This is a genomic window from Billgrantia ethanolica (assembly GCF_021404305.1).
Taxonomy (GTDB): Bacteria; Pseudomonadota; Gammaproteobacteria; order Pseudomonadales; family Halomonadaceae; genus Halomonas; species Halomonas ethanolica.
In genome coordinates, this window is sequence record NZ_JABFTX010000004.1 from 453,298 (window position 1) to 509,011 (window position 55,714).

Sequence of the window (55,714 nt, forward strand, 5' to 3'; positions counted from 1 at the left end):
TTCCCGCCAGTTCAACCAGGAGCTGGAGGCCCTCAAGACACAACTGATGACCATGGGCGGGCTGGTCGAACAGCAGGTCCAGGAGGCGATTCAGGCGCTGCTCGAAGGCGACAGTCGCCTGGCCGAGAAGGTGCGCGACCGCGACCGTGACGTCAACGCCATGCAGCTCAAGATCGACGACGAGTGCACGCGGGTGCTGGCGCGGCGTCAGCCGGCCGCCTCCGACCTGCGCCTGGTGCTGGCGGTGATCCGTGCCACCGCCGATCTCGAGCGCATCGGCGACGAGGCGAGCAAGATCGCGCGCAACGCCCTGACCTTGATCGACAACGGCAACAACGTGCGCGGCCTGGTCGAGGTGCGCCACATCAGCGAGCACGTGCGCGGCATGCTGCGCGATGCGCTGACTGCCTTTGCCCGCTTCGACACCGAGCTGGCGCTGCGTGTGGTGCACGAGGACGAGTCGGTGGACGACGAGTACGGCAGCGCCATGCGCTCGCTGATGACCTTCATGATGGAGGACAGTCGCGCCATTGGTCCGGTGCTCAACGTGATGTGGATCCTGCGTGCCCTGGAGCGGGTCGGCGACCATGCCGACAATCTGGCCGAGTACGTGATCTATCTGGTCAAGGGCCTCGATATTCGCCACATGGACCCGGACCAGCTTGACGAGGATGCGCTCACTCGCAAGGGCTGAGGATCATGCTGGCCGCCTTCACGGCACTCAATCGCGGCACGCGGCTGGTCTATCGCCGCGGCCTGCGCCGTTACGTCTACGTGCCGATCGCCGTCAATCTGGTGGTCTACACGGCCATGCTCTACTACGTGATGACCCGCTTCGGCGGCTGGTTGGAGGCGTGGATGGCCATGGTGCCGGCCTGGCTCGGCTGGCTGGAGTGGCTGCTGTGGCCGCTGTTCGTGCTGAGTCTGGTGCTGATCGTGTTCTTCACCTTCACCCTGGTGACCCACCTGATCGCCGCGCCCTTCTACGGCTTCCTGGCGGCCAAGGTGGAGGTCCAGGTCACCGGCCGGCCGCCGCTGGACGACCGTGGTCTGGCGCGCACCGCGGTGGATGCCCTGGGCCGCGAGCTGGTCAAGCTGGGCTACATCCTGCCGCGGGCGCTGGCGCTGTTCGTGATCAGCTGGATACCCGCGCTGAACGTGTTTGCTCCCCTGCTCTGGGCCCTGTTCTCGGCCTGGATGATGGCGATCACCTATCTCGACTACCCGATGGACAACAACAAGGTGACCTTTGCCGACATGCGCCGCCGCCTCAGCGCACACGCCTGGCAGACCCTCACCTTCGGCGGCTGGGTGACGCTGATCACCTGGATCCCGCTGGCCAACCTCTTCCTGCTTCCCGGTGCCGTGGCCGGCGCCGTGCTGATGTGGGACCGCCACTATCGCGGTGAGGGGGATGTCGCCACCATCTGAGTAAGCACCCAGGGCAGTGCCGCGAGGATCAAGCGTCTGAGATGTGATTCGCTGCGGCCTCGGCCGCCACCAGCCGCTCGGCGGGGAAGACGCAGCGGAACAGCGCGCCCTGGCTGGGGCGGGATTCGATCTCCAGGTAGGCATCGTGGCGCAGCAGCACGTGCTTGACGATGGCCAGCCCCAGGCCGGTGCCGCCGGTCTCGCTGCTGCGGCCCTTGTCGACCCGGTAGAAGCGCTCGGTCAGGCGCGGGATATGGACCGGGTCGATGCCTTCGCCATCGTCCTGCACCTCGAGGCACGCCCCCTTGGGGTGTGCCTTCCAGCGCAGCACCACCTCGCTGCCCTCCGGGGTGTAGCGCACCGCGTTGAAGGCCAGGTTGGACAGCGCGCTGTGGATCTCGGTATCGCTGCCGACCAGGCGTCGGGTCTCTTCCAGCTCGACGCGCACCTGCTGGCGGCCCGCCGCCAGCGCCTGGGCGTCGCGGCGCACCTCCTCAAGCAGGGCATCCATGGCCAGCGGCAGGTGGTCCTCGCCGCTGCGGTCGATCTCCAGGCGTGATAGTAATAGCAGATCGTTGACCAGGTTCTGCATGCGGTTGGACTGCTCTTGCATGCGGGTCAGCCCCTGTGCCAGCCGCGGCGGCAGCTGCGCGGCGTAGGTGGCATAGGTCTCGAGATAGCCTGCCAGCACCGTCAGCGGGGTTCTCAGCTCATGGGAGACGTTGGCGACGAAGTCGCGGCGCATCTCCTCCAGCCGGTGCAGGCGGGTGATGTCCCGCGCCATCACCAGGCGCTCGTCGTCACCGTAGAGAGTGATCTGGAACTGCAGCACCATGCGTTCGTTCACCGGCGAACTCAGCGTCAGCGGCTCGCGGTAGTCGCGGGCATTGAAATAGGTGACGAAGCGCGGGTCGCGGATCAGGTTGGTGATGTGCTGGCCGCGGTCGTGGGCGGCCTTCAGACCCAGCATGCGCTCGGCGGCGCTGTTCCACCATTCGAGGTCGCCATGCTGGTCGAGCATCACCACGCTGTCGCGCATCGCCTCCGAGGATTCCTGGATACGCTTGAGGGTGGTCTGCAGGCGCTGCTGGGTCTGACGCTGACCCTTTTGATAGCGGTACAGGCGGTCGAACAGCTCGCCCCACAGGCCGGTGGCGGCAGGTGGTTCGCTGTGCGGGTTACGCGTGAGCCAGCGACGCAGGGCGTGCAGCTGCTTGAGATGATAGACCAGACGCAGGGCGAGCCCGAGGGCCAGCCCGAGCCCGGGGGCGGAAAACAGCCAGCCGATGAGGGTGCCGGCGACAGCAAGCAGGCCAAGGCGCCAGAGTTCATGGCTCCAGAGGCGCACGTCAGCCCTTGCTGGAGAAGCGGTAGCCGGTGCCGCGCACGGTCTGGACCAGATGCTGGTGGGCATCGCCCAGCGCCTTGCGCAGGCGGCGAATGTGCACGTCCACGGTGCGCTCCTCCACATAGACGTTGCCGCCCCACACCTGGTCGAGCAGCTGGCTGCGGGTATAGGCACGCTCCTGGTGGGTCATGAAGAACTGCAGCAGGCGGTACTCGGTCGGGCCCATCTCCAGCGGCTTGCCGTCGGAGCTGACCCGGTGGCTGACGGGGTCGAGCACCAGGCCGTCCACTTCCACCGGCTCCTCGACGCCCTTGGGCGTGGTCCGGCGCAGCACCGCCTTGAGCCGAGCCACCAGTTCGCGCGGTGAGAAGGGCTTGGTGATGTAGTCGTCGGCACCGGCTTCGAGGCCGAGGATCTTGTTGTCCTCTTCGCTCTTGGCGGTAAGCATGATGATGGGTAGTTCGCGGGTGGCTTCCTCGCGCTTGAGCCGGCGCGCCAGCTCGATGCCGCTGGTGCCGGGCATCATCCAGTCGAGCAGCAGCAGGTCGGGCTGGTTGTCGACGATCATGGCGTGGGCGCTCTGGGCATTGGCGGCTTCCAGCACGCGATAGTCGGCCATCTCCAGCGCCACCGCGATCATCTCGCGAATCGGCGCTTCGTCATCGACGATCAATACGGTCTTGGCGGTCATCCCGAGGCCTCGCGGTCAGTGACGGGTCGGTGACGATCTCACCATGTGATCATGACATTTGCATGACACCGCCGCCAGCGGCGTTAGACGCCGGTGACCGGCCACAGGCTCAGCGCGATGCCGGCGAATACCAGCAGTCCCGACCAGTGGTTGTTGAGAAAGGCCTGGAAGCAGCGCTCGCGCTCGCGACCGCGGATCAGGAACTGCTGGTGCAGGAAGGTGGCGGCCATGCCCGCCAGGCCCAGCCAGAAGAACACGCCCAGGCCCAGACGCAGCCCGGCCCAGCCCAGCAGGGCCAGGGTGACCAGCTGCAGCAGGCCGATCATGACGCGATCGGCGCGGCCGAACAGCACCGCGGTGGACTTGATGCCGATCCTCAGGTCGTCGTCGCGGTCGACCATGGCATATTCGGTGTCGTAAGCCACCGTCCAGGCCACGTTGGCGGCGAACAGCAGCCAGGCTTCCAACGGCACGTGGCCCAGCACCGCGCCGAAGGCCATGGGAATGGCCCAGGAGAATGCTGCGCCGAGGAACACTTGGGGCAGGTGGGTATAGCGCTTCATGAACGGATAGATGAAGGCCAGCACCACGCCCACCAGCGACAGCATCACGGTGAACAAGTTGGTGAACAGCACCAGCACGAATGCCGAGGCGACCAGGCCGGCGAACAGGCCCTTGGCCTCGCGCTCGCTGATGCGTCCGGTGGCCAGGGGGCGGTCCTTGGTGCGCTTGACGTGGCCGTCGAAGTGGCGATCGGCGTAGTCGTTGATCACGCAGCCCGCGGCGCGCATCAGGTAGACCCCGGCAACGAAGATCAGCAGCAAATGCCGCTCGGGCAGCCCTTGCGCAGCCACCCACAGCGCCCATAGCGTCGGCCACATCAGCAGCCAGGTGCCGATGGGCCGATCCAGCCGCATCAGGTGCAGGAAGTCGGGCAGGCGGGCCAGCCCCTTGGGGCGCATCAGGGAGCGATCCATCGGTATCTCCTCATTCGATGTCGATCATCCTAGCGTGTCGGCAGCTGCAGTTCATCCGCCATGGCGTCGAGAAAGAACTCTTGCACCAGCACCGCGAAACGGCGGTGGCGAAATACCGAGCGACGCCCCCAAGGGCCGGGCAGCGGGTGAAAGGGCGCCGGTGCGGCAGTGATCTCGATGGGGCTGCGCTCGAGGTCGGGCTGGCGGAACAGCCAGCTGCCCAGCGAGCGCTCGCCCAGTCGCTCGAGGCGCTGTCCGCGCAGCTGCGCCAGCGGGGCCACCGAGCGGGCCACCACCCAGGGACGCCCATCGAGACACAGGGCCACTTCCCGTAGCCAGGCCATGCGGTCGAGAGGCAGGCCCATGGCACGGGCCTCGTCGGGCCGCGGCCGTCCCAGACGCTGTTCGAGCAAACGCACGCGGAAGACTCGACCGTTGCCGGCTTCCATCAGACGTGCGGTGAGCGAATCGCGGGTCGCCACCCAGGCCCACCAGGCCGGGCTCATGACCGGCCGACCCGCCGCCAGAGGGCGCCAGGTCAAGGACAGGGGGAACTTGCCATGGTGCGCCGTGGGGTAGCGGGTCACCTGCACTCTCCGGTCGAAATAGGGGCGCATAGTGTACCATGCGACCTGAACGAATCTGACCGAGCCGTGGCGCGAGCCGGCGGCTCCGTGCGAGACAAGGACCCCATGACCGCTCCTCTGACCATCATCGGTTCCGGCATGGCAGGCATTGGCCTGCTCAAGCAACTGCGCACTCTGGATACCGAACGCCCCGTGACGCTGATCACCGCCGACAGCGGCGATGACTACTCCAAGCCGCTGCTCTCCACCGGCTTCGCCAAGCGCCTGCCGCCCGAGCGGCTGGCCGCGCGCTCCGCGCTGGAGGTGGCCGACCAGTTGGGCGCGGTGTTGCGCACACACACCCGCGTCGATGCCATCGATCTCGACGCCCGCACCCTGTGCATCGGCGAGGAGCGTCTGGCCTGGAGTGAGCTGGTGCTGGCCACCGGTGCGGCGCCCGGTACGCCTTTCGCCATCCCCGAGGGGATCGCGGAGCGGGTGTTCAGCATCAACGACCTGGACGACTACCGGAGCTTTCATGCCGCCCTCGAGGCGCTGGGCCGGTCGGCCAGGGTGGCCATCGTGGGTGCCGGCCTGGTGGGCTGCGAGTTCGCCAACGACCTGGTGGCGGGTGGACATGCGGTGAGTCTGGTCGCCCCCGAGCGAGCGCCTCTGCCGCGCCTGCTGCCGGAGCCTCTGGGCAAGGCGCTGGGCGAGGCCTTTGCCGAGGCCGGTATGAGGCTCTACCTGGGGCACGGCCTGCAGCGGCTGGCAGAGAGCGGCAGCGACGTGGGGCTCGTGCTCGACGACGGCAGCGTGCTGGAGGCCGATCTGGTGCTCCTGGCCACCGGCCTGCGGCCGCGCATCGAACTGGCCCAGGCGGCCGGTCTGCAGGCCGGGCCGGCGGGTATCCAGGTCGACCGCTACTTGCAGAGCTCGGCTGCCGGTGCCTTCGCGCTCGGCGACGTGGCCTGCGTGGACGGGGTCAATGCCATGTACGTGCAGCCGCTGCAGGCCAGCGCCAAGGTACTGGCGCGTACGCTTGCCGGCACGCCCACCCCGGTGAGCTATGGCGCCTGGCCGGTACTGGTGAAGACCCCCCTGCTGCCGGTGGTAGCCCTGCCACCGCTGCAGGCACCGGTACGCTGGCGGGTGGAAGGCGAAGGACGCGATCTGGTCGCCCTTGCCGAAGATCAAGACGAACGTTTGATCGGCTTTGCGTTGACAGGAGGCTGCGTGAAGCGGAAAGTTGAGCTGGCGCGGGCAACGCCGCCGTTGCTAGGCTAGTGTCGTCATCGCTCCGGCCGGCTTCGCTGCTCGGTGCAACCGATGATCGCTGCGCTTGACGCTTCATGAGCAGGGGAAGAACCCAGACAAAGGGGGCCGGGCTCTCCCGGGGAAAGTGGCAGGTATCATCAACTTGACTCGATCGTGCATAACAACATACCGGCATGTTGCCGGGATATAGCCAATATCAGGAGGGCTGTATGCGTAAACCAGAACTTGCCGCAGCAATCGCCGAGCGTGCGGAACTATCCAAGGACAAGGCCAGCCAGGTGCTCAACGTCATCCTCGACGAGATCACCGGCAGTGTGGCCCAGGGGCAGGATGTCTCCCTCATCGGTTTCGGTACCTTCACCGTGCGTGAGCGTGCCGCTCGCACCGGCAAGAACCCGCAGACCGGCCAGCCGTTGGCCATCCCGGCCAGCAAGACCGTTGCCTTCAAGCCGGGCAAGGGCCTCAAGGACGCTGTCGGCAAGGGTTGATCCGAGCGCGGATCGCACCCGGCGCGGCCTGCCTGGTCAGGCCGCGGTATCCCACCACCTGCCCGAAACGGATTCGACATGAAGCTGCGTCTGATGCTTTGGCTGCTTGGGTGGATGCTGAAACGCGCGCTGCGTCGCAAGCCGCGTTTTCGCGAGCAGCTCGCCGAGATGCGCAGCCTCGACTGGGGCATCGCCACCGAAGACCTCTCCATTGCCCGTCATTACCGCATGACCCCCCAGGGCATCCAGGTAGGTGCCGGACTGCCGGTGGACCTCGACCTGGAGCTGCGTTTCGACGATGAAGCCACCGCCATTCGCGTGCTGCGCAAGCCGAGCCAGCAGGCCTTTCTCGATGGCATGATGGCCGGCAAGGTGCGTCTGGTGGGCGATTCGGGCGACCTGCAGAAGCTTCAGAAGCTGCTCAAGCACCTCTGAAATCCACCTTGATCCAGCCTCTTTCGGCGTAACACCACGTGGACATACCTCACCAGCGTCTGGTCTATTTCAGAGTCACCCTGGAGTCGGGCTCGGTGCGGCAGGCCGCCGCTCGTCTGGATATCGCACCGTCGGCGGTTAGTCGACAGATCAGCCTGCTGGAAGATGCGCTGGGCGCCACGCTGATCGAGCGCAAGCGCACGGGGATCCGGCCCACGCCGGTGGGCGAGATGCTGCTCGAATACTGCGAGCGCCGCGGCGCCCTGGACGAGAGCTTCATCGCCTCGCTGGAGGCTTACCAGCGGTTGGAGACCGGCACCGTATCGCTGGTGGTGGGGGAAGGTTTCGTCGGCGACCTGGTGGCCAAGCCGCTGCGTGAATTCACCGAGCGATATACCGGTATTCAGATCGATATCAATCTGGCCGGTACCTCGGGCATCATCGAGGCGGTGATCAACGAGCAGGCGCATATCGGCCTGATGTTCCATGAGCGCACGCATCACCAGCTGCGTTTCTGGGTTTCGAGCCCGCAGCCGCTGATGGCCATCCTGCCGCCCGAGCATCCGCTGGCCGAAGAGACCAAGCCCCTGACCCTGGCGCAGCTGAGCGAGGCACCCATGGCGATGTGGGACCCCAGCCATCAGGTGCGCCACATGGTGGATGAGGCGTTCCATCAGTCGCGGCTACGGCCGCGCATGGCCATGAACACCAACTCCATGGCCATTCTTGCCCAGTACGTGCGCAGCGGCATGGGCATCACCCTGCTGCCGGCCTTTGCCGTGGCGGACGACCTGGCCGAGGGGCGTCTGGTGGCACGCCCCGTCGACGACCCGCTGTTCCAGCGCTCCCAGGCACACATGGTGACACGCATCGGTCGCCAGCAGCCCAAGGCCAGCATCCTGCTGCTGCGCCACCTGCAGCGCTGGATGCAGGCCTTCCAGAACGTCGATTCGACCGCTACCCGTTAACCCACGCCGCTGCCGTAACCCATGGCCACGCTGGCTTCGCTGGCGGTCTCCACCCATACGCTCTGCGGCAGGGTGTACTCGCGCAGGCCGTCGAGGCCGCTGGAACGACCGAAGCCGCTGTCGCCGAAGCCGCCGAAGGGCGACATCACGCTGATCGCCTTGTAGCCGTTGATCCACACCGTGCCAGCGCGCAGCTGACCGGCCACCCGGTGCGCGCGGGCCGGGTCCTGGGTCCACACCGCGCCGGCCAGGCCGAAGCGGGTGGCGTTGGCCAGGCGTACGGCGTCCGCCTCGTCATCGAAGGGCATCGCCACCAGCACCGGGCCGAACACCTCCTCGCGGGCGATCTCCATCTCCGGGGTGACGTCGACCAGCACCGTGGGCGCCAGGAAGTAGCCCTGTGCCTCCTCGGGCAATCCTGCCGGGCGGCTGCCGCCGACGATCACCCGCGCGCCGGCGGCCACGGCGTCCTCGATCATGCGCGTCACGTGAGCGTACTGGCGGGCGTTCTGCAGCGGCCCCATGCGGGTCGCCTCGTCGCCGGGCAGGCCGACTTCGATCCCGGCCGCGGCACGCGCCAGCCGCTCGGTAACTTCCGCGAAGGCTTCGCGCTGGACCAGCAGTCGCGAGCCGGCCACGCAGCTCTGTCCCGCCGCGGCGAAGATCGCCGCCTGGGCACCGGCCACGGCGGCATCGAGGCTGGCGTCGGCGAAGACGATGTTGGCCGACTTGCCGCCTAGCTCCAGCACGCTCGGAACCAGGCGCCGGGCACCGGCTTCGGCGATCAGGCGCCCGCTCTGGGGCGAGCCGACGAAGACCAGCTTGCTGATGCCTTCGCTACCGGTGAGCGCTGCGCCGGTGCTCGGCCCCAGGCCGTTGACGATGCTGACCAGCCCCTTGGGCAGGCCGCCCTGCTCCAGCAGCCGGGCGATCGTCACCGAGGTGAAGGGGGTGAGCTCCGAAGGCTTGAGCACCACGCCGTTGCCGGCGGCGATGGCCGGGGCGAGCTGCCAGGCACAGGTGAACATCGGCGCGTTCCACGGCGTGATCTGGCCCACCACTCCATAGGGCACGTGGCGTACGTAGTTGAGGTGGCTGGTGGGTACCGGGATCACCTCGCCGTGCTGCTTGTCGCACCAGCCGGCGTAGTACTCGAACATCTCGCGCACCTTGCCGACCTCGCCGCGGCAGTCGCGGATCGGCTTGCCGGCCACCACGCTCTCGAGCTGGGCCAGCGCTTCCTCGTGGCCTTCGAGGCCGCGCACGGCGGCGTTCATGCGCCGGCCGCGCTCGCTGGCGGTGAGCGCCATCCACGCCTGCTGCGCCCGGGTGGCGCTGGCAACGGCGCGCTCGACCAGGGCCGGGCCGGCATCGCGGTAGTCGAGCAGCGCCTCGCCGGTGGCGGGATCGATCAGCGTGATCGTCTCGCCTTCGCCCGGGCAGGGCGCGCCGTCGATCCAGTTGGAGAGCGGTACCTCACCCTGCAGGCCGAAGCCATCGAGCAGCGTCGAGAGACGCTCCTGGGCCTGTCGATGGAGACGGTTCATGATGCGGTCTCCTCGCTGGCGGCAGCCAGCAGCACGCCGGCGATACGGTTGAAGTCGTCGCCATCGGCGGGGTGTTCGGGATCGGCGTGCCACGCCCCGACCACGGCTTGGAGCAGACCCGGCGGCAGGTCGAGGCGCTCGGCAGCGTCGCGGGCCAGGCGCAGGTCCTTGCGCATCAGGCCGGTGGTGAAACCAGAGTCGAAGCGCCCGGAGAGAATCCACTCGGGGAAGTTGACCTCACTCACCGCGCTGCGTCCCGAGCCGCTGTTGAGCCCGGCCAGGCAGGCGCCGGGGTCGACCCCGGCGCGGACGGCCATGGCCACCGCCTCGGCGGTGGTCAGCAGGTGGGCGGCGCAGAGGTAGTTGTTGGCCAACTTGACCACATGGCCGCTGCCCGGCCCGCCGACGTGGGTGTAGCGGGCCGACATCGCCTCGAGCATCGGCGCCAGGCGCTCTATGGTGGCCGTCTCGCCGCCGAGCAGCATGCCGAGCTTGCCCGTCGCCGCCCCTTTGGGGCCGCCGCTGACCGGGGCGTCGAGCCACCCCAGCCCGGCGGCCTCGACCTTGGCGGCCAGCTCCCGGCTGACCACCGGATCCGAGGTCGAGGTATCGACGATGACGCTGCCCTTCGGCGCCAGGCCGAGCAGACCGGGGGAGGTCTCGATCACCTCGCGGACCTGGGCCGAGGTGGGCAGCGACAGCAGGTAGACGTCGCACGGTGGCAGTTGGTCGGGGGCGACTACCGGCAGCCCCTGCTCGGCCAGGCGCTGTCGGGCGCTGTCGAACAGGTCGCTACCGGTGACGTCGAAGCCGGAGGCTTGCAGGGTCAGGGCCATGTTACCGCCCATCTGGCCGAGGCCGATAACGCAGATTCTCATGGTCGTTCCTCAAGAAGATGCAGAATGTCGTGTCTGGCAGGCGCGTCGATCCGGACCGCAGCAGCGCTGCGGCCATGGAAGACGTGTCGAAAGGCGCCGTCAGCCGTCGAGCAGGGTCTTGACCAGCGCCTGCCAGTACGCCACGCCGAGCGGGGCGATGGCGTCGTTGAAGTCGTAGTGTGGGTTGTGCAGGGCAGCGCTCCATACGCCATTGCCGAGCCAGATATAGGCGCCGGGACAGGCCTCGAGCATGAAGGCGAAGTCCTCCGAGGCCATGCTCGGCGGCAGGTCGCGATGCACGCGGCTGACGCCCGGCAGCGTCTCGAGCACCTCGGCACAGCGCGCCGCATGCTCGGGTGCGTTGATCGTGGCGGGGTAGCGCGACTGATAGTCGAGCTCGACCCTGAGGTCGTGAAAGCTGGCCAGCGCCTCGACGGCCTGACGAAAGCGTCGCTCCAGGTAGGCGCGCAGCTCACCATCGAAGCAGCGCAGGGTGCCGCGCAGCTCCACCGTCTCCGGGATCACGTTGAAGGCGTCGCCGGCGTGGAACTGGGTGATGCTGAGCACCGCGCTCTGATGGGGCGGTGTCTCGCGGCTGACGAGCCCCTGCAGCTGGCTGACCAGCTGACAGGCGGCCAGGATGGTGTCGCTGCCCAGGTGGGGCATGGCGGCATGGCAGCCGTGCCCGCTGAGCCGCAGGGTGAAGACGTCGAAGGCGGCCATCACCGCGCCGTCGTGCACCGCCGCCTCGCCCACGGCGAGCCCGGGCCAGTTGTGCAGGCCGTAGACGGCGTCCATGGGAAAGCGCTCGAAGAGCCCCTCCTCGACCATCACGCGACCGCCGCCCTCGCTCTCCTCCGCCGGCTGGAAGATGAAGTACACCCGCCCGGCGAAGTCGGGGTCGGCGGCCAGCGCGTAGGCCGCCCCCAGCAGCATGGTGGTATGCCCGTCGTGGCCGCAGGCGTGCATCTTGCCCGGTATGGTGGAAGCGTGGGAAAAGTCGTTGGCCTCCTCGACGTCGAGCGCATCGATGTCGGCCCGCAGGCCGATGGCGCGCCCGGGGCCGCGCCTGCCGTCGAGAATCGCCACCACCCCGGTGCCGCCGCCCAGGCCGGTGACGACCTCGAGCCCGGCCTGGCGCAGCAGCTCGGCAACGCGGGCGCCGGTGCGATGCTCCTCGAAGGCGGTCTCCGGGTGGCGGTGGAAGTCGTGGCGCCAGGCCGCGAGGCGGTCCGGCGTCGGCAGCAGGCTGTCGTCCATGAGCGGCTCCTCAGATAACCAGATGGGCAATGAACGCCGAAGCGACGAAGGTGCCGGTGAAGACCAGCAGCGAGACGATCACCAGTTTCCAGCCGGTCTGGCGGAACATGGTGAACTCGCGCCCGGTCAGCGCCAGGCCGGCATAGGCCAGCACCGGGGTCACCACGGCGAGGAAGTTCACGTGGGCGAGCTGGCCGACGATCCAGCCGCTGCCGGGAAAGAAGGGCAGCGTCATGACGATGCTGATCAGCGAGACCCAGGCCACGCTGGGCAGGTAGAACGGCGCGAAGCGGCCGATGAGCAGGCCGATCATGACCATGACGTAGAGCAGCACCATGCCGGGCAGCGCCTGGTGCAGCGGGGCGCCATGCACGATGTTGGCGATCCAGGCGGCGACGCACACCACGGCCAGCAGCAGGGCGGTTTTGCCGAGCTGCTGCTCGGGGCGCAGCTCCTGGAGGGCGGACGCGTCGAAACCGGTATTGGGTGCAGTGGTATCAGAGGGTTTCATTGCGAGCCTCCTTGAGCTTGGCGCCGCCGAGGCGCTTGTAGAGCCACTCGGCCGTGGGCAGGGCGATGAACAGGGAAACGTAGAGACCGGTGGCGTAGGTCAACAGGTTGCTGGCGCCGGAGAAGGCCAGTAGCTCGTCGCGCAGATGTGGAGCGGCTTCGGCCAGGGCACCCGAGCAGGCGGCCACCATGCTGCCGCTGCCTACGCCGCAGGCCATGGCCAGGGCACGAATGTCGAGGATATCCAGCGAGGCGAGATAGCCGGCCATGAGCGCGAAGTAGAGGGTACCGAACATGGTGCCCACCACATAGACGCCCATGATGCCGATGCCCTCGGGGCTTCTCAGGCCGTACTTGTCCGAGATGATGGCGATGTTGGGCTCGCGGGCGATGGAGTAGGTGGCGCCGATGGCCTCGCGGCCCATGCGCAGCACCAGCACGGCGAAGGGCAGCGCCAGCAGCATGGTGCCGAGATTGCCCAGCTCCTGCAGGATCAGTGCCGGCCCGGCGGCGATGATCTGTTCGATGGCTGGCCCGATGGTGGAGCCGAACTTGGCGATGAAGGGCAGGATCGAGATCATGATCAGCGGTCCGGCGGCATTGCTTACCGGCTTGGGAATGATCCGCTGCATGCCCGAGAACAGGTGCGGATTGAGCAGTACGCCGATGATGAAGGCGTAGAACAGCGGCAGCAGCAGCAGCGTGCCGGGGCCGAGAGGAATACGCAGAATGCCGATCCACTCGGCGAGCAGGGACGCCAGTATCACCGTCAGGTGCAGGCGCCAGTTGAGCAGCAGCTTCATGTCCATTGGGTTGTCCTTGTCGTGTTATGGGACCCCTCCGAGTATCGAAAGGTGGGTGTTCCAATGATAGGCTGCCGGTGTTCTGCTTTTTGTTACGCGCGTACCAGTGCTGCTGGGGCGGGCTGCTGTGTGCCTAAGGAAGGTTTGGCTTTATACGAAAGTCTAGCGTCGAGTAACATGATGATGGCCATTCCACCATAAGCCGAACACATGCCGACCACCCTCTCCCTGTCGCTGCGGCGTCTGTGGACGCTGGACAAGTTCGCCTACAGCCTGCGGGTCTTTCTCGCGTTCAGCGGGGCGCTGCTGCTCAGTTGGGCCTTGGCCGACATCGGGCTGGTGATCCCGCTGTTCCTCGGCATCATCGCCAGCGCCCTGTCGGAGACCGACGACAGCTGGCAGGGCCGTCTGCAGGCGCTGGTGGTCACGCTGATCTGCTTCGCTACCGCCTCGCTCATCGTGCGCTGGCTGTTTCCCTGGCCGTGGCTGTTCGCGCTGGGGCTGGGGCTCGCGACCTTAGTGCTGGTGATGCTGGGCGCCGTGGGGCAGCGCTACGCCACCATCGCGTCGGGCACGCTGATCCTGTCGATCTACACCATGATCAACATCGAGCACCACGGCGGCGTGCCCCAGGCGGGCGACTGGAGTCAGATGCTGCTGATTCTCTCCGGGGCGGCCTGGTACGGGGCGATCTCGGTGGTGTGGTGCGCGCTGTTCTCGCGTCAGCCGGTCAAGCAGAGCATGGCCAGGCTCTACCGTGAGCTGGCCCGTTACCTGATCCTCAAGGCCAAGCTGTTCGAGCCGCTGCGCGGTGTCGACGTCGAGGCGCGTCGTCTGGCCCTGGCGCGACAGAACGGCCGGGTGGTGGAGGCGCTGAACCTGGCCAAGGAGACGATCTTCCGTCGCCTCGAGGGGCAGCGCGGCGAGGGCAAGCTCAACCGCTACCTGCGCATCTACTTCATCGCCCAGGACATCCACGAACGGGCCAGCTCCTCGCACTACCCCTACGCGCGGCTGACCGAGGCCTTCTTCCATTACGACGTGCTGTTTCGCTGCCAGCGCCTGCTCGACCAGCAGGGTCGGGCGTGCCGGCGGCTGGCCAAGGCGCTGCTGCTCAATCAGCCTTTCGAGCACGATCAGAGCGAGCAGGCGCTGGCCGATCTGCGCGCCTCCATCGATCATCTCAAAGGCATGCGCAACCCCGCGTGGCGCGAGCTAATGCCGCCGCTCAACGCCCTGGCCGACAACCTGGCCAGTCTCGAGAGTCAGCTGGTCCTGGCGCACAATCCCGACAGCGACTCGAGCCCCGGCGACACCAGCCTGTTCGACCGTTCGCCCGGCAGCGTGAAGGATGCCTGGGAGCGTATCCGGCTCAATCTGACGGTGGCCTCACCCACCTTCCGCCACGGGCTGCGGCTGGCCGTGGCGCTGCTGGCCGGCTACGGGGTACTGCACCTGATCCATCCGACGCAGGGTTTCTGGATCCTGCTCACCACGCTGTTCGTGTGCCGCCCCAATTTCGCCGCCACCCGACGTTTCCTGTCCCAGCGTATCGTCGGCACCGTGCTGGGCCTGGTGGCGGGCTGGGTCTCGATCACGCTGTTCCCGAGCCCCCTGCTGCAGACCTTGATCGCGGTGGCCGCCGGGGTGACCTTCTTCGCCACGCGGGAGAGGCACTACGTGATCGCCACCGCGGCGATCACGCTGCTGGTGCTGTGCAGCTTCAATCAGGTGGGAGACGGCTTCGACCTGATCTGGCCGCGGCTGTTCGATACGCTGATCGGCGCCACGATCGCCGGCGCCGCGGTGTTCCTGATCCTGCCCGACTGGCAGGGCCGGCGCCTGCATCGCCAGGCTGCCGCGGCGCTACAGGCGAGCCGGCGCTACCTGGAGGAGATCCTGCACCAATACGCCAGCGGCAAGCAGGACGACCTGGCTTACCGCCTGGCGCGGCGCAACGCCCACAATGCCGATGCGGCGCTGTCGACGATGTTGGCCAACATGCTGCAGGAGCCGGAGCACTACCGGCGGCGCGACGCCGACGACGGCTTCCGCTTCCTGGTGCACTCGCATACGCTGCTGGGCTACCTCTCGGCGCTGGGCGCCCATCGCCATCGGCTCGATGCCGAAGAGGCCGACGCGCAGTTGCTGCCGAACGGCGAACGTATTGCCGAGTACCTCGCCGCGCTGGCCGAGCGGCTCGAGCGGCGCCAGCCGTTGGCGGAGCTGGAGGCAGAGCGTGAAGCCCTGCTGACAAGTCTGGAGCAGGAGGTGCGGCCATTGCCGGAAGAGGAGGAGCAGGAGAACCGGCCCATGCATGGTCAGCTACTGCTGGTCGCACGTCAGCTGACGCCCCTGAGCGAAGCCGCCGAGCGGCTGGTGGCGATGCGCGAGCGCCCTGAGCGTGAGGCCCTGAACGCCGCCGGTTAGGGAAATGCTGAACAAATTGGCGAGCGGAGTGAAGCGCAAGGCGCACGGAGCAGAGGAACCGGAGCATATGGGGTATATGTGAGGATTCCGAGCACCGCGCAACGTAGCGATTTGCCCGCGCAGACATTTGTGCAGCGTTTCCTTAGCGGCTCACACCTGGCCGTATCGTCCGGCCTCCTCACCCAGCCAGCGACGAATCAGCGGCCGGCTTGCCTCGGGATGGCGGGCCAGCAGGGCCTCGGCCAGCGGCGCGACCCGTTCGAGCAGGTCGGCGTCGCGCTCCAGGTCGGCGATCTTCATCTGGGCGAGGCCCGTCTGGCGGGTTCCGAGCACCTCGCCGGGGCCGCGCAGCTCCAGGTCCTTCTCGGCGATGCGAAAGCCGTCGGTGGTCTCGCGCATCACCGCCAGGCGCTCCCGCGAGTGGGCCGACAGTGGCCCATGGTAGAGCAGCACGCAGAAGCTCTCGCTGGAGCCGCGGCCGACCCTCCCGCGCAGCTGGTGCAGCTGCGACAGCCCCAGGCGCTCCGGGTTCTCGATGATCATCAGGCTGGCATTGGGCACGTCGACGCCGACTTCTATCACCGTGGTGGCCACCAGCAGGTCGAGTTCGCCGCTCTTGAAGGCATCCATCACTGCCGCCTTCTCGGTCGGCTTCATGCGCCCGTGGACCAGGCCGATGGCCAGCTCCGGCAGCGCCTCGGTGAGTTCGTCGCGGGTCGCCTCGGCGGCCTGACACTGCAGCGCGTCCGACTCCTCGATCAAAGTGCAGACCCAATAGGCCTGGCGCCCCTCGGCGCAGGCGTGACGAATACGCGCCACCACTTCGGGGCGGCGTTCGTCGGGCACCACCACCGTCTTCACCGGGGTGCGCCCGGGGGGCAGTTCGTCGATGATCGAGACGTCGAGGTCGGCGTAGGCGCTCATCGCCAGGGTGCGCGGAATCGGCGTGGCGGTCATCACCAGCTGGTGCGGCGTCAGCCCGCCGGCCTCGCCCTTCTCGCGCAGCGCCAGGCGCTGGTGCACGCCGAAGCGGTGCTGCTCGTCGACGATGGCCAGGCCCAGGCGCTGGAAGTGCACGTCGCCTTGGAACAGCGCGTGGGTACCCACCACCATCTGCGCGCGGCCGTCGAGGATGGCGGCCTTGGTGTCGAGTCGCGTCTTGCCCTTGAGCTTGCCAGCCAGCCACGCCACCTCGATGCCGAGCGGCGTGAACCACGCCTTGAGGGTGCGGTAGTGCTGTTCGGCCAGGATCTCGGTGGGCGCCATCATGGCCGCCTGGCAGTCGCCGGCAATCGCCGCCAGCGCCGCCATGGCGGCCACTACTGTCTTGCCCGAACCGACGTCGCCCTGCACCAGCCGCAGCATGGGCACCTCGCGGGCCAGATCCGCGCCGATCTCGTCGAGCACGCGACGCTGGGCGCCGGTCAGCGAGAAGGGGAGATGGGTCAGAAAGCGCGCCTGCAGGCTGCGCCCGCTGGGCAGCGCCGGGGCGCCATCCTCCTGAATCTTCAGACGCACCTGCTGCAGGCTCAGGCGATGGGCCAGCAGCTCCTCCAGGGCCAGGCGCCGCGTGGCCGGGTGCTTGCCGCTGGAGAGGCGTTCGGGGTCGGCATCGGGTGGCGGCTGATGCAGCATCTGCAGGCAGTGACGCAACTCGGGCAGACCGAAGCGGGTGCGCAAATCTTCGCCGATCCAGTCGGGCAGCGCCTCGGGGGCCTCGTCCAGGCGGGCCAGCGCCTGCTCGATCAGTGAGCGCAGACGCGCCTGATTGAGCCCTTCGGTGGTGGGGTAGATCGGTGTCAGATGATCTTCCACCGGCGGGGCGTCGGCGCTGAGCAGGCGATATTCGGGATGATAGATCTCAAGTCCGGTGGCGCCGGCGCGCGCCTCGCCGAAGCAGCGCACCCGGGTGCCGGGGCGGAACTGTTGCTGCTGCGCCGGTGAGAAGTGGAAGAAGCGCAGGCTGATGATGCCTGAGCCGTCGCGCAGTCGCACCAGCAGGCTGCGGCGGCGGCCTTTCACCACATCGCTGGCCGACACCTCTCCCTCCACCACCGCTTCGTGCCCTGCTCTCAGCGTGCCGATCGGCGTGATGCGGGTACGGTCCTGATAGCGCAGCGGCAGATGAAACAGCAGGTCGGCCACGCTCTCGATGCGCAGGCGGGCCAGCTTGACCGCTACCGCTTCCCCGACGCCCTTCAGGGAGGTGACTGGCGCATCCAGCGCATTGACGTCGGCGCTCATGCGGGCTCGGGGAGCGCCTCGTGACACAGCTGGATGGCGTCGGTCACCGCGTCGATGGCCTTGGGACGCGGAAAGCTGGCGCGCCAGGCGATCGCCACGGTGCGCGATGGCGCCGGCGACTTGAACGGCCGGCTGGTGAGCAGCCCGCTTTCGTAGTGGCCGGTGCCGATGGCCGAGCGCGGCAGCACGGTGATGCCCAGCTTCGAGGCGACCATGTGACGGATCGTCTCCAGCGAGCCGCCTTCGGCGGTCAGGGTGTTGCTGGGGCTGTTGAGCTGCTGGCTGATGGCGGGGCAGGCCTCGAGAATCTGATCGCGGAAGCAGTGACCTTCGCCCAGCAGCAGCAGACGCTCCTTGAGCAGGTCCTCCTTCTCGATGAACTCGCGCTGGCTCCAGGGGTGATCGGCCGGGATCAGTACCTCGAACTCCTCTTCGTAGAGGGGCTTGGTCACCACGTCGGTTTCGGTGAACGGCAGCGCGATGATGATTGCATCGAGCTCACCGCTGCGCAGCTTGCGCCGCAGGCTGGCGGTGAAGCCCTCCTCGATGTAGAGCGGCATCTGCGGGGCGCTGCGGGTCAGGGCCGGTACCAGGTGCGGGAACAGGTAGGGGCCGATGGTGTAGATGGCACCGATGCGCAGCGGGCTCGCCAGCTGATCCTTGCCGGCATTGGCCAGCTCCTTGATCACGCTGCTCTGCTCCAGGACGCGCTGGGCCTGTTCGACGATCTTCTCGCCCAGCGGCGTGACCTGCACGGTGGACTTGGAGCGCTCGAACAGCGCCACGCCAAGTTCCTCCTCGAGTTTCTTGACCGCCACCGACAGCGTGGGTTGAGAAACGAAGCAGCGCTCGGCCGCTCTGCCGAAGTGACGCTCTTGCGCCAAGGTTACGATGTACCGAAGTTCTGTTAGAGTCATGACTGGTGCCCTGTGGGCATCCTCTCGGACGATAGATGACTTTCAATAGGGACTTTTTATCAGGGGGCGAGAGAAAGGTGAAGAAAACCACACTGATTCTAGGCTGCGGCGACATCGGAATGGTGCTGGGCAGGGAACTGCTGGCGGCAGGGCATCGCGTGATCGGAGCCCGGCGCAGCGTCGCACCGTTGGAGGGTAGCGGTATCGAACCGCTACCGCTCGACCTGAACGACGAAGAGGCCCTGGCCGCGCTGCCCGACGCCGACTACGTGGTCTATATCCTCAGCGCCGATCGCTTCGACGAGGCCGCCTACCGCGCCGCCTATCTCGATGGCCTCAAGGCCGTGCTGCAGGTCTATGAAGGGCGTGACACGGCCCCCAAACGCCTGCTCTTCGTTTCGTCCACCAGTGTCTACGGCCAGAAGGAGGGTGAGCTGGTCGATGAGGAGACCCAGGCCGAATCGGCGGGCTTTGCCGGTGCGCTGATGCGCGAGGCCGAGCAGGCCCTGCGGGCGAGCCCCTTGCCGGGTACCACGGTGCGCTTCTCGGGCATCTATGGGCCGGGCCGCGATCGCCTGATTCGGCAGGTGCTGGAGGGCCGCATTGCGCCGGCAACTCCGCCCATGTACTCCAACCGCATCCATCGCGACGACTGCGCCGGGGTACTGGCCCACCTGATCGGCCTGGACGCGCAAGGCGAGTCGCTGGAGGAGCTCTATCTGGCCAGCGACTGTGCGCCGGAGCCGCTGTACGAGGTCATGGCGTGGCTGGCCGGCCAGCTCAAGGTCGAACCCACCGAGGTGATCCAGGCGCCGCTGCGCAAGCGCTCCAGCAAGCGCTGCGACAATACCCGCCTGCGTGAGACCGGCTACGTGTTCCGCTACCCCAGCTATCGGGAAGGCTATGCTCAGGTCATGAAAGAGGGCGGCTTCCTACCCGAGCCGGTCTGAGTCCGCTCGCCATCGCGGGCGCCCTGCCCGCGTTGGTGTCATGAGAGGTGTCATGAGACAAGCCCTGACTCGTACTGATCCACGCGGCGCTGTGCGGTATCGAGCTGGACTGGTTCTAAACTAGAGCGGCAGGCGATAGCCCATGGCCAGCACTTCGAAGCCCTGATTGGGCGAGCGGATGCCGCCGTTCGAGTAATGGGTCAGGCTCAGGGCGACCTCGCCGGGCCCCAGCGGCCCGCCCAACGCCAGGCGATCCTGGAACTGGAAGGCGCTGCCGAGCTCGCGCGACTCGTGGCGGGATTCGAGGAACAGCGCCACGCCGATGCCGCCTTCGATGAACACGCCGCGCTCTTCACCAAAGGTCCAACGCAGTGCCGGGGTGGCCAGCCACGCCGCGTTGTGGTTGCCCTCGCGGCCCTGCAGCAGCAGCAGGCCGGTGGCCAGACGCAGGCTGAGCGCTGCCGGCAGGAATTCGAGTTCGGGACGCGTATCGATCTCGACACGGGCGGCGGCGGCCGATTCGCTAGTCATGCCGGCGTCGAGATAGAGGTCGGCCAGCCCGGCAGGGCTACCGATCAGGGCCAGGCCGGCCAGCAGTCCGGCGGCGAGGTTCTTCCCGCGCTTCACAGTGTTCCCCTTTTCTTGTGTGCCAATCGGATGTTGGCTGCTCTGGCGTCTCTTCATCCTTGCGGCATCAGCACTGAGATGCGGCCAGAGAGTGGTAGTGCGCGCCCCGCTGATCGACGATCGAGTGAAGCAGCGCCATGCGTTCATAAGACCATGTCAGGTCGACGGCGGGAAGCCCGCTCACCTCGAGCGAGACGGCACGGCGCAGCAGGGTGACGTGGGGCGTGAAGCTGGCGGGACGCTTGCCGAACCCGCGTGCTTCGAGTTCGTCCCACAGCCGGCCCTGCAGCCGTGCCAGACCGTGGTCGGTGTGCCGGCCGCCTACCCAGATGATGCCGAGGCGCCGGAAGCAGCCCCAGCCGTCGAGGCGCCACTCGCCGGGTTCGATGGCCAGGCCCTGGACCCACTCGACGAGCTCGGCGGCCTTGGCCTCCTGCACCTCGCCGAGAAAGGCCAGCGTCAGGTGCAGGCTAGGGTCGGGCATGCGCCTTCCGCCGCAGCGGGCATGAGCGATATCCGCCAGCGCGCCGAGCCGCTCGCGCAGCTCGGGCGGCGGATTCAGTGCCAGGAAGAGCCGCACGGCTCTTTAATCACCAATCACCATCACGGCTTCCGCTTCGAACTGCGCCCCCTTGGGCAGCGCCTTGACGCCCACCGCGGCACGGGCGGGGTAGGGCTTGTCGAAGAACTCCTCCATCACCTTGTTGACCACCGCGAAATTGCCCAGGTCGACCAGGTAGAGGTTGAGCTTGACGATCTCGCCCAGCGAGCCGGCGGCCTCTTCGCACACGGCCTTGAGGTTGATGAAGACCTGGCGGGCCTGGGCTTCGAAGTCGTCGGAGATGAGCTCCATGGTGGCCGGGTCGAGGGGAATCTGACCGGACAGATAGACGGTGTTGCCGGCCTTGATGGCCTGGGAGTAGGGGCCGATGGCGGCGGGGGCCTTATCGGTATTGATCACGGCCTTGTTGCTCATGATGCGCTCCTCTTGGTGTCCATGTACTGCATGGCAAGGGTCAATGAAAAGCCCGTTCGCCGCGCCGGCGGCGAACGGGCCGAAACGGGTTCAATTGCCGACGCGGGTGATCTTGCCGACGTGGGACAGGTTGCGAATGCGTTTGATGATGCGGGCCAGGTGCACGCGGTCGCGTACTGCCAGGGTCAGGTGCACGATGGAGAGCCGGGCGTCGCGCTCCTCGATGCCGATGCGCTCGATGTTGGCGTCGGCGTCGGTGACCAGGCTGGCGAGCTCGGCCACCAGCCCGCGGCGGCTCTCGATCTCGATGCGCAGGGCCACCGGGAAGTCCTCGCTGATCTCCTCGGACCACTCCAGGGCGAACAGCTTGTCCGGGTCGCTCTTCAATTCGTCGAGATTGCGGCACTCGGTGCGGTGCACCACGATGCCCTTGCCCACCGACAGATGGCCCACCACCGGATCGCCGGGCAGCGGGTGGCAGCAGCGGGCGAACTTGATCACCATGCCCTCGCCGCCGCTGATGACGATGGGGCCCTGGGCGGCCAACCCGCGCTCGCCGGCCTCGGCCATGTCGCCGCGCAGCAGATCGACCAGGCGCCGGGCCACCACGTGGGCCACTCGGGTGCCGAGACCGATCGACTCCAGCAGGCTCTCCTCGTCCTTGAGCGACAGCTCCGTCAGCAGCTCAGGCAGTACGCTCTCCGGCAGCTCCTCCAGGCTGGTCTCGAAATCCGCCAGGGCCTTGTTGAGCAGCCGTCGGCCGAGCTGAACCGCCTCGGTCTGCTGCTGATGCTTGAGGGCGTGACGGATCGCCGAGCGCGCCTTGGCGGTGACCACGAAGTTGAGCCAGGCCAGGTTGGGACGCGCCCCCGGGGCGGTGATGATCTCCAGCGTCTGACCGCTCTCCAGGCGGGTCGAGAGCGGCGCCAGGTGGCGGTCGATACGGCAGGCGATGCAGCTGTTGCCGATATCGGTGTGCACGGCGTAGGCGAAGTCGATCACCGTGGCGCCCTGGGGCAGCTCCATGATGTCGCCGCGGGGCGTGAACACGTAGATATCGTCGGGGAACAGGTCGTTCTTGACGTGTTCGATGAACTCCAGCGAGTCGCCGGCGTGGCGCTGCATCTCGAGCAGCCCCTTGACCCACTCCCGGGCTCGGGCGTGGCTGCCCTCGGCAATGGGGTGGTCTGTCTGGCCCGCCTTGTAGAGCCAGTGGGCGGCGATGCCGTTGTTGGCCATGGCCTCCATCTCGCGGGTGCGGATCTGCACCTCGATGGGCATGCCGCCGCTGCCGAACAGGGTGGTGTGCAGGCTCTGGTAGCCATTGGCCTTGGGGATGGCGATGTAATCCTTGAAGCGACCCGGCACCGGCTTGTAGAGGTTGTGCACCACGCCGAGGATCCGGTAGCAGCTGTCGACGTCCTCGGTGATGATGCGAAAGCCGAACACGTCCATGATCTCGGCGAACGGCTTGCGCTGGTCGCGCATCTTCTTGTAGATCGACAGCAGGTGCTTCTGGCGGCCCACCACGGTGCCGGCCAGCCCTTCGTCGTCGAGGCTCTTCTGCAGCGTGCTCTGGATCTGGCGGATCGCCGAACGGCGATGGCCGCGGGCGCTGGAGACGGCGCGCTTGATGCGCTCGGCGCGCATCGGGTGCAGCGCCTGGAACGAGAGGTCCTCGAGCTCCACGCGGATGGTGTTGATACCCAGGCGGCTGGCGATGCGGGCGTAGATCTCCAGCGTCTCGCGGGCGATGCGGCGCTTCTTCTCCGGGCGCAGGGCACCCAGGGTGCGCATGTTGTGCAGGCGGTCGGCGAGCTTGACGATGATGACGCGGATGTCCTTGGACATCGCCAGCACCATCTTCTGGAAGTTCTCGGCCTGGGCGACGGCCTTGTCCTCGAAGGTGATCTGGGTCAGCTTCGAGACGCCGTCGACCAGCTCCGCCACCGGCTTGCCGAACTGCTCGGCGAGAGCCTCCTTGGAAACCCCGGTGTCCTCGATCACGTCGTGCAGCATGGCCGACATCAGGCTCTGATGGTCCATGTGCATGTTGGCGAGGATGTTGGCCACCGCCAGCGGATGGGTGACGTAGGGTTCGCCGGAGCGCCGGCGCTGGCCGTCGTGGGCCTGCTCGGCATAGTAGAAGGCGCGCTTGACCTGCTGGATCTCGTCGGGAGGAAGATAGCCGCCGAGTCTGTCGGCCAGGTCGTCGATGGTGAACATTAGCGCGCCTTGAGTGACAGCCTTACTCCTCGAGAGCGATACCCGGCTCGCCCTCGCGGCGAATCCTCACCGGCGCCTCGATCGGCTCGTCCAGCACGGTATGGTCGACGAGCCCGGCGGCGATCTCGCGCAGCGCCATCACGGTGGGCTTGTCGTTCTCCCAGGGCAGCTGGGCATCGCGCGAGCCGCGCGACAGCTGGCGAGCGCGCTGGGTGGAGATCATCACCAGCTTGAAGCGGTTTTCGACGTTTTCCAGACAATCTTCGACGGTGACACGCGCCATATTAGGGTACTTCCCGGAAACTGTGGTGGGCCCACGGCAGCGGCCGAAGGACCGAAATGGAACAGGACAGACTAGATTACTCGACGTTCGGCTACCCTGACAAGCGTCTGCGGGCCAGGACAGGCGCTCCGCGGATAGGACAGGCGGCTGTCGCTAGGACAACAGCGCATCCAGCAGCGGGCCGTGACTCTCCTTCACCCGTGCCAGGCTCAGGCGCCGGCTGATCACCAGCGACTGCAGCTCGCGCAGGGCGGTGGTGAAGTCGTCGTTGATCACCAGGTAGTCGTATTCGTCGTAGTGCGACATCTCGCTGACCGCATCGCGCATGCGGCGGGCAATGGTGGCGTGCTCGTCGGTGCCGCGGTTGGCCAGGCGCCGCTCCAGCTCGTCGCGGGAAGGCGGCAGGATGAAGACCGATACCGCATCGGGCATCTGTTCGCGGACCTGGCGGGCGCCCTGCCAGTCGATCTCGAGGATCACGTCCTGGCCGGCCTCGAGCAGGGCTTCCACCGCCGGCCGCGAGGTGCCGTAGAAGTTGTCGAACACCCGGGCGTACTCGAAGAACTCGCCCCGCGCGATCATCGCCTCGAACTCGTCCACCGTCACGAAGTGGTAGTTGACGCCGTCCACCTCGCCACGGCGCTGGCCCCGGGTGGTATGCGACACCGAGACCTGGATGCCGTCGAGGCTCTCGATCAGCTCGCGTACCAGCGTGGTCTTGCCGGCGCCGGAGGGCGCGGAAACGATGAAAAGCGTACCTTGGGACATATCGGGCTCCGGATCGCAAATGCCCCCGTTCGCCGGAAGCGAAGGGGGGCGAGCGCCATGGCTGCGCATTCGAGCGACATAGTATACCTGCCCGGCCAAGGGTGCGTCATGGCCCGTGGCGGTCGCGCGACGGCTGCCTCACCCGTGCGCCGGCGGATCGAGCTCCTCGGCGAACAGCTCCAGGGCGTACTGGGCGGCCACGGAATTGCCGTTGTCGTCGAGGGCCGGCGACCAGGCGCAGACCGTCATCCGTCCCGGCACCACGGCGACGATGCCGCCACCCACGCCGCTCTTCGCCGGCAGCCCGACGCGATAGGCGAAATCCCCCGCCGCGTCGTACATGCCGCAGGTCGCCATGATCGCATTGATGCGGCGCGTCAGTCCCGGCGAGACGAAGCGCTCGCCCATGGCGCGGGCCTCGCCGTCGGCCGCCAGGAAGTTCATGGCCACGGCCAGGTCGGTGCAGCTCATGGCCAGCGCACAGCAGGAGAAGTAGGTGCGCAGCACCTCGTCGACGTCGTTGTCCAGGTTGCCGAAGGCCTTCATCAGGTAGGCCATGGCGGCATTGCGCGAGCGGTGCTGCCACTCGGAGTCCAGCACCTCGTCGTCGATCAGGATCCTGGCGTTGCCCGCCAGCCGCCGGGCCACGTCCTGCAGGTGCTTGTCCGGGGTGGCAAAGGCGCTGACCAGGCGATCCGTGACCACGATGGCGCCGGCATTGATGAAGGGGTTGCGCGGCTTGCCTCGCTCGGCCTCGAGCTGGGCCAGCGAATTGAAGGACATGCCCGACGGATTGAGCCCGACCCTCTGCCACAGCGCTTCGCCGTGCACGCGCAGGGCGAGGGTGAGCAGCAGCACCTTGGCGATGCTCTGGATCGAGAAGGGCGTCTCGGCGTCCCCGGCGGCATACAGCGTGCCGTCGTTGGTGCACACGGCGATGCCGAGCCGTTCCGGGTCCTGCTCGGCCAGCGCCGGGATGTAGCTGGCAACCCGGCCGCTGCCGAGCCGGGAGCGGGCCCGGGCATGGATGCTCTCCAGCCAGGCCTGCATGTCTGCCCTTTCCGGCAGGGTTCGCACGCTCTGAGCCCCAACGGCCGGCCCCGAAGCATCGGGGCCGGCCGCAGGCCGTGACAGGGGGTGTCGCACCGCTACTTCGCCGGCTGGCCGGCGGTCGGTGCCGCTGCGCCGTAACGCTTGAGGCGCTCGATGTCCTCGGGCTCGATCTCCCAGGCGGCGGGATCGATGTCGAGGTCGGCGAACTTCTGGGCATCGAACACGGGGTGGCGAATGCCGGCGCGGATCTGCTCGTCGAAGTCGCGCATCAGGCGCAGCCCAGGCTTGAACAGCATGAGCAGGGCGATGAGGTTGGCCAGCGCCAGGAAGCCCATGGTCACGTCGGCGAAGGCGAACACCGTGCCCAGGTCGGTCAGCGCGCCCCAGGCGCAAAGCGCGACGATCGCGATGCGGAACAGGTTGAACAGCGTGACGTTGCCATCGCTGAAGTAGTTGAGGCTGTTCTCGCCCAGGTAGTAGTTGTAGAGAATGGTGCTGAAGCCGAACAGCAGCAGCGCCACGCTGACGAAGCTGCGGCCCCATTCGCCCACGTGGTCGGCCAGCGAGACCTGGGTCAGCGCCACGCCGCCGATATCGGCACCGCTGGCCGGGTCGTAGGCGCCGCTGAGCAGGATGATGAAGGCGGTGGCCGAGCAGATGATCAGGGTGTCGATGAACACCGAGAAGGCCTGCACGACCCCCTGGTTCGCCGGGTGCGGCACATAGGCCACCGCGGCGACGTTGGGCGCGCTGCCCAGGCCCGCCTCGTTGGAGAACAGACCGCGCTTGACCCCCATCATGATGGCGGCGCCGATACCGCCACCCACTGCCGGCTCCAGGCCGAAGGCGCTGTTGACGATCAGCAGGAAGACCTCGGGGATGCGCGGCAGGTTCATGCCCAGTACCACGAAGGCGATCAGCAGGTAGCCCACCGCCATGACCGGCACCAGCACCTCGGTCACCCGAGCGATGCGCTTGATGCCGCCGAAGATGATCAGGCCGACCACCGCGGCCATGCCGATCCCGGTATAGAGCACCGGAATGCCGAAGGCGTCGTCGAAGGAGGTGGCCACGGCATAGGACTGCAGCGCGGTGAAGCCGAAACCGAAGGTGACCAGCAGCAGCACCGAGTAGAGCGCGGCCAGCCACTTCCAGCGGCTACCGAGGCCGCGGGCAATGTAGTAGGCCGGTCCGCCGCGGTAGGTGCCGTCCGGCTGGGCCGTCTTGTAGGCCTGGGCCAGGGTGCACTCGAGGAAGCTGGTGGCCATGCCCATCAGGCCGACCAGCCACATCCAGAAGATCGCCCCGGGGCCGCCGAGGGTGATGGCCACCGCCACGCCGGCGATGTTGCCGCCGCCGACGCGGCCGGCAATGGAGAGCAGCAGCGCCTGGAAGGAGCTCAGGTGGCCGTGCTTGTCACGCTTGAACGCCTGGCTGGCGCCGAGGATGCGGAACATGCGGGCGAAATAGCGAAACTGGACGAAGCGCGAGCCCAGGGTGAAGCCGACGCCGACGGCGATCAGCAGGGCGATGAGCACCTTGCCCCACAGCAGATCGTTGATCAGATCGAGCATCAGGCGTTCCTCCGCTCGGGCGCGACGAGGGGCAGCACGGAACGGGGAGTGGCGGTGGGTATCGTTATTCTTGGCATGGAACTGGAACCTCTTGCGGATGTTTTTCGACTGGGCCCACCGTAAGCGGGCCGGTTGTCATCGCAAGTTCCATGCCATCCCGCTGCTTTCCTGCAACCTATTGATTCAGCGAGAAAAAATTCAAGGGGTGAGGCTCTGCGCCATCGTCAGCGCTATAACCCAGGTTCTAGAGGGGCTAAGCGATAAAGCTAACTGATTGAACTGGAAGGACAAAAAAGAGTTATAACTCAAGTTATCGTTATAACCCAGGTTATGACCCTTCCGTGCGGCGCTTCTTCAGCCGCTTGCTCAAGGCAGGCTGCGAGATGCCCAGCCAGCGCGAGGCGATCGACTGATTGCCTTCGGCGCGGCGCAGCGCCTCCTCCACCAGCGCCTCGGCGACCGCTTCCAGGGTGGGCAGCGGCTCGTCGGCAGCGAACATGGGCCCTGGGCTGGGCTGGTGCGTGGGAACCACCGCTCCCGGCTGGCCGATGGCACGCTTGAACGACTCCATGGAGAGCGTGTGGCTGCGGTGCAGGCTCATGGCGTCATAGACCATGGCGCGCAGCTCGCGCACGTTGCCGGGAAAGGCGTACTCGCCGAGCAGGATCTCCAGCTCGGGGGGATGGCTCGGCTTGCGCTTGCCGAGCTCCTCGGCCGCTTCGGTCAGGAAGTGGTCCAGCAGCAGAGGAATGTCCTGCTTGCGCTGGCGCAGCGGCGGAATGTGTACCTGATGCGTGCGCAGGCGATAGTAGAGGTCCTTGCGGAAGGCGCCCGTGCGCTGCTTCTCGGCCAGGTCGTGGTGGGTCGCCACCAGCACCCGGGCCTGCAGCCGCTTGGGCCGGTCGCTGCCCAGCGGGTAGTACTCGCCCTCCTGGAGCAGGCGCAACAGCTTCACCTGGGAGGCCGGGCTGAGATCGCCGATCTCGTCGAGTAGCAGGGTGCCGCCCGCGGCCTGCTCGATCATGCCGGCCCGCGGCTGGTCGGCGCCGGTGAAGGCCCCACGCTGGTGACCGAACAGCGTGTCGGCGAAGACGTTGTCGTCGAGGCCGGCCACGTTGACGCACACCAGCGGCCCGCTGCAGCCGCTAAGGGCATGGGCGGCCCGGGCGATCAGTTCCTTGCCCACGCCGCTCTCGCCGGTGATCAGGATGGGCTGACGGGTCAGCGCCACCGACTCCAGATACTGGAAGACCGCGCGCATCGCCTTGTCGGCGGTGACGATATGGGCGAAGGCCTCGGGCCGCTCCAGGGTGTCGCAGAGCACGCGCCGACGCAGCGCCTGGTTCTCCTGGCTCAGTTCCTGCAGGCGAATGGCGCGGCGGATGCCTTCGATGAGCCGGCTCTCCTCGTCGGTCTTGACGAAGTAGTCGAAGGCCCCGAGCTTGATGCAGTTGACCGCGGTTTCCACCTGATTGAGGCCGCTGATGACGATCACGCCGATGTCGGGATACTCCTCGACGATGCGTGCCAGCAGCTCCTCGCCCGACAGGTGGGGCATGGTCAGGTCCAGGGTTACCAGGCCGATGTTCTCCCGCGCCAGGATGTCCATGACCTCGCGGCTGTCCTGGCAGCGGTGAATGTGGTTGATGCCCCCGCTGCGCTCCAGGGCGATGCTCAGGCTGCGCAGGAAGGAGGGTTCGTCGTCGACCAGCAGCACGCCGAATGCGGGGTAGAGGGGCGGTGTGGTCAGGGGCGTGCTCATGGTGCGTCTGTCTCCTGCTCACGGGTCTGGGGCGTGCTGGTCGATGTCGCATCGGCCGGCCTGGTTGGCAGCGACAGCACGGCCCGGGTACCGTGGCCGGGCCGGGAGTCAAAGGTCAGGCCGCCCTGATGCTCGCTGACGATACTGGCGGAGACGGAGAGGCCCAGCCCGGTGCCGCCGCACTCGCGGCGGGTGGTGAAGAAGGGGTCCGTCAGCCGGTGCATGTCCTCGGGGGCGATGCCGCACCCCTCGTCGCACACCTCCACCAGCACCCGGCCCTCGCTGCGCTCGTGACGCGTCGTCAGGCGGATGCCCTGGGCAGGGTTCTCCAGCGCCTGACAGGCGTTCAGCACCAGGTTGATCACCACCTGCTCGATGCGCTGAGCGTTGCCGACCAGCGGCGGCAGGTCGTCGGCATAGTGGGCCTCGAAGCGGCCGGTCGCCTTGCGGATCGAATTGTCCACCAGGCGCACGGCGGTGGCCACCACCTCGTTGAGATCGAAGAGCTCGGCCTGAGCGCTGCCGCCCTGGCGGGCGAAATCCTTGAGGTCGCCGACGATGCGCTTGATGCGCCGGGTGCCCTCCTGCATGTCGTCGATCATGCCGGGGATCTCCTCGCGCATGCGCGAATAGGGCAGCCCGCCGAACGGGAAGTCGCCGTGGCGGCGGTAGTGCGCTTCGAGGATCGGCTCGGCGTCGGCCCAGGCGTCGCGCAGCACCGGCAGGTTCAGCAGCAGCAGGCTGCTGGGGTTGTTGATCTCGTGGGCCACCCCCGAGACCAGCACGCCGAGCGACGCCATCTTGTCGGCCTGGATCAACTGCTGCTGGTGCAGCTGCAGCTCCTCGGTGCGCGCCGCCACCTCACGCTTGAGCAGGCGGTTCCAGATCACGATGACACCCAGGATCAGCAGCAGCAGCGCCGAGAGCGCCGCGCCGACCTGGCCGACCCGGTGCCAGGGGAAGCCCTCGCCGCCCTCCAATGGCCCCAGCCAGCGGTCGTAGATCGCCTGGTGGCGGCCGGTGTTCTTGAGGATGGCCAGCCCCTCGCTGAACTTGGCCAGCAGGTTGGCGTCGCCCTGGCGCACCGCGTAGCCGTAGCGCAGCGAAAAGGGCCGCGCCACCGGCACCAGGTTGGTCAGGCCCAGCTCGCGGCTGAGGTAGAGCGCCGGCAGGTTGGCAACCAGGGCGTAGTCGTGCTGGCCGGCGGCCAGCGCCCGCAGCGCATCGGCGTGGGTGTCCACGGGGATCACCACGGCGCCGATGTCATGTTCGATCAGGTAGTCGTGCATGATGTCGCCGCGCTGGACCAGCACCTCCTTGCCGCGCAGCTCCTCGACCTCGACCACCGGGTCGCCGCGGCGGGCGAAGATCGACTGGTGGACGATGGCGTGGGGCGGGGCGAAATCGAACTGTTCGGTGCGCGCCTCGGAGAACGACATGCCCTGGAGAATGTCGATCTCCCCCTGCTCCAGCCCCCGACGCACCTCGCTCCACGGCTTGAGCTCGATGTGCACCTCGATGCCCATCACCTCGGCGATGGCCTGGGTCAGCTCCACGTTGTAGCCGGCCGGCTCGCCGTCGTCGTCGAGAAACTCGTAGGGCGGGTGGTAGTGATCGCCACCGACGACGATGACGTCTCTGGCCCCCTCGGGCCCCTCGACCACAGTCTGTCCCCAGCCCGGCAGGGGCACCGCGAGGCAGACGGCCAGTGCCAGCCGTCGTAGCCACCCCATGACGCGGGATGGATGCCTTCGACAAGGCACTGCCCGGTTCGCCTTCATGGTCGTGTCACTCGATATTCTGGATCTGCTCGCGCATCTGCTCGATCAGCACCTTGAGCTCCACCGCGCAGCGGGTGGTGCTGGCCACCGCCGACTTGGAGGAGAGGGTATTGGCCTCGCGGTTGAGCTCCTGCATCAGGAAGTCGAGGCGGCGCCCCTTGGGGCCCTTCTGGCCGAGCTGGCGCTCCACTTCGCTGACGTGGGCCTCGAGCCGGTCGAGCTCCTCGTCCACGTCGGCCTTCTGGGCCAGCAGCACCAGTTCGGCTTCCAGGCGCTGGGGGTCGAGCTCCGCCTTGACCGTTTCCAGACGCTCCAGCAGCTGGGTGCGCTGACGCTCGAGGATGGTCGGCATCAGGCGGCGCACCTCGGCAACCTGCTCGCGCACGCCGCTCAGGCGCTCACGGATCATCACGGCGAGCTTGTCGCCCTCGCGGGCGCGGGCCTCGATCAGCTCGTCGAGGGCGGCTTCGAACAGCGCCGTGGCTTCCGCCTTCACCAGATCCAGGTCGATGCCCTGGGCGTCGAGCACGCCGGGGTGCTCCAGCAGCGAGAGGGCGTCGGGCATGGCGACCTGGGGCAGCGCTTCGCGAATTTCGCCCAGCGCTGCGGCCAGGGCCACCAGGCGGGTGTGATTGACCGCCAGGGTCTCGCTGATGTCGGTGGGTTCGAAGCGCAGGTGACACTCCACCTTGCCGCGGGCCAGGCGCGTGCGCAGCGCCTCGCGGAAGGCGGGCTCCAGATCGCGCAGGGCCTCGGGCAGCCGGAAGAAGGGTTCCAGGTAGCGCTGATTCACCGAGCGCAGCTCCAGCTGCAGGCTGCCCCAGTCGTCCTCACGGCTCTGGCGGGCAAAGGCGGTCATGCTGTGAACCTTGCTTTGGTCAACCATGGGAACTCCTTGTTCGGTCGTCGGCACTTCGGCAGCACGGACGGGATGTGAGACGAGGAGTTTAACCGATTACCCGCCCCGACCGTGTAGAATGGCCAGCCATTCGACACCGATGCCCAGGGCGTCCCGCCCGGCCCGGCGTCACTCAGTTCGTATCGATTCGAGAGGTAACATGGCTTCCGACCTGAAACGCCCCAGCGGACGGCGCCCCGACCAGCCCCGCGAGATTCGCCTGACCCGCGATTTCACCCGCCACGCCGAGGGTTCGGTGCTGGTGGAGTTCGGCGACACCAAGGTGCTGTGCAACGCCAGCGTCGAGGCCGGCGTGCCGCGCTGGCTGCGCGGCAAGGGGCAGGGCTGGGTCACCGCCGAGTACGGCATGCTGCCGCGCGCCACCCACACCCGCGGCGGCCGCGAGGCGGCCCGCGGCAAGCAGGGCGGGCGCACGCTGGAGATCCAGCGTCTGATCGGCCGCTCGCTGCGGGCGTCGGTCAATCTCAAGAAGCTGGGAGAATTCACCATCACCGTGGACTGCGACGTGATCCAGGCCGATGGCGGCACCCGCACCGCCTCGATCACCGGCGGCTGCGTGGCGCTGGTGGATGCCATCCGCTATTTGCAGCGCAAGAAGCTGATCAAGGGTGACCCCTTCGTGCAGCTGGTCAGTTCGGTCTCGGTGGGCTTGTTCAAGGGTGTGCCGGTGGTGGATCTCGACTACCCCGAGGACAGCGGCGCCGACACCGACATGAACGTGGTGATGGCTGAGTCGGGCGGGCTGATCGAGGTGCAGGGCACCGCCGAGGCGGGGGTGTTCTCCCGCGAGCAGCTCAACGCCATGCTGGAACTGGCCGAGAACGCCGGCGCCCAGCTCTTCGAGCACCAGCGCGAGGCCCTGGGCATTCGTCGCTGAATCAAAACGCAGTGCGCCGGCATCCAATGCCGGCGCACTGCAGCCCGGTTGGGCCGCGACGAAGGGGTGTGCTTACAGCGTCAGGTCGTACTCGACGAACAGCGGGGCGTACTCGCTGAAGGTGGCGTCGTAGTCGATCCAGGCGTCGACCACGTGGCGACGCAGGTTGGGTCCGACGATCTGATAGTCGATCCGCCAGCCTTCCTGGCGTGAGCGCGGCACATCCTGGTCGAGCTTGGGCCAGTAGGTGTACTCACCGGCGTCGCGGTTGATCTCGCGGAAGGTGTCGATGAAGCCGGTGGGGCCGAATACCTGGTCCATCCAGGCCCGCTCTTCGGGCTTGAAGCCCGGCGTGGTCTGGTTGTCGGCCCAGTTCTCAAGATCGATGGTCTTGTGGGCGATGTGCCAGGTGCCGCAGATGATGTACTCGCGACGCTTGCGTGCCATCTTGTTCAGGTATTCCTGATACTGGGCCATGAAGGCCTGCTTGGCGGCATAATCGCTGCCGTCGGGCATCAGGAAGCTGGCGATGCTGAAACGGTCGTAATCGGCCTGCAGGAAGCGCGCCTCGTGGTCGCACTGGGGAAAGCCGAGGCCGTACATGATCGCCTTGGGTATCTTGCGGCAATAGATCCCCACGCCGGAGAAGCCGTCCTCCTCGGCGTCGAGGAAGTAGCCTTCGTAGCCTTCCGGGTACAGAATGCTGTCGTCGAGTTCGAAGCTCTTGGCCTTGAGGTTCTGCACGCAGATGACGTCGGCGTCCTGCTCGGCCAGCCAGTCGAGGAAGCCCCGTCCGACCGCTTCGCGGATTCCGTTGACATTGATGGTGGCAATTTTCATACATGGTCCCTTTGACGTCGCGCGTGTATGATACCCGACGTTTCGACGTTTGGGTAAATGGCCCGCATGGATATTCCATGGTAGGACACAGATCCCATCCCATGGATGAGAAAACTGGGCTTATGAACAGAGCCTTATGAATAGCAGGGGAAGTGAGGTGTCGGCCAGCATGCAAGCCTATCAGCGGGAGTTCATCGAGTTCGCGATCGAGCAGGGCGTGCTGAAGTTCGGCGAGTTCACCCTCAAGTCGGGCCGCGTCAGCCCCTATTTCTTCAATGCCGGGCTGTTTCGCAGCGGCAGCGCCCTGGCGCAACTGGGCCGCTTCTACGCCAATGCCATCGAGGCCAGCGGGCTCTCGTTCGACGTGCTGTTCGGCCCCGCCTACAAGGGCATTCCGCTGGCGGCCACCACCGCGGTGGCACTGGCCGACCACCATGGCCGCGATCTGCCCTTCGCCTTCAATCGCAAGGAGGCGAAGAGTCACGGCGAGGGCGGCAACATCGTCGGTGCCGAGCTGGCCGGGCGTATCCTGATCATCGACGACGTGATCACCGCAGGCACCGCCATTCGGGAGGTGATGACGCTGATCGAGGCTGCCGGCGCCGAGGCGGCCGGCGTGGTGATCGCGCTGGACCGTCAGGAGCGCGGCGAGGGCAGCCAGAGCGCCATCCAGGAAGTCGAATCGCGCTACGCCATGCCGGTGGTCAGCATCGTCACCCTGGACCTGGTGCTGAGCTATCTCGAGCAGCAGTCGAACCAGGAATTACAGGGACATGCGGCCGCCATACGCGACTATCGCGCGCGCTATGGCGTCGCCGCTGAGTGAATCGTGAAGCGCGCTTCAAGCGCATCTGTTGAGGAGTCGTCGATGAAAACGCTTGGACATTTCGCCAAGGCCGCGCTGGCCACCGGCATTCTCTTCGTTGCCGCCGGTGCCCATGCCGCCGGCAGTCTCGATCTCAACCTCGGCCCCGACGCCGTGCAGTTCGAGGCGGCCGGCGAGATCGCCCACGGCGTGATGCTGGGCGGCGGCGTCCTGCACAGCGACTATCGCGAGGACGCCACCATCTACCACGCCCAGCTGCTCGGCGCGCAGCGCACCCGCGAGCGCGATGTGGGCATCGGCGCCCGCTGGACCCAGTACGATACCGACTACGGCAACGGCGGCGGTCTCGGCCTGGGCGGCTATGGCTACGTCTACCTGCCCCAGGCGCCGGCCGTCTCCGTGGGCGGCTACGGCTTCTATACCCCCAGCGTGGTGACCAGCGGCGACCTGGACGACGGCTACGAGTTCGGCGTGCGTGCGCGCTACGCCTTCACGCCCAATGTCGACGGCTACGTCGGCCTGCGTCAGGCGGCGGCCGACTTCGACAACCGTCACGGCAACCGCACCCTGGACCGCGGCGCCCAGGTCGGCGTTCGCCTGAGCTTCTGATCGCTCGTTCACCGAGCCAGCGGGCCCCTGCGGGGGCCCGCATGCGTTCCAGCAGGCCACCCCATGCTTGACGTAGTGCTGTTCGAACCCGAGATCCCGCCCAACACCGGCAACCTGATCCGGCTGTGCGCCAACAGCGGCTTTCGCCTGCACCTGATCGAGCCGCTGGGCTTCGTGCTCGACGACAAGCGCCTGCGCCGCGCCGGGCTCGACTACCATGAGTGGGCCGCCGTGCGCGTGCACCACGACTGGCCGGCCTTCGTCGCAGCGCTGCAACCCGAGCGGGTGTTTGCCGTCTCGACCCGCGGTCGCACCGGCTACCACGAGCCTAGCTACCGTCCCGGCGACGTGCTGCTGTTCGGTCCCGAGACCCGCGGGCTGCCCCAGGCCATGCTCGACGCCCTGCCGCCGGAGCAGCGCCTGCGCATCCCCATGCTGCCCGACAGCCGCAGCCTCAACCTCTCCAACGCCTGCGCCATCCTGGTATTCGAGGCCTGGCGTCAGCTGGGCTTCGCCGGTGCGGTGGATCTCGATATGCCTAGCGAGGCACGCCCATGAGCATTCAGCAGCGCCTGGCCAAGCTCAACCCGCGTCAGCAGGAGGCGGTGCGCTACATCGACGGCCCCTGCCTGGTGCTGGCCGGTGCCGGTTCCGGCAAGACCAGCGTGATCACCACCAAGATCGCCTACCTGGTGCAGGAGTGCGGCATGAGCGCCCGGCGCATCGCCGCGGTGACCTTCACCAACAAGGCGGCCCGCGAGATGAAGGAGCGGGTGGGGCAGATGCTCAAGGGCAAGGAGGGCCATGGGCTGACCGTCTCGACCTTCCACACCCTGGGCCTCAACATCATCCGCGGCGAACTCAAGGCGCTGGGCTACAAACCGGGCTTCTCGCTGTTCGACCCCGAGGACGCCAAGGCGCTGCTGCGTGACCTGATGAACAAGGACGCCCAGGTCGATGCCGAGCAGATCAACGCCGTGCAGCACCAGATCTCGGAGTGGAAGAACGACCTGGTGCTGCCGGGCCAGGCGCTGTCCCATGCCGTGGATGAGGACGCACAGTACGCCGCCCGGGTCTACGAGGCCTATGTGCGCCACCTCAAGGCCTACAACGCGGTGGACTTCGACGACCTGATCCTGCTGCCGGTGGTGCTGCTCAAGGATAATCCCGAGGTGCTGGCGCGCTGGCGGCGCAAGATCCACTACATGCTGGTGGACGAGTACCAGGACACCAACGTCTCCCAGTACCTGCTGGTCAAGCTGCTGATGGAAGAGCGCAAGACCTTCACCGTGGTGGGCGACGACGACCAGTCGATCTACGCCTGGCGCGGCGCGCGGCCCGAGAACCTGGTGACCCTGGGCGAGGACTTTCCACGGCTCAACGTGATCAAGCTGGAGCAGAACTATCGCTCCACCGGCACCATCCTGCGCGCGGCCAACACCCTGATCGCCAACAACCCCCACGTCTACGAGAAGACGCTGTGGTCGGAGATGGGCCAGGGTGCGCCGATCCGCGTGGTGGTCAACCGCCACGAGGAAGCCGAGGCCGAGCGGGTGGCCAGCGAGATCCTCACTCGACGCATCAAGGAGCGCGCCGAGTGGCGCGACTTCGCCGTGCTCTACCGCGGCAACTTCCAGGCCCGCCTGCTCGAACTGAAGCTGCAGCACTACCAGATTCCCTACAAGCTCTCCGGTGGCACCTCGTTCTTCTCGCGCAACGAGATCAAGGACGCCATGGCCTACCTGCGCTTGCTGATCAACCCGGCCGATGACAACGCCTTCCTGCGCATCGTCAACGTGCCGCGCCGCGAGATCGGCCCCGGCACCCTGGAGAAGCTGGCCAACTATGCCACCGAGCGCGGCGCCTCGCTGTTCGACGCCTGTCACGAGCTGGGTCTGGAGCAGCAGCTGCCGGCGCGGGCGGTGGAGCGGCTTGGCCGCTTCACTCACTTCATCGACGGCGTGCGTCGGCGCATGGACGAGGGCGACGCCCTGGCCGCCATTCGCGGCATGCTGCACGAGATGGACTACGAGGCGTGGCTCTACCAGAACGCCAGCGCGCCGACCATCGCCGAAAAGCGCATGGCCAACGTCTGGACGCTGATCGACCAGCTCGAGAAGTCGATGAAACGCGACCCGGAGGAAATCGAGGCCGAAGAGAGCGCCGAGGCCGACGACGTGGAAGCGGCCATCTCGCGTCTGGTGCTGCGCGACATCCTCGAGCAGCAGGCCGAAGAGGACGATACCGACCGGGTGCAGCTGTTGACCATGCACGCCTCCAAGGGGCTCGAGTTTCCCCACGTCTACCTGATGGGACTGGAGGAGGAGCTCTTGCCCCATCGTAATGCTATCGAGGCCGGCACGGTGGAGGAGGAGCGGCGCCTGGCCTACGTAGGCATCACCCGGGCGCGCCAGACCCTGACCCTGACCCTGGCGCGCCAGCGCAAGGCCTTCGGCGAGATGATGGACTGCGTGCCGAGCCGCTTTCTCGACGAGCTGCCGGCGGACGACCTGGAGTGGGAGGGGCGGCCGGACCGCGAGGACCCGGACAAGAAGCAGGCGCGGGGCCAGGATGCCATCGCCGGGCTACGTTCATTGTTGGGCTGAAGGCTCTCCACTGAGCTGAGGGCTCTTCACAAGCTGAAGGCTCTTCACAAGCTGAAGGCTCCTGCCACCAACGCAAACGGGGCGCCACTGGCGCCCCGTTTGCGTTACCGCTCTCGGCTGAATCAGCGTACCGGCTCGACCAGGTAGTCGGTAGCGGCGCGGACTTCATCGTCGGAGAGGTTGGCGTGGCCACCCTTCGGCGGCATGGCGCCGATGCCGTTGATGGCATGGTCATAGATGGTGTCCATGTCCTGCTCCATGCGCTGGGCCCACTCGCCCTCTTCGCCACGGCGGGGTGCACCGGCGGCACCGGTCATGTGACAGGCCATGCATGCCTGGTTGTAGATGGCCTCGCCGTCGATATCGGCCCATGCCGGCTCGTCATCGCCAGCGGCCGCTTCTTCGGTAGCAGCTTCCTCCACGGCCTCTTCCTCGACCGCTTCGTCGGCTGCCACGGCGGCCGCTTCGGCTTCCTCTTCCACCGGACCCTCTTCGGTCACGGCTTCTTCGTCGGCCGGTGCATCCTCAGCGGCTGCTTCGTCCTCGATTTCAGGAACGTCCATTACCGGCTCGAGCAGGTAGGCGGTGGAAGCCGCGACCTCCTCATCGGAGAGGTTGGGGTTGCCGCCGCGAGCCGGCATGGCGCCGATGCCGACGATGGCGTGCTCCAGCAGGGTATCCCAGCCCTGGTCGATACGCTCGCTCCACTCGCCCTCTTCGCCGCGGCGGGGAGCACCGGCAGCGCCGGTATCGTGGCAGGCCATGCACACGCGCTGGTAGATGTCGCCGCCATCGATACCGTTGGCCGCGGCTTCGCCGTTGCCGTTGGCGGGTGCCGCAGCCGTACCGCAGTCGTCACCTACCAGGCAGAGCTGGCCGATGGGCTTGATGCGCTCGGCAATGGCATCGCGGTCCACTTCGGCGTGCACGGTCGCAGCGCCTGCAGTGAGGCCCACGGTGGCCAGACAGCCCAAGATCAGTTTGCTGGATTTCACTCTCACCACCTCTCGACGGTCCTGTAATCGTTATCTGCCCATGGCGATGTCTGTACGCAACGACCGGGCGCCTCGAACAATGCGCACTAGTATACCGACAACCCAAACCGCTGGAAAACGCCGTTGCCCACGCCTTTGGCATGAAGGGTTCGCGGTACGGCTGGCAAGCCCAACGGGCCAAGGGTATCGTAATGGCCATCCTTCTGGCGATCACACTGGCGACGCGAGGCCTACGTGTACGATTTCATCATTCTGGGTGGCGGCATTCTCGGCCTTTCCACCGCGATGCAGCTGATCGAACGCTACCCCGAAAAGAAGATGCTGCTGCTGGAGAAGGAGAGTGGCCCCGCGCAGCACCAGACCGGCCACAACAGCGGTGTGATCCATGCCGGCGTCTACTATGCGCCGGGAAGCCTCAAGGCGCGCTTCTGCCTCGAGGGCAACCGCGCCACGAAGGAGTTCTGCGACCGTCACGCCATCCCCTACGAGGTCTGCGGCAAGCTGCTGGTGGCCACCAACGAGCAGGAGATGCGGCGTATGGAGGCGCTGTGGGAGCGCACCGCCGCCAACGGGCTGGAGCGCGAGTGGCTCTCCGCCGGTGAACTGAAGGAGCGCGAACCGCACATCACCGGCCAGGGTGCCATCTTCGTGCCCTCCAGCGGCATCGTCAGCTATGCCCGGGTGGCCGAGGCCATGGCCGACGAGTTCCAGCGGCACGGGGGGCAGATCCGTTACGACCACCATGTCACCGGCCTCGCCGAGCGCACCGGTGAGGTGATCGTCGGCACCTCCCAGGGCGAGTTCAACAGCCGCTATCTGGTGACCTGCTCCGGCCTGATGGCCGATCGGGTGGTGCGTCTGCTGGGCCGCGATCCGGGCTTCACCATCTGTCCTTTCCGCGGCGAATACTACCGGCTGCCCGACCGTCACAGCGATATCGTCAAGCATCTGATCTATCCCATTCCCGATCCCAGCATGCCGTTTCTCGGCGTGCACCTGACCCGCATGATCGACGGCTCGGTGACCGTGGGGCCCAATGCGGTGCTGGCGCTCAAGCGCGAAGGCTACCGCAAGAGCGACGTCTCGCTTGCCGACATGGCACGCATGTTCAGCAACCCCGGCATCCTCAAGGTGCTGGGGCGCAACCTGCGGCCGGGCATACACGAGCTGAAGAATTCGCTGTGGCGCCGCGGTTATCTCGAAGAGGTACGCAAGTACTGCCCCAGCCTGACGCTGGACGATCTCGAACCCTGGCCCGCCGGGGTGCGGGCCCAGGCCGTCTCCCGCGATGGCCGCCTGATCGACGACTTCCTGTTCGTCAACACCCGGCGTACCGTCAACGTCTGCAATGCCCCGTCGCCGGCCGCCACCTCGGCGCTGCCCATCGGCCGGCACATTCTCGACAAGGTCAGCGCGATGGTGCAGTCGAGCTGATCGAACCCGTTCGCAGCAACAGTGGGTGTCGGCTGCATTGCCGAGCGAGGCATTAACATGGCCAAGCACCTTTCCGCACGTTGGCGGCAGGTCCTGGGGCGGCATGGCCCCGTCATCTGCGTGGCGGGCTTCATGGGGCTGTGGGCGCTGCTGGGACCAGCAGTTGCCGCCACTCTGCTGCTGCCGGCCTGGGTGATCACGGCGCAGCTTATCTTCGTCGGCAGCTTCGAGGCGGCACGTCTGCGCCGCCGGGCCTGGCTGGGGCAGTATCTCGACTCCGCCTCGCCCTGGCATCGCTGGCTGCGCGGCGGTCTTCTCATGGCCCTGTGGCACCAGGGCCTCGCCATCCTGCTGGCCCTGCTGCTGCTGGTGAAACTGCGGCTCCTTCCACCAGTCTATTGGCCAGTGCTGCTGCTGTCGCTGGTGACGCTGGTGCTCGTTCAGCAGCTCCTGAGGCGGCAGCTGCAGCGTCACGTCATTGACGAGTACGTCGCCGCTCTGGTGCGACGATTGCTGGTGTGGCCCGCCGGTGCGCTGCTGGCATTGCTGCTGGTGCTCACGACGCTGTGGCTGCCGCAACCCTACCTGGTGGGTCTGGGCTGGGAAGAGGCCGTGATACGCCACACCTCGACGGCGGCCGGCGACGGTCTGCTGGGCGCGTTCGAGCGCTTGGGCCAGGCGCTCGAACTGACCCAGTACTGGGCCATGCAGAATGCTCTCGAGCGGCACGGCCTGGGCCAGGGGTTGGCCGTGTTCGGCTGGTTCCTGCTGCTGCTCACCCAGAGCGCCTTCGCCTGGGCCGTGGTGAGGCTGACGGTCGGCGCCGATGCCCTGCGCGCTACGCTCGGGCACTTTCGCAACGCTGGAAGGAAGGATGCACCATGACATCGATGGTCGAGCCTGTGCGGCGTGTACCGGCGGCTTATTGGGGGCTGACGCTGCTGCTCGTGCTGACGTTGATGCTCGCGCTGGGCTACGGCTATCGGCAGCTGCAGGAGCGCAGCGAGGCGCCGCTGTTTCGGGTCGTCGTCAACGGTGAGGCGCTGATTCTGGACGGTGAGACCCATGCCGCCCTGGGTCAGGAGCTGAGCGTGCTCAGCGGCCAGCTCGATCTTCATCTGCGTGACGAGATGCAGCCGTGGCTGGATGCGCGTCTCGATACCGCTTTCGCACCGCTGGCGGCGGCCATACCGGAGTATCTCGACTGGCACTTCTCGCTGCGGGGCAGCTACCTGCGTCTGGCGGTGGCGCTGGGCGGCGATCTCGACGAGTGGCTCGAGGCACAGCTGAACGAACGGCTCCTCGAGCGCAGCAACATTGCCGCGGCGCTGGAAGAGCTGGAAGCCGACTTCGGTGCACGCCTGGTCGAGGTGCAGCAGCGAGTCGTGGGGGAGATCGGCAGCACGCTGCAGGCACGCTACGCCCCCCGCCAGGCCGCGGCGCGAAACGAGGATGAGCTCCCCACCATCGATCTCGATCTGGCCCTCGAAGGCACGCTCCAGGGCCGCTGGGACGAGGCGCGCTGGGGAACGGCGGGGGCCGGCGGGGTCGTTGGCTTCGCCGCCGGGCGCGCACTGACCCAGCGGCTGGTGGCCGGCACGGCCATGCAGGGCTCGCGTGCCCTGATGGCCCGTATCGCGCCACGCCTGGGCATGCACGCGGCGCGTTCGGTGGGCACCGGCGCGGCGACCACGGCCGCCACCGCACCCAGCGGCCCGATGGCGCTGGTGGCCGGCACCGCCGCCACGGCGGTGGCACTGGCCGGCTTTGCCGGCACCGAATACGCCCTGCTCAAGGCCGAGGAGAGTCGCTACCGCGACGACATGCACGCCGAGCTGGAGCTCGAACTCACGCGCGCCAGGGCCGAGGTGCGCCAGGCTCTCGAGGCCGCCGCGAGCGACTGGACGCAATCTCTGGAGCGCAGCTTGCAGCAGGGCATCCACGACGCCGAAGAGGCGGCGCAGGTGCCGTCGCAATACCGCATCCTGGGAAGCCGCTGAGCAGCGCCCGGGCTGGACAGTCCGGGCGGCGGCGGTTACGATGTTGGCCGCTTCTCAGCAAGCAAAGCGCCCGTAGCTCAGTTGGATAGAGTGTTGGCCTCCGAAGCCAAAGGTCGCAGGTTCGAATCCTGCCGGGCGCGCCACGAATTCGAAGCCTCACGGTTCTGCCGTGGGGCTTTTTTAGTTCTTGTTCCGATCTCCCCTTTGCCGCAGCGCGCCAGGCAGCCACCAGAGCGCGTGCCTGTTCGCCCCCGCACGTGAAATTCCTCATGCATGCTCAGTCTCATGCCGATTCACTATTAGAGCATGTATGCTTGTATGACAAGTTGACCGGATCATCACCATGGCGAGGCGGCTTCGCCGGACACAAGGGGGTATGGATGAACATGGGACACAACGACTTCAAGCGGCGGCTGCTCGCGGGGGAGCCCTTGACCGGCATCTGGCTGGGGCTGGCCAGCCCCTATGTGGCGGAGCTGGCGGCCACCGCGGGCTTCGACTGGCTGCTGCTGGACGGCGAGCACGCCCCCAACGACCTGGCCAGCCTGCTCGGCCAGCTGCAGGCCATCGCTCCCTATGCCAGTCATCCGGTGGTGCGCCCGCCCCATGGCGACACCGCGCTGCTCAAGCAGTACCTGGATATCGGCGCGCAGAATCTGTTGATTCCCATGGTAGAGACCGCCGAACAGGCCGCCGAGCTGGTGGCGGCCACGCGCTATCCACCGCACGGCGTGCGCGGCATGGGCAGCATGCTGGCGCGAGCCTCGCGCTGGGGCCAGGTCGAAGACTATGTCGCCCGCGCCGATGACGAGATTTGCCTGATCCTGCAGCTGGAGAGCCCTCGGGCGCTGGCCAACCTCGAGGCCATCGCCGCCGTGGAGGGGGTCGATGCGCTGTTCGTGGGGCCGGCAGATCTCTCCGCGGCGATGGGCCATCGCGGCAACCCGGGGCACCCGCAAGTACGTGCCGCCATTGACGACGCCATCGTCAGGATCCGCGCCGCCGGCAGCGTGGCCGGCATTCTCACGCTGGACGAGCAGCAGGCCCACGACTACCTGGCGGCGGGGTGCGGCTTCGTCGGGGTGGGTATCGATGCCCTGCTGCTGGCCCAGGCGCTGCGCGGCCTGGCAGGGCGTTTCCGCCCGGCCTGACCGCGGGTGCGAATAGAGGCCGAGGCTCAGCGGGCGGCAAGATCGCGCATCAGCGCTCGCAGGCCGTAGCGCCAGGGCGGCAGGGCGTCGCTTCTACCCACGTGATTGACCAGGGCGCCCAGCGCCGGCGTGGCGATGGTGACCCGGTCGCCCAGGTGATGGGTGAAGCCCTGGCCGGCACCGTCGCGGTCTTGGATCGGCGAGAACATGGTACCGAGATAGAGCATGAAGCCATCGGGGTACTGATGGTGGGCGCCGTGGGTCTGGCTCACCAGGTCGAGCGGGTCGCGGCTGATCTCGCCCATGTCGCTCTCGCCCTCCAGCAGGAAGTCGTCGTCGGCGCCCTCGATACGCAGAGTGACCCGGGCGCGGCGCACGTCATCGATGCCGAAGCTCTCGTCGAACAGCCGAATGAAGGGGCCGATGGCGCTCGAGGCATTGTTGTCCTTGGCCTTGCCCAACAGCAGGGCGCTGCGCCCCTCGATGTCGCGCAGGTTGACGTCGTTGCCGAGGGCGGCCCCTCTGACCGTGCCGCGGCTGTCCACTGCCAGCACGATCTCCGGCTCGGGGTTGTTCCACTGCGACGCCGGGTGCAGGCCCACGCCGGCGCCGAAGCCTACTGAGGAGAGCGGCTGCGCCTTGGTGAACACCTCGGCGTCAGGGCCGATGCCGACCTCCATGTACTGCGACCAGCCGCCGCGGGCCTGCAGCTCGCGTTTGAGCGTCATGGCCTCTTCCGAACCCGGCACGATGCGCGACAGGTCGCTGCCGATCAGCGCCTGCAGCTCGGCGCGCAGGGCGCTGGCCCGGGCCGGATCGCCCCCCGCCTGCTCCTCGATCACCCGCTCGAGCAGACTCACCGCGAAGGTCACGCCGCAGGCCTTCACCGCCTGCAGGTCGCAGGGGGCCAGTAGGTAGGGGGCCTGTTGTGGCTCGGCCAGGGCGTTCTCCAGCAGCTGCTCCACCGGGCCAAGCGACGGCCCCTCGGCATTCGCCAACGCCTCGAGCAGGTCGTCGCGTTCGAGCAGGTCGGCCATGGTCGGCCCCAGCCGGGTGACGTCGATGGCTTCCCCATTGCGCACCGTGATCAGGACTGGGCCGGGCTGCGGTGTGTCGCACCAGACCCGGCCGACCAGATGGGCACGGTCCAAGTCCCTAGGCAGACAGTCGCGTAACGAGAGAGGGGTCATGGGGGCCTCCGGTGAGGGCGGAGTGGCGCCTGGCCAGGTTCCGCCTATCATGTTATTGATGTAGGCATGTATGACAGGTATGCCAGATCTCCTCACTCTATCGCAAGGGCGCAGAGGGGTCGAGGAGCAAGACGGGGCGAGACGAACCGCGAGGGGCAAACGATGTTCGAGGAGTGGAAGGGCAAGCGAGTGCTGGTGACCGGCGCCAGCCGGGGCATTGGCGCGGCGGTGGCAAGGCGCATGGGAGCGCTCGGTGCTAGCGTGGCGGTGCACTATCACGCCAGCAGCGAAGCGGCCGAGGCGGTGGTCGAAGAGATTCGTGCCGCGGGCGGTGAGGCCTTCGCCTTGGCGGGTGACCTGAGCCGTTCCAGCGAAGCGCAGCGGGTGGTGGACGAGGCCGCGGCGCGGCTCGGCGGTCTCGACCTGCTGATCAACAACGCCGGCGACATGCTCGGGCGGGTCGCGCTCGAGGAGATGGATGATGTCCACTACGATCAGGTCATGGATCTCAACGCTCGGTCGGTGGTGATGGTCAGCCGGGCGGCGCTGCCGCACTTCCGGCGTGCTGGTGGCGGCAACGTCATACACACCACGTCCATTGCCGCACGCAACGGCGGCGGTGCCGGGGCGGGGCTCTACGCCGCGGCCAAGGGCTTCGTCAGCACCTTGACGCGCAACATGGGCAAGGAGCTGGCGGCGGAGCGGATTCGCGTCAACGCCGTGGCCCCCGGTACCATCGCCACCGACTTCCACGTTCGCCACTCCAACGAGGCACACCTGGCCATGGCCCGCGCCGGCATTCCCATGGGGCGGCTGGGAACGGCGGAGGAGTGCGTGGGTGCCTATCTCTTCCTCGGCAGCGAGTCGCTCAGTGCCTATGTCACCGGCCAGGTGATCGAGGTCAACGGAGGTCAGTTGATGCCATGAAGGAATCTGCTCCCTACGCCATCGCCATCACCATGGGCGACCCGGCGGGTATCGGCCCGGAGATCATCTGTCGTGCCCTGGCCGCGATGTCAGCGGAAGAGCGCGACGGCACCCTGCTGGTGGGCGATCCGGCCATCTATCGCCGGGCGGCTGCCCTGATCGGTGCCGCGCTCGACTTTGCTGCGCTGGAAGAGGTGCGTGCCGGCGATGGCAAGATAGCCGTGGCCGAGGTGCCTGCCGAGGCAGAGATCGCCGATGGCCGCATCAGTGCCGCCGGCGGAGACCTGGCCTTTCGCTGCGTGAAACGGGCGGTGGAGCTGGTGCAGGCGGGCCGTGCCCGGGTGATCGTCACCGCGCCGCTGAACAAGGCGGCGCTGCATGCCGCAGGGCATCACTACGATGGCCATACCGGCATGCTGGCGGCACTCACCGGTGCGCCCTCCTCCTTCATGCTGCTCGCCTCCGAGACCCTCTCCACGCTGCACGTCTCCACCCACGTGTCGCTGCGCGACGCCATCGAGCGGGTCACTGAGGCGCGCATCGCCGCCACCGTGGCGGTGGGGCACGAGCACCTGGTGAGCATGGGCATCCCGCAGCCGCGCATCGCCGTGGCCGGACTCAACCCTCACTGCGGCGAAGGCGGCATCTTCGGCGACGAGGACGAGCGGATCATCGCGCCGGCGGTGCGTGAGCTGCGCGAGCGCGGCTTCGAGGTGCAGGGGCCGATCTCGGCCGACACCGTCTTCTACCGCGCCTCGCGCGGCGAGTTCGACCTGGTGGTGGCCCAGTATCACGATCAGGGTCATATCCCGGTGAAGCTGATCGCCTTCGACACCACGGTCAACGTCAGCCTGGGGCTGCCGCTTCAGCGCACCTCGGTGGACCACGGCACCGCCTTCGACATCGCCTGGCAGGGGTGCGCGGACGCCACCAACCTGGGGGCGGCCATCGCCTACGCGCGCCGCCTGGCCGCGGGCGGCGAGTCATGAGCCGCTGTCGGGTCGCCATCGTCGCCGACGATCTCACCGGCGCCCTGGATGCGGCAGCTCCCTTTGCCGCCCGCGGGGCGCAGACGCGTGTGGTGGTTGCATTGGAACGGCTGGCGAGCTGCCTCGAGGCGTGGGCGGAGAACGGCCCGCAGGTAGTCGCCGTGAACACCGAGTCGCGTCACTTGCCGAGCCACGAGGCGGCAGAGCGGGTCGTCCAGGCTACGCGACTCCTGGCACGGCTCTCGCCAGAGGTCTGGTTCAAGAAGATCGACTCGACCCTGCGCGGTCAGGTCGTGGCCGAGAGCCTGGCCATGCTGAGAGTGACGGGGCGTCAGCTGTGGGTGGCTCCCGCCGTGCCTGCCCAGCAGCGCGTGGTGCGTGATGCCGAGGTGTGGGTGGAGGGCAGGCCGCTCAAGGCGACCCCCTATGGGGCCGATGCGCGTTCACCTTCCCTGAAAGGGCCGCTGGACACGGCCTTCGGTGCGGCGGGGGTGACGTTGGCGCGGCGGCGGGCTGGCGCGGGTTTTGCACTGCCCGAAGTGCACTGTGTCGTCGATGCTTCGTCCCAGCAGGACCTTGCCACCCTGTACGACGACGTAGCCCGGCGGCCGGAGCGCTGGCTGTTGGTGGGTGCCGCCGGCCTGGCCAGCGAGGTGGCGCGACGCAGCTTCGGCTTGATGCACGGTTCCGCACCGTGGTTGAGCCACGTCGCACACCGGCTCTATGCGGTCGGTTCGCGCAGCCCGCGCGCGCTGGAGCAGTGTCGGCGGCTGCGCGAGGGGGTGCCAGACCTCGACTGCGAGGCGGCGTTATCTCCCCGCTTGCCGAGGGTGTCCGCCCATCGGCTGCTGGTACCAGGGGATGAGGGCAGTGGGGTCCTCGACCCTGCCGACGTGGCCTTGGCGATGGGCGAGCGCATCGCTGCGATCGTCGCCGAGTGGCCGCGCGCTAGCTCCCAACTGCTGTTTCTGACCGGCGGCGACACCGCGATGGCGGCACTCAGCTGCCTGGGAGCGCGCTTCATCGAGGTGGTGGCGGAGTGGCGTCCTGGCGTCGCGTTGGGCTACCTCGATGGCGAGCCGCAGCATAAGGTAATGACCAAGGCGGGGGGCTTCGGCGATGCGGAGCTGTTACTGCAGCTGCACGCGGAAGTCGCGCATTTCGGCGTCTTTCGTCGAGCCTGAGCCTGTCCGTGCTGCGATAACGGTTGCGCGGGCGCAGGCGAACGTCTAAGTTTGGGTTGGGTGGTATGATACGTATACAGCAAGACAGTCTTCCGATCAGGCCGAACGCTACTAGCGTGCTTCGGCCCGGTTCGATACCGCTGCGCTGCCCATAGGCCTGCACCCTAAATCGACAAGCAGAATAATCCGACAGGTTGTAAGGAGAACAAGATGAGCCACAAGCGCCAACGCCAGTTCAAGCTCCTGCGCATGACCGCCATCGCCCTAGCGGCGGCAGGCATCAGCATGGGGGCGAATGCCCAGCAGAGCCTGCGATTCGCCCATGTCTACGAAACCTCGGAGCCGTTCCACAAGTGGGCGCTGTGGGCGGCCGACGAAATCGAGCAGCGAACCGAAGGTCGCTACACGATGCAGGTTCACCCCGCCTCATCGCTGGGCAAGGAGGAGGACATCAACGAGGGGCTCCAGCTCGGCACCATCGACGTCATCTATACCGGTACGCAGTTCGCGGGCCGCTCCTACGGCCCCATCGGCATCGCCGGTGCCGCCTACATGTTCCGCGACTTCGATCATTGGCAGGCCTACGCGGACAGCGACCTGTTCCAGGAGATCGCCGACGGCTACCAGAACGCCACTGGCAACGTGCCCCTCGCACTCAACTATTACGGCGAGCGCCACGTGACCGCCAACAAGGCGATCAACGCCCCCGATGACATGCGCAACCTGCGCATACGCGTGCCCAATGCGCCGCTCTACATGATGTTCCCCCGCGCCGCGGGCGCCAACCCGACACCGATCGCCTTCGACGAGGTCTATCTGGCCCTGCAGCAGGGCGTGGTGGATGCCCAGGAGAACCCGCTTCCAACCATCCGGGCCAAGGCGTTCCATGAGGTGCAGGATTACATCAACCTGACCGGCCACATTACCGATTCGCTGATCACCATCGTCGGCGGGCCGCGCTGGAATCAGCTCTCCGAAGAGGATCGCGAGATCTTCCGCGAGGTGTTCGAGGAGGCGGCGCGCAACAACACCGAGGAGATCGTGCAGGCCGAGCAGGACCTGGTGGCATGGTTCGAGGAGCAGGGCACCACGGTCAACCGGGTCGACCGTACGCCCTTCCGTGAGGTCGTCATGCCGCACCACCTGGGTGATGCAGCGACCTGGGACGAGGAGACCTACGAGCGGTTGCAGGCCATCGGCCAATAGCGGCCAGGGCTCCCTGCGTATTCATCTCGCCCCGGCCCCATGCCATCAGGCGTGGGGCCGGTCAGGAGGTATGATCCATGTCTCGCAACCCGTCTCCCAAGGCACCGTCCTCCCCGCCCGTCGAGCCCGAGATCGATTTCAACGTGGCGTTCGATGACGACGACTTTCGCTTTCGCGATTATGCCGTGGAGGATTACGTCACCCTGGCGGTGTTCTGGGCGCTGATCTTCGTCGTTTTTCTGCAGTTCTTCACCCGCTACGTGCTGGGCGATTCCACGACCTGGACCGAGGAGATCGCTCGCTACCTGCTGATCCTGGTGGGCTTCATCGGTAGCGTCATGGCGGTTCGTCGGGGCACCCACATCATGGTGGAGTTCTTCTACCACTACATGCCCGGCTGGCTGTCGCGGCTGCTCAACGTCGCGGTCGAGATCGCCAGTATCGCGTTTTACACCATGCTCGCCTGGATCACGTTCAAGCTCGCTGGCCGCACCGGCGGCATGATGATCTCCGTGGACGTGCCCAAGAGCGTACTTTATTACGCCGTTTGTGCGGCCTTCGTACTGATGGCGGTAAGAGGATTACAGCGTCTGGTGAGCCGTGTCCTGGCGGAGCGTCGCCAGGTCTCGCGCCGCCCCGCGCCTTCCGATTCGCATTGACGACAACAAGACCCTCTTTTCGCGAGGCTACGCATGGCTCGACTCTCTGTGATGCGCTGGCACAAGCCCATCGTCACCCCCACGCTCTCGGCGCTGGCCGTGCTGGGGTGCGTGATTCTGGCCGTAATGGGCCATTACCTCTCCTTTCTGTTCTTCTCGCTGTTCACCATGCTGGTGCTGGGAATGCCGATCGCCATCAGCCTGGCGGGCTCCTGTCTGCTGTTCGTGCTGATCTCCGGTCAGGTGCCGGACATCGTCGTGGCGCATCGCATGATCAACGGCATCGACAGCTTTCCGCTGCTGGCCATTCCCTTCTTCATCTTTGCCGGCAGCCTGATGAACAACGCTGGCATCACCGAGCGCATCTTCAACTTCGCCAAGGCGCTGATGGGCTGGATGCGCGGAGGGCTCGGCCACGTCAACGTGGGGGCGAGCATCGTCTTTTCGGGCATGTCGGGGGCGGCGGTGGCCGATGCAGGCGGCCTCGGCATGATCGAGGTGAAGGCGATGAAGGATGCCGGCTACGATGAGGAGTTCGCCGTCGGTATCACCGCGGCCTCCTCTACCATCGGGCCGATCATTCCCCCCAGCCTGCCGATGGTCATCTATGGCGTGATGGCTTCGGCCTCGGTGGGGCAGCTGTTCGCCGCAGGCCTGATTCCTGGCCTGCTGATGGGGGCCATGCTGATGGGAATGGTCTTCCTGGTCTCCCGTCGCCGTGGCTACCAGCGTGATGCCGACTTCTCGTTTCGGGTACTGGGGTACACGTTCTCCCGGGCGTTTCTCTCGCTGCTGACGCCGGTGATCATCGTCGGCGGTATCATCACCGGTGCCTTCACCCCCACCGAAGCCGCCGTTGCCGCCGTATTCTATGCGCTGTTTCTGGGCGTGGTGGTCTATCGCACCCTGACCTGGCGCAAGTTGATCAAGGTAAGCATGGAGACCATCGAGACCACGGCGGTGATCCTGTTCATCGTTGCCGCCGCCTCCATCTTCGCCTGGATTCTCACCAGCAATCAGGTCACCCAGCACGTGATCGCCCTGATGGGGCCCTTTTCCGACAGCAAGGTGGTGGTGCTGATGATGACCAACCTGGTACTGATCATCGTCGGCTGCTTCATGGAGACCATCGCTGCCATCACCATTCTGGTGCCGGTGCTGCTGCCGCTGGCCGTTGCCGTGGGTGTCGACCCGGTGCACTTCGGGGTGATCATGGTGTTGAACCTGATGATCGGCCTGCTGACGCCGCCGGTAGGCATGGTGCTCTACGTGCTGTCGCGGGTCTCCAACGTCAGCTTCGAGCGCTGCATGCGCGGGACGATTCCGTTCCTCATCCCGCTGGTGCTGTGCCTGCTGCTGGTGACCTTCGTGCCGGCCATTTCCATGTGGCTGCCGACGCTGGTCTACCGCTGAACGACTATCCGCTAAGGAAGGTAAACGATGGGAGATGCAACGGACTATCGAGTGACACGCGAGGAGCTGGAGCGCTTCATGCTGGCGGCGCTGGCACGTGCCGGCGCCGACGAGGCTTCGGCCGGCGCCGTGACTCGCGCCCTGGTCACTGCCTCGCGAATGGGTACCGACAGCCACGGGCTGCGGCTCTTGCCTCACTACGTGCAGGCGTTGCAGGGCGGCCGTCTCAAGGGCGCGCCCGAGATGCGCTTCGAGCGGCGGCTGCCCGCCACCGGTTATCTCGACGCCGACGATGGCCTCGGCCACCTGGCCGCCTATACCGCCATGGCGCATGCCGCCGAGATGGCCGAGCAGGTCGGCATGGGGGCGGTGGCGGTGGGCAACGCCTCCCACTTCGGTGCGGCGGGGTGCTATGCCCTGGTGGCGGCGGAGCGGGGCTTGATCGGGCTGGTGACGTGCAATTCCGACCCCTTCGTGTTGCTCCATCAGGGCAGCCGCCCGTTCCACGGTACCAACCCCATCGCCTTTGCCGCGCCGGTGGCGGGGGAGCAGCCCTACCTGCTGGACATGGCGACCAGCGCCATCCCCTGGAACCGCGTGCAGCAGTATGGCGCCATCGGCCGCGAGCTGCCCGACCAGGTGGCCGCCGATGCCGAGGGTCGGGTGACCCGCACGCCGGGCGAGGTGGCGGCACTGCTGCCCCTGGGCGGCAGCGACTTCGGCTTCAAGGGGGCCGGCCTCGGCGGCATGGTGGAGGTGCTCAGCTCGATGCTCGCCGGCATGCAGCACGGCTATCGATTGCTGCCCATGGGCGGGCCCGACATGGCCACCCCGCGCGGCGTCGCCCACTTCGTCATGGCGCTCAAGCCCGACGCCTTCGCGCCGGGCGACCCCTTTTCCGCCTGCCTGCGGCGCTACCTCGATGACCTGCGTGCCCAGCCGGGGCGCAACGGCTGCGAGGTGCTGGTGCCCGGCGAGCGGGAATGGGGCTGTCAGGCGCAGCGCGACGCCTTGGGCATTCCCCTCGACAGCGCCAATCAGGCTGCCTACGCCGAGCTGGCCGAGCGGCTGGACGTGCCGCCGCTGCGACCGCTGAGCTGAGCGCATCTGACGCGGCGATGCAGTAAGATAGCCGCAACAATCGTGACTGACAGGAGCCCCAGCCCATGAGCCGATACCGGATTGAGCGCAAGACGCTCTCGGAGCAGGTCGCCGAGCAGCTCGAGGCGGATATCCTCGAGGGCCGACTGAGCGAGAACGATCAGCTGCCCTCGGAGCGCGAGCTGATGGAGCAGTTCGGCGTGGGCCGCCCGGCGGTGCGCGAGGCGCTCTTCCATCTGCAGCAGCTGGGCCTGATCGCCATCAACAGCGGCACCCGGGCCAGGGTCATCCGCCCCACTGCCGAATCGGTCATGGCGCGTCTTTCCGGGGTTACCCGCCAGCTGCTGGCCAAGCCCGACGGCCAGCAGTACTTCCAGGAGGCGCGTGCCCTGTTCGAGATTTCCCTGGCCCGCTACGCCGCTCGCCACGCCAGCGACGAGGACCTGGCGAACCTGCGCGCGGCGCTGCAGGACAACCGCGAGGCCGTGGGCGACGAGGCGCGCTTCAAGCGCTCCGACAACGATTTCCACGGCGTGCTGGCGAGCATCGCCCGCAACCCCATCTTCGACGCCATCCACGTGGCGCTCTCCGAGTGGCTCGACGACCGTCGTGCCCAGGTGCTGCAGCAGAAGGACGAGGACAAGGCGGCGATGGCGGCCCACATCGAGATCGTCGAGGCCATCGAGTCCCGCGACCCCGATGCCGCCGAGGCGGCCATGCGGCGCCACCTCGACCGGCATTACGGCACCTATATGAAGCTCAAAAAGCGCCTTTCGGAGTAGCGATCAGCTGCAAGTTGACTCGGCGCTGATCCGTCGACAGGTCTACGAGGAGGCGCTGTCTCCGGCGCCCCTCGTCGAGCGCAGCCACGTTGACCACTATAAAGAGACGCCGCGTTTCCAGGGGATGAAATCATACTGCGCCAGCTCCACGGCGCGGGGCAGATAGCGCCCCGAGGCGGTGTCGAGGCATAGCCTGAGCAGCCGCTCGGCGAGTTCGTCGATGCTCGCCTCGCCGCGGATGATGGGGCCGGCGTCGAAGTCGATGACGTCGCCCATGCGTGCGGCCAGTTCGCTGTTGCTGGAGATCTTGAGCACCGGGGTCACGGGGTTACCGGTGGGCGTGCCGAGCCCGGTGGTGAACAGGATCAGGTTGGCCCCGGAGCCGGCCAGGGCGGTGGTCGATTCCACGTCGTTGCCCGGGGTGCAGAGCAGGCTCAGCCCGGCCCGGGTATGCGGCTCGGTGTAGTCGAGCACGTCCACTACCGGGCTGTCGCCACCCTTCTTGGCGGCCCCCGCCGATTTCATGGCATCGGTGATCAGGCCGTCGCGGATGTTGCCGGGGGAGGGGTTCATCGAGAAATCGGCGCCGACCCGGGCGGCATGGCGCTGATACGCCTCCATCAGCTTGGCGAAGCGCTCGGCCACGGCGTCGTCGCGGCAGCGGGCGATCAGCTCGTGCTCCACTCCGCACAGCTCGGGAAACTCACTCAGGATACCGCTGCCACCCAGCGCCACCAGGCGATCGACCACCGCTCCCACCAGGGGGTTGGCGGAGAGCCCGGAAAAGCCATCGGAACCGCCGCACTCCACGCCCAGGGTCAGCGCCGAGAGCGGGGCCGGTGTGCGCGGCGTGCGGTTGGCTTCACTCAGGCCGTCGAAGATGGTGGTCAGGGCCTCCCGGATCAGCGCCTCTTCGCTGATACTGGCTTGCTGTTCCAGATAGTGCACCGGACGCAGCCCGCGCGGGTCGCGCTCGGCCACGGCGGTTTGCAGCATCTCGATCTGCGCCTTCTGACAGCCGAGGCTGAGCACCGTGGCGCCGGCCACGTTGGGGTGGCAGATATATCCCGCCAGCAGCTGGCACAGCGCCTGGGCATCGTCGTCGGTGCCGCCGCAGCCCAGGGTATGGGTCAGGAAGCGCACGCCGTCGACGTTGGGGAAGAGGCGTTCGCCGCTCGGTTCGACCGGCGCCGTCCCGCTGCTACCGTGAAGCAGCTCCCGGGCCATGCGCTTGTAGTCGCGATAGGGGTCCTCGCCCAGGGCATCGGCGACGCACTGGCGCAGCACCTCGATGTTGCGGTTCTCGCAGAACACCAGCGGAACCACCAGCCAGACGTTGGCGGTGCCCACCTGGCCGTTCGGACGGTGGTAGCCGTCGAAGGTGGCATCGGTGAAGGCCGAGACGTCCGGCGCCTGCCACTGGCCGCGGCGGGCCTGGGGCTCGCTGGTGGCGGTGCTGTGGGCGGTGTTGTCGGTGGTGATGGCCGCCCCCGCCTGGATGGGACGGGTGGCGCGGCCCACCGTGACGCCGTACATGATCACCGCCTCGCCCACGGCCAGGTCGCGCAGGGCGAACTTGTGCTTGTGGCGAATGGCTTCGGCCAGGTGCAGGCGCCGCTCGCCATCGTCCACGGCGTGGCCGGCGGGCAGGTCCTTGAGGGCCACGCGTACGTTGTCGGCCTGATGCACACGCAGGCTGTCGAGTTGGCCGCGGTCGTTGGCCAGTATCTGGGTGGTCATGGGACGGTGCTCCTTACGGCGGCTTGGCTGCGTCTCTTCACTGCGGCTCGGCGATCACGTTCTGGTGCTGCTCGCCGAGCCCTTCGATGCCCAGGCGCATCCGCTGGCCGGGCTGCAGATAGGTTGGCGGCGTCTGGCCCATGCCCACGCCCGGCGGGGTGCCGGTGGAGATGACGTCGCCCGGCTGCAGGCTCATGAAGCGGCTCAGGTAGCTGATCAGGAAGGGGATCCGATAGACCATGGTGCGGGTATTGCCGTCCTGGTAGCGGTGGCCATCCACCTCGAGCCAGAGGTCGAGCGCATGCGGGTCGCGGATTTCGTCCGGCGTCACCAGCCAGGGGCCGAGCGGGCCGAAGGTGTCGCAGCCCTTGCCCTTGTCCCAGGTGCCGCTGCGTTCGAGCTGGAACTCCCGCTCGGAGACGTCGTTGACCACGCAGTAACCCGCCACGTGCGCCATGGCGTCGGCCTCGTCCACGTAGCGTGCGGTCTTGCCGATCACCACGCCGAGCTCCACCTCCCAGTCGGTCTTGCGCGAGTCGCGGGGGATGATGACGTTGTCGTTGGGGCCGCAGATGGCACTGGTCCACTTGGCGAAGACCACCGGCTCCGGCGGCACCTCGGCGCCGGTCTCGGCGGCGTGGTCGGAGTAGTTGAGGCCGATGCAGATGAACTTGCCTACGCGGCCCACGCAGGGCCCGAGACGGGTGTCGGCATCTACCGCCGGCAGCCGGGCGGGGTCGAGCTCGGCCAGTCGGGCCAGGGTGTCGCGTCCCAGATGGGCACCGTCGAGGTCGGTCAGGTGGGCCGAAAGGTCGCGGATCACGCCGTCCGTATCGAGCAGACCGGGCTTCTCGTGGCCCCGGGGGCCGAAGCGCAGCAGTTTCATCGAGTTCTCCTCCGTCAGATGAGCCAGCCGCCGTCGATGACCTGAGCGGTGCCGGTGGTATAGGCCGATTCGTCGGCGGCCAGATAGGTGGCCAGGGCAGCGATCTCCTCGGCCGTGCCGAGTCGCCCCAGGGGTTGGCGGGCGAGAAATTCGGCGTGTACCTCGGCCTCGGGCCGCCCCTGGCGTTCCGCCTGCTCGCGGATGCGCTGGCGCAGGGAAGGGGAGTCCACCGTGCCGGGGCAGATGGCGTTGCAGCGGATGCCGCGGTCGATGTAGTCGGCGGCGATCGACTTGGTCAGGCCGAGCACCGCGGCCTTGGTGGTGCCGTAGGCGCAGCGGTTGGGCACGCCGGTGAGGCTGGAGGCCACCGAGGCCATGTTGATGATGCTGCCGCCGCCGCCCGCGATCATGGTCGGCAGCAGGGTACGGGTCAGGCGCAGCATGGCGGTGACGTTGAGGGCCAGCGAGCGCTCCCAGTCGGTATCGCTGACCTCCAGCAGCGCGCCGCTGGCGACGTAGCCGGCGCAGTTGAAGAGCACGTCCAGCGAGGTTAGCTCGTTGCCCAGGGCTGCGACAGCCTCGGCATCGAGCACGTCCAGGCGGTGCGCC

Annotated in this window: 53 protein-coding genes and 1 tRNA gene (2 of these 54 running past the window's edge); 26 read left to right on the forward strand and 28 right to left on the reverse strand. The window is 67.3% G+C overall.

Translation table 11 applies throughout. The features are described from left to right. A protein-coding gene (phoU, locus tag HOP53_RS18675; RefSeq protein WP_234271398.1) for a phosphate signaling complex protein PhoU crosses the window boundary here: on the forward strand, positions 1–694 show its 3' portion. The gene continues 35 nt to the left of window position 1, outside the view; the window shows 694 of its 729 coding nt (coding positions 36–729); its start codon lies beyond the left edge, outside the window; it ends in the stop codon at positions 692–694. 5 nt (positions 695–699) lie between these two features. Next, a complete protein-coding gene (gene cysZ, locus HOP53_RS18680; RefSeq protein WP_234271399.1) occupies positions 700–1,431 on the forward strand; it encodes a sulfate transporter CysZ in 732 nt (243 codons plus the stop codon). A gap of 28 nt (positions 1,432–1,459) precedes the next feature. Here the strand turns inward: cysZ and phoR are convergent, their stop codons facing one another. From phoR to HOP53_RS18700, 4 genes are all read right to left on the reverse strand, one after another. Next, positions 1,460–2,779, reverse strand: coding sequence for a phosphate regulon sensor histidine kinase PhoR (phoR, locus tag HOP53_RS18685; RefSeq protein WP_234271400.1), 1,320 nt, complete (start codon positions 2,777–2,779; stop codon positions 1,460–1,462). A gap of 1 nt (position 2,780) precedes the next feature. Then, on the reverse strand, positions 2,781–3,470 hold the full coding sequence (phoB, locus tag HOP53_RS18690; RefSeq protein ID WP_234271401.1) for a phosphate regulon transcriptional regulator PhoB: 690 nt from the start codon (positions 3,468–3,470) through the stop codon (positions 2,781–2,783). Positions 3,471–3,553: 83 nt separating this feature from the next. Then, positions 3,554–4,447, reverse strand: a complete 894-nt coding sequence (gene ubiA / locus HOP53_RS18695) for a 4-hydroxybenzoate octaprenyltransferase (RefSeq protein ID WP_234271402.1) — start codon at positions 4,445–4,447, stop codon at positions 3,554–3,556. A gap of 29 nt (positions 4,448–4,476) precedes the next feature. Next, positions 4,477–5,040: a chorismate--pyruvate lyase family protein gene (locus HOP53_RS18700; RefSeq protein WP_422677628.1), complete on the reverse strand. Its 564-nt coding sequence runs from the start codon at positions 5,038–5,040 to the stop codon at positions 4,477–4,479. Positions 5,041–5,139: 99 nt separating this feature from the next. Here HOP53_RS18700 and HOP53_RS18705 point away from each other — a divergent pair, with 99 nt between their 5' ends. The 4 genes from HOP53_RS18705 (at position 5,140) to HOP53_RS18720 (ending at position 8,182) form a co-directional block, all read left to right on the forward strand. Next, entirely contained in the window at positions 5,140–6,300 is a 1,161-nt protein-coding gene (locus tag HOP53_RS18705; RefSeq protein ID WP_234271404.1) for an FAD-dependent oxidoreductase, read from the forward strand. Positions 6,301–6,500: 200 nt separating this feature from the next. Next, entirely contained in the window at positions 6,501–6,779 is a 279-nt protein-coding gene (locus tag HOP53_RS18710) for an HU family DNA-binding protein (RefSeq protein WP_010625919.1), read from the forward strand. A 78-nt stretch (positions 6,780–6,857) separates the two neighbouring features. After that, positions 6,858–7,214, forward strand: coding sequence for a hypothetical protein (locus HOP53_RS18715; RefSeq protein WP_234271405.1), 357 nt, complete (start codon positions 6,858–6,860; stop codon positions 7,212–7,214). Positions 7,215–7,252: 38 nt separating this feature from the next. Further along, a complete protein-coding gene (locus tag HOP53_RS18720) occupies positions 7,253–8,182 on the forward strand; it encodes a LysR family transcriptional regulator (protein ID WP_234271406.1) in 930 nt (309 codons plus the stop codon). On the opposite strand, the gene HOP53_RS18725 is transcribed toward HOP53_RS18720, so the two are convergent. The 5 genes from HOP53_RS18725 to HOP53_RS18745 form a co-directional block, all read right to left on the reverse strand. Continuing rightward, positions 8,179–9,729 carry an aldehyde dehydrogenase family protein gene (locus HOP53_RS18725; protein WP_234271407.1) on the reverse strand — a complete coding sequence of 517 codons (1,551 nt, stop codon included), beginning with the start codon at positions 9,727–9,729 and terminating at the stop codon, positions 8,179–8,181. The genes HOP53_RS18720 and HOP53_RS18725 overlap by 4 nt on opposite strands. Further along, positions 9,726–10,607 carry an NAD(P)-dependent oxidoreductase gene (locus tag HOP53_RS18730; protein ID WP_234271408.1) on the reverse strand — a complete coding sequence of 294 codons (882 nt, stop codon included), beginning with the start codon at positions 10,605–10,607 and terminating at the stop codon, positions 9,726–9,728. Before HOP53_RS18730 ends, HOP53_RS18725 begins: the two co-directional genes overlap by 4 nt. Before the next feature lie 99 nt (positions 10,608–10,706). After that, entirely contained in the window at positions 10,707–11,867 is a 1,161-nt protein-coding gene (locus HOP53_RS18735) for a M20 aminoacylase family protein (RefSeq protein ID WP_234271409.1), read from the reverse strand. 10 nt (positions 11,868–11,877) lie between these two features. Continuing rightward, positions 11,878–12,378 (reverse strand): hypothetical protein, encoded by a 501-nt coding sequence (locus tag HOP53_RS18740; RefSeq protein WP_234271410.1) that lies wholly within the window; start codon positions 12,376–12,378, stop codon positions 11,878–11,880. Continuing rightward, positions 12,365–13,186 carry a DUF3100 domain-containing protein gene (locus HOP53_RS18745; protein ID WP_234271411.1) on the reverse strand — a complete coding sequence of 274 codons (822 nt, stop codon included), beginning with the start codon at positions 13,184–13,186 and terminating at the stop codon, positions 12,365–12,367. The genes HOP53_RS18740 and HOP53_RS18745 overlap by 14 nt, the downstream gene beginning before the upstream one ends. A 204-nt stretch (positions 13,187–13,390) precedes the next feature. Between HOP53_RS18745 and yccS the strand changes: the two genes are divergently transcribed. Further along, positions 13,391–15,610 (forward strand): YccS family putative transporter, encoded by a 2,220-nt coding sequence (gene yccS, locus HOP53_RS18750; protein ID WP_234271412.1) that lies wholly within the window; start codon positions 13,391–13,393, stop codon positions 15,608–15,610. Positions 15,611–15,760: 150 nt separating this feature from the next. On the opposite strand, the gene recG is transcribed toward yccS, so the two are convergent. Continuing rightward, on the reverse strand, positions 15,761–17,962 hold the full coding sequence (recG, locus tag HOP53_RS18755; RefSeq protein ID WP_338073311.1) for an ATP-dependent DNA helicase RecG: 2,202 nt from the start codon (positions 17,960–17,962) through the stop codon (positions 15,761–15,763). Then, positions 17,851–18,771: a hydrogen peroxide-inducible genes activator gene (locus HOP53_RS18760; RefSeq protein WP_086509061.1), complete on the reverse strand. Its 921-nt coding sequence runs from the start codon at positions 18,769–18,771 to the stop codon at positions 17,851–17,853. Before HOP53_RS18760 ends, recG begins: the two co-directional genes overlap by 112 nt. A gap of 77 nt (positions 18,772–18,848) precedes the next feature. On the opposite strand from HOP53_RS18760, the gene HOP53_RS18765 reads away from it, so the two are divergent. Further along, a complete protein-coding gene (locus HOP53_RS18765) occupies positions 18,849–19,721 on the forward strand; it encodes an NAD(P)H-binding protein (RefSeq protein ID WP_234271413.1) in 873 nt (290 codons plus the stop codon). 120 nt (positions 19,722–19,841) lie between these two features. Here the strand turns inward: HOP53_RS18765 and HOP53_RS18770 are convergent, their stop codons facing one another. From HOP53_RS18770 to HOP53_RS18820, 11 genes are all read right to left on the reverse strand, one after another. Beyond that, positions 19,842–20,348, reverse strand: a complete 507-nt coding sequence (locus HOP53_RS18770; protein WP_234271414.1) for an acyloxyacyl hydrolase — start codon at positions 20,346–20,348, stop codon at positions 19,842–19,844. Between the two features lie 67 nt (positions 20,349–20,415). Beyond that, positions 20,416–20,928 (reverse strand): RNA 2',3'-cyclic phosphodiesterase, encoded by a 513-nt coding sequence (gene thpR / locus HOP53_RS18775; protein WP_234271415.1) that lies wholly within the window; start codon positions 20,926–20,928, stop codon positions 20,416–20,418. Positions 20,929–20,934: 6 nt separating this feature from the next. Beyond that, entirely contained in the window at positions 20,935–21,324 is a 390-nt protein-coding gene (locus HOP53_RS18780; protein ID WP_234271416.1) for a RidA family protein, read from the reverse strand. Positions 21,325–21,414: 90 nt separating this feature from the next. Further along, a complete protein-coding gene (locus HOP53_RS18785) occupies positions 21,415–23,550 on the reverse strand; it encodes a RelA/SpoT family protein (protein WP_234239905.1) in 2,136 nt (711 codons plus the stop codon). Positions 23,551–23,572: 22 nt separating this feature from the next. After that, a complete protein-coding gene (rpoZ, locus tag HOP53_RS18790) occupies positions 23,573–23,833 on the reverse strand; it encodes a DNA-directed RNA polymerase subunit omega (RefSeq protein WP_010625900.1) in 261 nt (86 codons plus the stop codon). 153 nt (positions 23,834–23,986) lie between these two features. Next, positions 23,987–24,601: a guanylate kinase gene (gene gmk / locus HOP53_RS18795; protein WP_234271417.1), complete on the reverse strand. Its 615-nt coding sequence runs from the start codon at positions 24,599–24,601 to the stop codon at positions 23,987–23,989. Positions 24,602–24,739: 138 nt separating this feature from the next. Next, positions 24,740–25,651: a glutaminase B gene (glsB, locus tag HOP53_RS18800; RefSeq protein WP_234271418.1), complete on the reverse strand. Its 912-nt coding sequence runs from the start codon at positions 25,649–25,651 to the stop codon at positions 24,740–24,742. A 98-nt stretch (positions 25,652–25,749) separates the two neighbouring features. Then, entirely contained in the window at positions 25,750–27,228 is a 1,479-nt protein-coding gene (locus tag HOP53_RS18805) for an alanine/glycine:cation symporter family protein (protein WP_234271419.1), read from the reverse strand. Positions 27,229–27,556: 328 nt separating this feature from the next. Then, positions 27,557–28,990, reverse strand: coding sequence for a sigma-54-dependent transcriptional regulator (locus HOP53_RS18810; RefSeq protein ID WP_234271420.1), 1,434 nt, complete (start codon positions 28,988–28,990; stop codon positions 27,557–27,559). Further along, entirely contained in the window at positions 28,987–30,723 is a 1,737-nt protein-coding gene (locus tag HOP53_RS18815; RefSeq protein WP_234271421.1) for a transporter substrate-binding domain-containing protein, read from the reverse strand. The genes HOP53_RS18810 and HOP53_RS18815 overlap by 4 nt, the downstream gene beginning before the upstream one ends. A gap of 55 nt (positions 30,724–30,778) precedes the next feature. Next, complete coding sequence (locus tag HOP53_RS18820; RefSeq protein WP_234271422.1) at positions 30,779–31,657, reverse strand: YicC/YloC family endoribonuclease; 879 nt, start codon at positions 31,655–31,657, stop codon at positions 30,779–30,781. Between the two features lie 172 nt (positions 31,658–31,829). Here HOP53_RS18820 and rph point away from each other — a divergent pair, with 172 nt between their 5' ends. Next, positions 31,830–32,567: a ribonuclease PH gene (rph, locus tag HOP53_RS18825; RefSeq protein WP_010625891.1), complete on the forward strand. Its 738-nt coding sequence runs from the start codon at positions 31,830–31,832 to the stop codon at positions 32,565–32,567. Positions 32,568–32,639: 72 nt separating this feature from the next. On the opposite strand, the gene HOP53_RS18830 is transcribed toward rph, so the two are convergent. Then, the gene (locus HOP53_RS18830; RefSeq protein WP_010625890.1) at positions 32,640–33,407 is read right to left on the reverse strand and encodes an exodeoxyribonuclease III; all 768 of its coding nucleotides are present in this window, start codon (positions 33,405–33,407) and stop codon (positions 32,640–32,642) included. A gap of 169 nt (positions 33,408–33,576) precedes the next feature. Here HOP53_RS18830 and pyrE point away from each other — a divergent pair, with 169 nt between their 5' ends. The 4 genes from pyrE (at position 33,577) to rep (ending at position 37,448) form a co-directional block, all read left to right on the forward strand. After that, entirely contained in the window at positions 33,577–34,233 is a 657-nt protein-coding gene (gene pyrE / locus HOP53_RS18835) for an orotate phosphoribosyltransferase (RefSeq protein WP_234271423.1), read from the forward strand. Between the two features lie 42 nt (positions 34,234–34,275). Then, positions 34,276–34,842, forward strand: coding sequence for a YfaZ family outer membrane protein (locus tag HOP53_RS18840; RefSeq protein ID WP_234271424.1), 567 nt, complete (start codon positions 34,276–34,278; stop codon positions 34,840–34,842). Positions 34,843–34,905: 63 nt separating this feature from the next. Beyond that, positions 34,906–35,400, forward strand: coding sequence for a tRNA (uridine(34)/cytosine(34)/5-carboxymethylaminomethyluridine(34)-2'-O)-methyltransferase TrmL (gene trmL, locus HOP53_RS18845; protein ID WP_234271425.1), 495 nt, complete (start codon positions 34,906–34,908; stop codon positions 35,398–35,400). After that, entirely contained in the window at positions 35,397–37,448 is a 2,052-nt protein-coding gene (rep, locus tag HOP53_RS18850; protein ID WP_234271426.1) for a DNA helicase Rep, read from the forward strand. Before trmL ends, rep begins: the two co-directional genes overlap by 4 nt. 122 nt (positions 37,449–37,570) lie before the next feature. On the opposite strand, the gene HOP53_RS18855 is transcribed toward rep, so the two are convergent. Continuing rightward, a complete protein-coding gene (locus tag HOP53_RS18855) occupies positions 37,571–38,443 on the reverse strand; it encodes a c-type cytochrome (RefSeq protein WP_234271427.1) in 873 nt (290 codons plus the stop codon). Between the two features lie 234 nt (positions 38,444–38,677). On the opposite strand from HOP53_RS18855, the gene lhgO reads away from it, so the two are divergent. From lhgO to hpaI, 5 genes are all read left to right on the forward strand, one after another. Beyond that, entirely contained in the window at positions 38,678–39,877 is a 1,200-nt protein-coding gene (gene lhgO, locus HOP53_RS18860) for an L-2-hydroxyglutarate oxidase (protein ID WP_234271428.1), read from the forward strand. A gap of 57 nt (positions 39,878–39,934) precedes the next feature. Further along, a complete protein-coding gene (locus HOP53_RS18865; protein WP_234271429.1) occupies positions 39,935–40,762 on the forward strand; it encodes a hypothetical protein in 828 nt (275 codons plus the stop codon). Continuing rightward, complete coding sequence (locus HOP53_RS18870) at positions 40,759–41,877, forward strand: hypothetical protein (RefSeq protein ID WP_234271430.1); 1,119 nt, start codon at positions 40,759–40,761, stop codon at positions 41,875–41,877. Before HOP53_RS18865 ends, HOP53_RS18870 begins: the two co-directional genes overlap by 4 nt. Before the next feature lie 66 nt (positions 41,878–41,943). After that, positions 41,944–42,020: transfer RNA gene (locus HOP53_RS18875), tRNA-Arg, on the forward strand. Between the two features lie 237 nt (positions 42,021–42,257). Further along, a complete protein-coding gene (hpaI, locus tag HOP53_RS18880; protein WP_234244926.1) occupies positions 42,258–43,028 on the forward strand; it encodes a 4-hydroxy-2-oxoheptanedioate aldolase in 771 nt (256 codons plus the stop codon). 26 nt (positions 43,029–43,054) lie between these two features. Here hpaI and HOP53_RS18885 read toward each other — a convergent pair whose 3' ends face one another. Next, complete coding sequence (locus HOP53_RS18885; protein WP_234271431.1) at positions 43,055–44,218, reverse strand: fumarylacetoacetate hydrolase family protein; 1,164 nt, start codon at positions 44,216–44,218, stop codon at positions 43,055–43,057. Between the two features lie 162 nt (positions 44,219–44,380). Here HOP53_RS18885 and HOP53_RS18890 point away from each other — a divergent pair, with 162 nt between their 5' ends. The 8 genes from HOP53_RS18890 (at position 44,381) to nanR (ending at position 52,479) form a co-directional block, all read left to right on the forward strand. Next, positions 44,381–45,145 carry an SDR family NAD(P)-dependent oxidoreductase gene (locus tag HOP53_RS18890; protein WP_234271432.1) on the forward strand — a complete coding sequence of 255 codons (765 nt, stop codon included), beginning with the start codon at positions 44,381–44,383 and terminating at the stop codon, positions 45,143–45,145. Continuing rightward, positions 45,142–46,134: a 4-hydroxythreonine-4-phosphate dehydrogenase PdxA gene (gene pdxA, locus HOP53_RS18895; RefSeq protein ID WP_234271433.1), complete on the forward strand. Its 993-nt coding sequence runs from the start codon at positions 45,142–45,144 to the stop codon at positions 46,132–46,134. Before HOP53_RS18890 ends, pdxA begins: the two co-directional genes overlap by 4 nt. Continuing rightward, positions 46,131–47,318: a four-carbon acid sugar kinase family protein gene (locus HOP53_RS18900; RefSeq protein WP_234244913.1), complete on the forward strand. Its 1,188-nt coding sequence runs from the start codon at positions 46,131–46,133 to the stop codon at positions 47,316–47,318. Before pdxA ends, HOP53_RS18900 begins: the two co-directional genes overlap by 4 nt. Before the next feature lie 210 nt (positions 47,319–47,528). Then, positions 47,529–48,524, forward strand: coding sequence for a sialic acid TRAP transporter substrate-binding protein SiaP (locus HOP53_RS18905; RefSeq protein WP_234271434.1), 996 nt, complete (start codon positions 47,529–47,531; stop codon positions 48,522–48,524). Positions 48,525–48,601: 77 nt separating this feature from the next. Further along, positions 48,602–49,183 carry a TRAP transporter small permease gene (locus HOP53_RS18910; RefSeq protein WP_234244905.1) on the forward strand — a complete coding sequence of 194 codons (582 nt, stop codon included), beginning with the start codon at positions 48,602–48,604 and terminating at the stop codon, positions 49,181–49,183. Between the two features lie 33 nt (positions 49,184–49,216). Further along, positions 49,217–50,596 (forward strand): TRAP transporter large permease, encoded by a 1,380-nt coding sequence (locus HOP53_RS18915; protein ID WP_234244902.1) that lies wholly within the window; start codon positions 49,217–49,219, stop codon positions 50,594–50,596. A 27-nt stretch (positions 50,597–50,623) separates the two neighbouring features. Continuing rightward, positions 50,624–51,697, forward strand: coding sequence for an Ldh family oxidoreductase (locus HOP53_RS18920; RefSeq protein ID WP_234271435.1), 1,074 nt, complete (start codon positions 50,624–50,626; stop codon positions 51,695–51,697). Positions 51,698–51,762: 65 nt separating this feature from the next. Next, complete coding sequence (gene nanR / locus HOP53_RS18925; protein ID WP_010625868.1) at positions 51,763–52,479, forward strand: transcriptional regulator NanR; 717 nt, start codon at positions 51,763–51,765, stop codon at positions 52,477–52,479. Positions 52,480–52,575: 96 nt separating this feature from the next. Here nanR and HOP53_RS18930 read toward each other — a convergent pair whose 3' ends face one another. The 3 genes in view from HOP53_RS18930 to HOP53_RS18940 are tightly spaced (at most 37 nt apart) and all read right to left on the reverse strand, a layout consistent with a single transcriptional unit that may run on beyond the window. Next, positions 52,576–54,219 carry a UxaA family hydrolase gene (locus HOP53_RS18930; RefSeq protein WP_234271436.1) on the reverse strand — a complete coding sequence of 548 codons (1,644 nt, stop codon included), beginning with the start codon at positions 54,217–54,219 and terminating at the stop codon, positions 52,576–52,578. Positions 54,220–54,256: 37 nt separating this feature from the next. Continuing rightward, positions 54,257–55,105: a fumarylacetoacetate hydrolase family protein gene (locus tag HOP53_RS18935; protein ID WP_234271437.1), complete on the reverse strand. Its 849-nt coding sequence runs from the start codon at positions 55,103–55,105 to the stop codon at positions 54,257–54,259. A gap of 14 nt (positions 55,106–55,119) precedes the next feature. Continuing rightward, on the reverse strand, positions 55,120–55,714 hold the 3' portion of the coding sequence (locus HOP53_RS18940; RefSeq protein WP_234271438.1) for an SDR family oxidoreductase. Its footprint extends 155 nt past the window's final position; only the last 595 of its 750 coding nucleotides appear in the window; the start codon falls outside the window, past its right edge; the stop codon is at positions 55,120–55,122.

Bases quoted from the DNA above. Each gene is read 5' to 3' on its own strand.
- HOP53_RS18740 (WP_234271410.1), bottom strand. From the start codon at position 12,378: ATGAAACCCTCTGATACCACTGCACCCAATACCGGTTTCGACGCGTCC.
- HOP53_RS18915 (WP_234244902.1), top strand. From the start codon at position 49,217: ATGGCTCGACTCTCTGTGATGCGCTGGCACAAGCCCATCGTCACCCCC.
- HOP53_RS18905 (WP_234271434.1), top strand. From the start codon at position 47,529: ATGAGCCACAAGCGCCAACGCCAGTTCAAGCTCCTGCGCATGACCGCC.
- HOP53_RS18725 (WP_234271407.1), bottom strand. From the start codon at position 9,729: ATGAACCGTCTCCATCGACAGGCCCAGGAGCGTCTCTCGACGCTGCTC.
- rpoZ (WP_010625900.1), bottom strand. From the start codon at position 23,833: ATGGCGCGTGTCACCGTCGAAGATTGTCTGGAAAACGTCGAAAACCGC.
- yccS (WP_234271412.1), top strand. From the start codon at position 13,391: ATGCCGACCACCCTCTCCCTGTCGCTGCGGCGTCTGTGGACGCTGGAC.
- HOP53_RS18760 (WP_086509061.1), bottom strand. From the start codon at position 18,771: ATGACTCTAACAGAACTTCGGTACATCGTAACCTTGGCGCAAGAGCGT.
- HOP53_RS18930 (WP_234271436.1), bottom strand. From the start codon at position 54,219: ATGACCACCCAGATACTGGCCAACGACCGCGGCCAACTCGACAGCCTG.
- HOP53_RS18910 (WP_234244905.1), top strand. From the start codon at position 48,602: ATGTCTCGCAACCCGTCTCCCAAGGCACCGTCCTCCCCGCCCGTCGAG.
- HOP53_RS18745 (WP_234271411.1), bottom strand. From the start codon at position 13,186: ATGGACATGAAGCTGCTGCTCAACTGGCGCCTGCACCTGACGGTGATA.
- HOP53_RS18890 (WP_234271432.1), top strand. From the start codon at position 44,381: ATGTTCGAGGAGTGGAAGGGCAAGCGAGTGCTGGTGACCGGCGCCAGC.
- HOP53_RS18715 (WP_234271405.1), top strand. From the start codon at position 6,858: ATGAAGCTGCGTCTGATGCTTTGGCTGCTTGGGTGGATGCTGAAACGC.
- rph (WP_010625891.1), top strand. From the start codon at position 31,830: ATGGCTTCCGACCTGAAACGCCCCAGCGGACGGCGCCCCGACCAGCCC.
- pdxA (WP_234271433.1), top strand. From the start codon at position 45,142: ATGAAGGAATCTGCTCCCTACGCCATCGCCATCACCATGGGCGACCCG.
- HOP53_RS18840 (WP_234271424.1), top strand. From the start codon at position 34,276: ATGAAAACGCTTGGACATTTCGCCAAGGCCGCGCTGGCCACCGGCATT.
- gmk (WP_234271417.1), bottom strand. From the start codon at position 24,601: ATGTCCCAAGGTACGCTTTTCATCGTTTCCGCGCCCTCCGGCGCCGGC.
- HOP53_RS18865 (WP_234271429.1), top strand. From the start codon at position 39,935: ATGGCCAAGCACCTTTCCGCACGTTGGCGGCAGGTCCTGGGGCGGCAT.
- HOP53_RS18935 (WP_234271437.1), bottom strand. From the start codon at position 55,105: ATGAAACTGCTGCGCTTCGGCCCCCGGGGCCACGAGAAGCCCGGTCTG.
- rep (WP_234271426.1), top strand. From the start codon at position 35,397: ATGAGCATTCAGCAGCGCCTGGCCAAGCTCAACCCGCGTCAGCAGGAG.
- HOP53_RS18705 (WP_234271404.1), top strand. From the start codon at position 5,140: ATGACCGCTCCTCTGACCATCATCGGTTCCGGCATGGCAGGCATTGGC.
- trmL (WP_234271425.1), top strand. From the start codon at position 34,906: ATGCTTGACGTAGTGCTGTTCGAACCCGAGATCCCGCCCAACACCGGC.
- ubiA (WP_234271402.1), bottom strand. From the start codon at position 4,447: ATGGATCGCTCCCTGATGCGCCCCAAGGGGCTGGCCCGCCTGCCCGAC.
- cysZ (WP_234271399.1), top strand. From the start codon at position 700: ATGCTGGCCGCCTTCACGGCACTCAATCGCGGCACGCGGCTGGTCTAT.
- nanR (WP_010625868.1), top strand. From the start codon at position 51,763: ATGAGCCGATACCGGATTGAGCGCAAGACGCTCTCGGAGCAGGTCGCC.
- glsB (WP_234271418.1), bottom strand. From the start codon at position 25,651: ATGCAGGCCTGGCTGGAGAGCATCCATGCCCGGGCCCGCTCCCGGCTC.
- pyrE (WP_234271423.1), top strand. From the start codon at position 33,577: ATGCAAGCCTATCAGCGGGAGTTCATCGAGTTCGCGATCGAGCAGGGC.
- HOP53_RS18820 (WP_234271422.1), bottom strand. From the start codon at position 31,657: ATGGTTGACCAAAGCAAGGTTCACAGCATGACCGCCTTTGCCCGCCAG.
- HOP53_RS18730 (WP_234271408.1), bottom strand. From the start codon at position 10,607: ATGAGAATCTGCGTTATCGGCCTCGGCCAGATGGGCGGTAACATGGCC.
- HOP53_RS18885 (WP_234271431.1), bottom strand. From the start codon at position 44,218: ATGACCCCTCTCTCGTTACGCGACTGTCTGCCTAGGGACTTGGACCGT.
- HOP53_RS18870 (WP_234271430.1), top strand. From the start codon at position 40,759: ATGACATCGATGGTCGAGCCTGTGCGGCGTGTACCGGCGGCTTATTGG.
- HOP53_RS18735 (WP_234271409.1), bottom strand. From the start codon at position 11,867: ATGGACGACAGCCTGCTGCCGACGCCGGACCGCCTCGCGGCCTGGCGC.
- HOP53_RS18810 (WP_234271420.1), bottom strand. From the start codon at position 28,990: ATGAGCACGCCCCTGACCACACCGCCCCTCTACCCCGCATTCGGCGTG.
- HOP53_RS18710 (WP_010625919.1), top strand. From the start codon at position 6,501: ATGCGTAAACCAGAACTTGCCGCAGCAATCGCCGAGCGTGCGGAACTA.
- HOP53_RS18830 (WP_010625890.1), bottom strand. From the start codon at position 33,407: ATGAAAATTGCCACCATCAATGTCAACGGAATCCGCGAAGCGGTCGGA.
- HOP53_RS18900 (WP_234244913.1), top strand. From the start codon at position 46,131: ATGAGCCGCTGTCGGGTCGCCATCGTCGCCGACGATCTCACCGGCGCC.
- phoB (WP_234271401.1), bottom strand. From the start codon at position 3,470: ATGACCGCCAAGACCGTATTGATCGTCGATGACGAAGCGCCGATTCGC.
- HOP53_RS18920 (WP_234271435.1), top strand. From the start codon at position 50,624: ATGGGAGATGCAACGGACTATCGAGTGACACGCGAGGAGCTGGAGCGC.
- HOP53_RS18805 (WP_234271419.1), bottom strand. From the start codon at position 27,228: ATGCTCGATCTGATCAACGATCTGCTGTGGGGCAAGGTGCTCATCGCC.
- HOP53_RS18815 (WP_234271421.1), bottom strand. From the start codon at position 30,723: ATGGGGTGGCTACGACGGCTGGCACTGGCCGTCTGCCTCGCGGTGCCC.
- HOP53_RS18780 (WP_234271416.1), bottom strand. From the start codon at position 21,324: ATGAGCAACAAGGCCGTGATCAATACCGATAAGGCCCCCGCCGCCATC.
- HOP53_RS18785 (WP_234239905.1), bottom strand. From the start codon at position 23,550: ATGTTCACCATCGACGACCTGGCCGACAGACTCGGCGGCTATCTTCCT.
- hpaI (WP_234244926.1), top strand. From the start codon at position 42,258: ATGAACATGGGACACAACGACTTCAAGCGGCGGCTGCTCGCGGGGGAG.